The sequence below is a fragment of the Cohnella ginsengisoli genome (assembly GCF_029525555.1).
GTDB lineage: Bacteria > Bacillota > Bacilli > Paenibacillales > Paenibacillaceae > Cohnella > Cohnella ginsengisoli.
This window is the reverse complement of sequence record NZ_JAPDHZ010000006.1, coordinates 626,724-684,394: the sequence shown is the minus strand read 5'-3', so window position 1 is coordinate 684,394 and position 57,671 is coordinate 626,724. Positions and strand designations below refer to the sequence as shown.

Sequence of the window (57,671 nt, the reverse complement as noted above, 5' to 3'; positions counted from 1 at the left end):
GCACCCTTGTATTCCAGGCCTTCCGTAATGCCCGTGATTTGTCCGTCCTTCAGGTTCGGCCCGCTGGGCGCGACGCCCGCGAGACCCGCCGGCGCAGACTGCTGGCCGTACTTCGGCACGGTCACGAGCGTGTCCGGGCTGGCGTTAATGCCGTCCTTCGCTTTGTTGCGGACAAGGTAATCGCCATAGACGAGTCCAGTGATCGAAGGTGTCGTCGCAGCCAGATAAGCGTCCGCGCCGACCTTCTTATACTCCTGACCAGCTGCCGTGCCTATGATCGAACCGCCGTATACGTCGTTCGCTACCGACGTCGCGATCCCCTTCAAGCCTTGGGGAGCTTCCAGCTGCAGCGGCGTCGTGTTCTGCGGCACCGCGATGCGGACCGGTTGGCCCGGCTTGTAGGCGATCTTGTCGTAGCTCTTCGTCGTCGAGTTTTTCTTTTGCGCGCCGAAGATCGATGCATAACGAACGTCATACTCGCCGGGCGCAAGGCGCCAGATGGAAGAGCCTGTGACGGGCGTATATTCGGTGTCGGAAGCCTTCTTGTACTCCAGCGCCTTCCCGCCTACCCCGTCGATGCGTCCGTCCGTGCCGCCGAACTGGGAGGGCTCGACGCCGACGAGACCGGTCGGCAGCGACTCCGTGCGGGACAGCACGCTGTTCAGCGCTTCGATATAATTGGCATAGGACTTGGTCGCGTCCGCGTCTTTCTTGGACGTATCGCCCCAACCGTACATGAGCTCGATATGGCCCAGGATCGGCGCAGCTTTGCCGTCTGCGTCCTTGTTGTCCTTGTTGTAAGTGAAGAAGTAAGGCACTTGCAGACGAATGGCTTCTACTTTGGCGCCATTGCCGTCCGTATACGAGATGTTGGAGGCCGCTCTCGTTTCGTATTCCGCACGCAGATTGGTCAGATATTGCTTAGCCAGATCGACGTACAGATAAGCATAAGCGTTCTTGCTGTCGCGGATCATGAGCTTGTCGTTTTCGTGATAATTGGCGTCCGGCTTCGTGACGTCCAAGCCTGCGTCGATGCGCGGGTCAAAGAAATAGACTTTGTCCACGCCATACTTTTTCGCATACTCGTTCACGTATTTAACCGCCGCTTGCGTATTCGGGCACCAGGAACCGCCGAAGAGCAGTACATAGTCGCCCTCGCTCCTGAGAATGCCAAGCAGCTCGTCATACGTCACGTGTTCCAGCACGAGGTCCTTGTCGGACTCGTCGAAGATCGGGGCAGCTGTCGGTGCGTAAAATGGACCGTTATGATTAAAGCCCGGCGCGATCAAATCGTACGCGCTGATCGTGCTGTACGCGTTCGCTTTGCCGAATACGCTTCGGATCTGCGCCTTGTAGGCGTCGATCTTGGATGCATCCGCAATGCCGCCCGTTTGGAAGTCCGCTGCGACCGCGGCGCTTTTGAAGCCTGCGACGACCGATCCGCCGCCGTTGTCTTTGTTGTATACGAAGACATATGTTTGATTTTGCACGTTCGCCGCATCCGCCGCGCCCGTCAGATAAGTATTGATAAGATCCGTATACTTGTAGGCAAAAGCATTGGTGCTGTTCGCGATGTCCAGATCGTCCTTGCCGTCGAGGCGGGTGTCGAAGTTGTAGACCTTCGCGATCCCCTTTTCCTTGGCGACTTGGTTGATATATGCGATCTGAGCCTGCGTGGACGGATTGGCCGCGCCGCCGAAGACGACGGCATACGTGCCGGGCGTTTTGAAGATTTGCGCGATATCCTCGTAGGTCGTCGTTTGGAACACATGCGATTCATTTTTCAAGGACGGGTAAACGTCGCTAAAATAATCGTAATGGCCGGCGTTGCTGCCGCTTGACGCGACGACGCCTTCCGGCGCTTGTTCGGCGGCGTGAGCCGCCAGTGCCGGGATCGCCACGAAGACAGCTAGCAGCAGCGCCATTATCCGTTGAGCTCTTAATTTCAATTTCAATCCGAACGCCTCGTTTCTGTATCTTCTGAAGTGAAGTAGTAGGGTCGATGCGGCTTACGGGCAAATCTCTTCTTCCGGCGGGCAAATCTCGTCGGAAGAGGAAGACGAGCCGGACGAGGAGCTCGAGGAAGAGGCGGCAGTCGTCGCGGACGCTTTAGGCGCTTCTACCTTTTTCACGAACGTCGTCGCCTTCGCAGGCGCGGCATCCGCAGGCTTTTCCACCGCGGCGGACGCTTGCGGAGCTGCCGTCGGCTCGGGCGCCTTGGTCGCTTGCGCATTCGATGCCACGGAAGGCTTCGCGGTAGGCGCCGGCGTCGCTTTAGGCGCTGCCGTCGGCTGCGCGGATTTCTCGACTTGCGTTTGCACGGACGCCGTCTTCACGACGGCTGCGGCCGTCTTATCGTTCGACACGGCCGGCGTCGCTTGCTCTGCTTTGGACTCGCCAGACGCCTTCGTCGGCTCAGATTCGTTCTTCGACTTCAAGTCCGCCGCTTGGACGTTCGCGCCTTCATTGGATACGGTCGCTGCTGGTGCGGCTTGGCTGGCGGCTTCCGCTGGCGCGGCAGCGTCGTTTGCGGGCGCTGCCTCGCTCGCGGGCGTTGCCGAAGCTTCAGGCGCAGCCGCTTGCTGTTCGGCAGCCGGCGCAGCGGCTTCCGCTGCCGGCGCTGCAGCCTGTTGCTCTGGCGACGCCGTCGCTTGCGTTGCAGCCGTCTGCTGTTCCGGCGCGGCTGCGGCGGCCTCCGTCTTTTGATTGGCCGATATGGCCGCGTAGGTCAGTCCGCCGAATACGACGGTAGCGGCGACCACGGAGATCGCCAGTTTGGAAAGCGCGAGTTTCTTCATTTCTAAATCATCCTCCCCAAGATGTTTGCGCTTAACGGATACAAAAAAAGATCCAACCGAAGCGCTTACAAGCGCTCCAGTTGAATCTCCGGCTGTCCAGTCGATTCAGTCTCTTTTCCTATTCCGCATCGCCTTTGTTTACATTGCATTCATATTATATCCATAATCCCGACCTGTCAACTAGTAATTATAAGAGATTCATCGTTCATGCACGATATTTGTCGCATATCCCCAACTACAATTCGTAGTGAAAGCATGTCGCTTCGTCGCTATATCGCATCTACGCAACAAAGACGCCACCCGCATGATCTCCCGATCATCGGATGGCGCCAGTCCCATGCATATGTATGATTCCTGCTGTTGCGATCGTGCGATACGGCTTTACAGCGTCACCCAGCCGAACTTGATCGAGTTGATGACGGCTTGCGTGCGGTCGTCGACTTCCATCTTCTGCAGGATGCTGCTGACGTGGTTCTTGACCGTCTTCTCGCTGATGAACAGGCTCTCGCCAATGTTCTTGTTGCTCTTGCCTTCCGCCATGAGGCGAAGCACTTCGGCTTCGCGGCGCGTGAGCGGATTGTTGCCCTTCGGCACGAACTTCGTGATCGTCTCGCGGCTCGCGGCCGCGCCGGACGCAGCGCCGATCTCGTCCAGATACGTCATGCGGCGCAGCTGGTTGATGAGCTTGCCGGTGACCTTCGGGTGAATGTAAGCATGGCCGTTCGCGACCGTGCGGATCGCTTCGACGAGCGATTCGGCTTCCATGTCCTTTAGCAGGTAGCCGGTAGCTCCCTTGCGCAGCGTCTCGAACACGTAGCTCTCGTCGTCGTGGATGGACAGGATGATGACCTTGATCTCGGGGAAAATGTCGCGCAGCTTCTCCGTCGCAATGACGCCGTTCTCCGTTGGCATGTTAATGTCCAGCAGGACGACGTCCGGCTTTTGCCGATTGCAGAACTCCAGCACCTGGATGCCGTCCCCGCATTCGCCGATGACCTCCAGGTCGGGCTCCATGTTCAAGATGCGCTTGAGTCCCTCGCGGAACAGTTGGTGGTCGTCGGCAAGGAGGACTTGAATCTTGCGGCCCGAGGCGATGTTCGAATTCTTACTCTCCATTAATGTCCAACTCCTTCCGCATATCGGCTTTAATCGGTACTTGTATGGTAATCGTGGTGCCCTGTCCGATGGCTGAATCGAAGACGATATCCCCCCATCAGCAGATCCACGCGCTCCTTCATGCCCATGAGTCCGAACTTGGCATTCTTCTTCGCCTGCGCTTCCGCCAGATCGGTGTGAAAACCTTTGCCGTTATCCTTGATGACCATCCGGATCGTATCTTCCAGATAGACGATGTCAAGCGACATGTACGACGCCTCGGCATGCTTGAAGGCATTGTTGAACGCCTCTTGCACGAGCCTGAACATCGCGGCTTCCAGCGCGGTCGAGATTCGCTTTTCCCGCCCGCTCGTCTCGAAGACAGAACGGATGGAAGTGCGCTCCTCGAAATCCTGCACGAATTTGCGAAGCGTAGGGACAAGACCCAGATCGTCGAGCGCCATCGGCCGAAGGTTGAATATGATTTTGCGAATCTCCCCCCAATCCCGAGCGTATTTGCGATTTTAAATCGACCAATTCGCTGCGCACAAGCTCCAAATCCTTCGTATCCAGCATCCTCTCTGCAATTTCGGTCCGCAGCACCAGATTCGCGAGCGACTGGGCCGGACCGTCGTGAATCTCCCGGGCCATGCGCCTGCGCTCTTCTTCCTGGGCGAGGATAATCTTCAGACCGATAAGCTGGCGATTCTTCGCGGACTCGAGGATACGGGTGACCTGGTTCAGATCGCCCGAGAAATAATCCAGCACGACGTTCATCTGCGAGCCGATCATCTCCGCGCGCTCGATGGAGAGCTCCACGTTGCGGACACGGCTCTGCAAATCGTCCCGGCGCGCCTTCAAATAATTCTCTTTTTCCCGATACACGGTCAGATCCAGTTGTAGCTGAGTGGCCTTCTCGTAGGCGGATTTGATGTCTTTCTCCGAGAATCGTACGAAATCCCTGCTCACCTCGGTGAGCCGGATGCGCGATAGCTTATAATCTCGTTCGAGGGCGTCGACCTTGTCGATCGTATCGGAGGTCTCCCTGAGGACGTTCTCCAATTCCTTGCCGAGCGATACAAGCTCGCGTCTCGCCGCTTCACAGATCTCGAATACTTGCATCTTGCTGTCTTCCATGACGCGCATCGCGTTCTGTATAACCCGGTCAATCTGTTCCACCCGATAGTCCAATCGAGCAACTCCCCTCCGCGCCCTACTCCGGACCGTCCCGCGTCGCACGCTTTCAGCCCCGGCGGGCTTGAATGGAGACAAGGTATGCCTCCATCATATCATATTTGCGCGCGACGTGGACGGGCCTACTAGGTCTAGCAGCGCAAGATTAGCGAATTGTAATCGTCTTGGTCTTCTGGTCCCACCCGACCTTCCGTCCGAGCTCCGTGGAAACGACGCGCACGGGCACGAGCACTCTCCCGCTGCGCAGGATCGGCGTCGCCGCGGCCGTCGCGCGGATGCCGGTATTGAGCAAGTCCGGCTTGCCGACCCATAGCTCGACAAGCTTGCCGCCGCCGGTAACGGTCGCCTTCTGCGCCGCTTGGTCCCAGCCGATATCCGCGCCGAGCGCGTCCGATACGAAGCGGAGCGGCAGGTAGGTCGTGCCGTTCAGCAGCAGCGGCGCGATGTCGAGCGCCACGCTCTTGCCGTCTACCGCAGCGGACTTTTGACCCAGCTTGAGCACGATATCCGACTGGGCGTCATCGTCGACGGCCGCCGGGTATTGAAGCGACAGATTGTCAAAAGCGACCGAGCCCGTCAGCGCTCGTTCGTCCTGACCTTCTGCCAGATTGACGACGTAGAGCTTGGTCAGCGTCGCGGGATAAGTCAGGCCGCTGCCCGCCAGATCGACGCGAACCTGCTTCCAGCCGCTCCAGTTGACCATCTTGGCGATGTCCACGCGCGCCAGCTTGCCGTCCGCGCCCTTGAACTCGGCGCGCAGCCAGTTGTTGGAGCCGTCGCCATAGACGTCCAGCGTCAACGCGCTCGGACTGCCCGTGATCGCCAGGCCCGCGCTGCCGTTCGGCAAGGCGTAGGCGAAGCGGTCGCCGGTGCCGGCCGTGAAATCGTAGGTCAGCTGCAGCGCCTTCGACGTCTCGCGGCCCGGCAGTCCCGTCACGATCGCAGCCGTGCCGGCCGTCTCGGCCGGGAGCTTGTCGAACGTCACCGGATAGGTCGCGGTCTCAAACGTCTCGAAGCTCTTCTCCGCTCCCGCGCTCAGCGCGAACGCCGTCGAGAAGCCGTCGTACCTGGCGATCGCGTAGCCGGTCTTCGTCCCGTCGCCGACCGCGCCGATCGTGATGACGCCGCCGCTCGCGGCCGCCGTGAAGCCCTTGAACTCCCACTTCGCCGAATCCGCCGGCACCTCGAGCGTGCGTCCGTCCGCGAGGGTCGCCGACAGCTTGACCGCAATCTTCGCGCCCGGCTCGAGCACGGTCGTGTTCGGCGTCGCCTTCAGCTGATTGATCTGCGAGCCGCCGATTACCTCGATGCCGACCTTGTCAGTCGCCGCGCCCGCCTTCACCGTCAGTTCCCCCGGTGCCCGCCTTCGACGCGGTCAGCACGCCGTTACCGAAGGCGCCAAGCCCGCCGCTCACGCTCCAGCTTGGGGTCAAACCGGCGGCATCGATCGGGTTGTAGTACGTGTCGTAGGCCTTGAGCGAATATGTCGCCTGCTGGCCGATGAACAGCGTCTTCGGCCCGCTCGCCGCGATCCCCTTCGTCTCGCCTGCCGGCGCGGTCGTGAACACGCCGATGCCGTTGGCCACCGCCCGCTGCGTCGTGCCGAAGTAGGTCGGATGCGCCAGCGTCGTGGCCGTCTCGCCGAGCGGACGCGTAATCATCGTCGTCGAACCGCCGCCGTCGAGATTAACCGCCTTCCACACGCCGAGCGCCGTCAGAATCTTCTGGAATTCCGTCAGCGTCACGCCGTCATGCGAGCCGTACTCCTCGACGGTCACGAGGTACGCCGTCTTGCCGTCCTGCGAATACGCGACCGCCGTGCGCGCCCGGTCCGCGGAGCCGCTGACGCCGCTGACGTCCCGGCTGAACGCCGACGCCTTGCCGCCGTCCATGAGCAGCGTGTGCCCGCTCACGATCATCTGAAAGTCGCTCTCGCCGTACGTCTTGCCGCTCGTCTGCGACACGAGATTGTACGCGCTCGTCACCTGCGTGCCGACCGGCAGGCTGTTCAGGATGAAGTTCCCCGAATCCTTGCCCTTGTGCCCGCGGAGGATGTAGCCGTTCGCCGGGATCGGCGTCTGGATCTGCACCCCGTCGCCGATCTCCGTCACGACGCCGTCCACGACCAGCGCTTCCATCGGCGTCGTGCCGCTGTTGGCCGGCCGACTGCCCGCCGTCCAGGCGTTCGTGTACATGTACAGCGCGTTGACATGGCTCGCCGTCTTATCCGGATATGTCGTGTACGAAGAGTTGTTCAGCCCAGATAGCGCGAACTTCGTCCCGTCCGCCGCCTGCACGCTGCCCGAGAACGCGAATCGATCGATGATCGGCGTCTTGTCCTTCGTCAGCGCAAAAGCGTACATCCCCTGCAGCTTCGTCGGCGCGACCAGCAGCTGTCCCGAGCGCAGCTCCGCCCCGAGCGGCGCGCCCTCGCTCGATGAGCCCGTGTTGAAAACGTCCCCGTTCACCCCGGCTACCGCGCCGGTCGCCTTAGTCATCGCCCCGACCGACTGGCCGGTCGTGACGCTGCCGTTTTTCCCGCTGAGCGCGTTCATCTGCACGTACGGATTCGACAAGTCGATCTGCAGCACATGAACGAGCTCCGTTCCCTTCTTCGTATCCGACGGCACCCAGCTATAGTTGATCTGCTTCACGCCGGACGTCACGATTGCCTCGTCGGACTTCACCAGCTTGTACGTGACCGCAGCCGTCGCCGCCGAAGCGACGCCCGGTTGCCACTGCGCGAGCGGCGCCCAGCCGGTGCCCGCGAACGAAGCGACGACGAGCGTTCCCGCCAACATTGGTATACTTACGACTCTAGCAGCTCTCAGAATGTTAAACTTCGATTCAGGCATTAGTTGCAATACGCTCCCATGTTGTCATAAATTTGCGCGGGGCGGCACGGCAGCCGATTCCTACCAAACTCCCAATACTTCCCCTCTATTAGTAGACTCCGTAAACTACAAAAAGTTACATATGATAAGAGAATTATATAAATTTCGCGCGCACGGAAAATAAAAATGATCCCTGCCGGCAGAGGCCGGAGGGATCGCGATTTGCGATTTTCAGATGAGCTGCATCTTCTCTTGCTCCGATTTTTCATAGCCGTTCGGATTTTGGCTTTGCCAACGCCAAGCGTCCGCGCACATTTCCGCAAGGCCTCTGGTCGCTAGCCATCCCAGTTTATCTCGCGCCTTGGACGGATCCGCATAGCAAACGGCGATATCGCCCGGCCTTCGATCGACCACCGTATAGGGAATGTCCCGTTCGGATTCGATTCGGAACGCATGAATCATTTCCAGCACGCTATAGCCTCTGCCCGTTCCGAGATTATAGGCTTCCGCGCCGGTCGTCGACTTCACGCGCTCGATCGCCTTCAGGTGGCCGTTGGCCAGGTCCATGACATGAATGTAATCGCGCACGCCGGTACCGTCATGCGTCGGATAGTCACCGCCGAAGACATAAAGCTTGTCCAGTTTACCGACCGCTACCTGTGTAATATAAGGAGTAAGATTGTTCGGTTTGCCGTTCGGGTGTTCGCCGATCAGGCCGCTAGGATGCGCGCCTACCGGGTTGAAGTACCGCAGCAGCGCGATGCTCCATGCCGGATCGGAGATAAAGAGATCCCTGAGCATTTCCTCGATCATCCATTTCGAACGCCCATAGGGATTCGACGCCGCCAACGGGAAGTCTTCCGATATCGCTCCGGCATCCGTCGGCGCGTACACCGTAGCGGAGGAACTGAACACCAGACGCTTGACGTCGTGCTTCTGCATGACTTGGCAAAGATTGATCGTGCTAATCAAGTTATTCTCATAATATTTCAGAGGAATCGCTACCGATTCGCCCACGGCTTTGGAGCCGGCGAAGTGGACGACAGCCTCGATCTCGTGTGCCTCGAAGACCTGCTCCAGCTTCGACAGTTCGAGCAGATCGATAGGGTAGAAAGGAAACTCGCGCTTCGTAATCTGCCGGACTCTTGCTAGGGATTCCTCGCTACTGTTGGACAGATTATCTACGACGACGACATCGTACCCAGCGTTTAAAAGCTCGACGCAGGTGTGACTGCCGATATACCCTGCTCCGCCTGTAACTAAGATTGCCATTATATGCCCCCCCCGCCTTTTCCAATCGTCTCCTACTAGTATACGACGGCGCTTCATTTGACGATAGACCTCGTTTGAGCCAGGCACTGCTTTAGCTCGAAAAAACAACATCCCCCCTCTCATAAGAGAGAAGGATGTTGTTTTAAAGTTGGATGGATAAGGGCAGCGCCATTTAAGCTTGCGGCTTAAAGTTGAGCGCGCGGTAGATAATGACGGCAGCTTCGGCGCGCGTCGCATTGTTGTTCGGCAGGAACTTGCCGTTAGCGCCAATGATGATGTCGCTAGCTGCAGCCCATGCTACGCTCGAACGGAACGCGGAGCCGATCTTGTTGGCATCCTTGAATACGGACAGCGCCGCTTCGGCATTGTCGATATCCTTCAGGCCTTGCGTCGCCTTCAGCGCACGAGCGATCATCGTAGCCATCTCGGCGCGCGTGATCGTCGCGTTCGGCGCGAACGTCGAAGCCGTCTTGCCGTTGATGATGCCTTGCTCGGCGGCTACCGCGATGTACGGAGCAGCCCAGTGCGATGCCGGTACGTCGGAGAACTTGGACGACGTCGCCAGCGTATTGTCAAGGTTGAGCGCCGTGATCAGGATCTTGGCGAATTCAGCGCGCGTGATCTTGTCCTGCGGAGCGAAGATCCCGGCGGACTTGCCTTCGATCGCGCCCTTAGCCGCTACGACTTGGATCTGACGACCAGCCCAGCTTTGGACTTTGGCGATATCGTTGAACGATACTTTGTTCTCGAATACGAAGTACTTCGAGAAGCTGTAGCGCGGCTCTACGATGAAGTCTCCGTCGAGCGTACCGCCTTGGGTCGACACCTTGCCGTCAGCTTCGACGCGGCCCGTGGTGAGCAGCTCCTTGTCTACGCCCGTCAGGTTCTTCAGCGGCAGACGCAGCTTGATCGGCTTGTTGAACTGCTCGACAGCCTTGCCGCCGACTTGAAGATCGAAGCCGTAAACGTCGGAGGCTACGGATTTGCCGTATACGCCCGAAGTGACGGAGGATGCAGCGTCGCCGGATTCGATCGTGACGCCGAGGGTAACGGCTTCAGTGAAGGTGCCTACAGGCAGCGTAGCGCTCAGCGCGCCGATCTTGATGGCAACGCCGTCAGCCTTGACGTCGTTTGCCAGCGTCCACAGTTCTTGCGGAAGCGACACGGACGCGCCCGATTGGGTGATCGCGCCAAGGTTGATCGTGATGTCGCCGATGTTGAGGCCGTCAGCGGTACCTACTGCGTCAGCAAGGGCTTTCTTCGCGTCAGCGACAGCCGAGATCAGCTTCGTGATGTCTGCTGCGGACAGCGTCAGCGTGGCTTTTCCGTTGACGTTTTGAACCTTGGAAGAGAGGTCAAGCGTCAGAATCTTCGCTACGACTTCGTTCGCCTTAGCGACGGCTTGAGCGATCAGCTTGTCCTTTTCTTCGCCGGTAGCTGCCGCGATCTTGGACTTGAGGGCTGCCAGATCTTGAACCAGCTGGGCAACGGATGGATCCGTGACGACTGCGGAGCCGCCGCCACCGCCACCAACATAATCCGGAATGCCGGTGATGTGGTTGGCTTGAATATAAGCTTTAAATAGCTCGCTGATCGCTTTGTCGAATACATCAGTACCGACTGCATTGCGGAAATTCTCAATGAGCGACTCGAAATCGGCCTTGTTTACTTCATTCCTCACCAAATATTTACTGACATCGGAACCATTCGCCAGCGCCTGCTCAAATGCCTTGCCCAGCAAAGCTTTAACAATAGCGTAATCAGACGTATAGTCTTGATCGGTCAGACCGTTCAGTTGGGTAACCGTCATGCCGCTCAGCTGACCATATACGGAGTCCTGCACGCTGTATACGGTGCCTTGAACACTTTCGTATACGGATCCATGAACGCTAGGCGTACCGAAAAGGAAGTCGTTAAAGTCGGCAATCTCCAGAGTAGTCGCTGCTTTAATTTTACCTTCGACGCTCGAGCTGGTGATGCTAAACGCATCAGCATCTTGTCCGAAGATGAACTTAAGATAAGCGGCGATAAGCGTGTCGAATGCATTACGATCGGGGGGAAGATTTATCACCCAGGTTCAGCTTGCCGACCAACTGGCCGCCAATATCATACACGCTCTTCTCAACGGATTGTTCAGCAGGAGTGCCTGTATAAACCGTGTATGTAACACTAGCGACACTATTATTGTTCTTGCCCTTCGGATAAACAACGCCCGCCACACTTGGCGCATATACAGCCTTGTTAACCGTCAGCTGGTCGTGGATCTCTTTCGCCATCGCCTCATATGCATCAAAATTGTTACCGGCCGCATATGCGACGCTAATACCCAATTTCTCTGCCAGACCCTTGTTGCTCAGCGGCAACCCTGCTAGCGCAGTGAAGGCCAAGCTAGCGGCGATCGTGCCCGCTACGACTTTTTTCTTCAGTACCAAACGTCTCACCTCTACTTGTTTTGTTAAATACATTAAATTTTGATACTCTCTAGTATTTTATCGAATACTTGGGAACCAGGTCAACTTTGTATACGGTTAATTTTCCCTAAAGATATAAACGTTGGTATTTTAGGCCGTCTAGTAGGAGCCGATTGACCCTAGCATACTTCATATTTTCCGCTTAATGGGTGCGTTTAAGAAAAATTAATATCAATAATTACCCATCTATCACATTTTCGACACATTAAATAAGCGTTATCTCTATGTAAAGATAGAATTGGAAGTTTAACCTCACTTAACATCGCATAAACATACCGGCCAAATAGAAAAGGGATAAAGCGAAAGTCGCTTCATCCCTTTTCAACTACTTTGCTATTCTCTTGCGCTACAACAACTCCACGTACTCCAGGAACCGCTTCACGATAATCGCCGCTTGCGCGCGGGTGGCGTTGTCCTTCGGCTTCAGCTGGGTCGCCGTTACGCCCTTGATCAGCCCTGTCTTGACTGCTGCTACGACGGCGTCCTTCGCCCAGCTGCTAACGCTCGTACGGTCTTTATAAGCGTTAATCTCCGAGCCCGTCACGGTTGGCATGACTCCGACGTATGACATCGCGCGCAGCATCATCGTCGCCATCTCCTCGCGTGTGATCGTCGCGTTCGGCCGGAAGCGGCCATCGGCCCCACCCTGCACGATGCTCGCTTTGGCCGCCGCGCCAATGTATGCAGCGGATGTGCCGCCGCTCCCCACATCGGAGAATTTGGCCGCCGAAGCCGAGCTCCCATTCAATCCCAGGCCGCGCACGATAAATTCTGCAAACTCGGCGCGCGTAATTTTGCGTTCGGGCGCGAAGGCCGAATTTGTGCTCCCTTTTACAATGAACTTCGATGCCAGCGCCCCGACGTCAGGTCCCGCCCAATGCTTCGTCATATCGCTGAATAGCGTGACAGGCTTCGCGACGACGGCATAGACGCTATTGCTTTTGCGCATGAAGTCCACGCGCAGTGTCGATCCGCTAACTGTAGCCTTAGTCGGCACATAGACAATCTCGCCGGAGTCGCCGTCCAGTCGGACGACCGCCGCATCGGATGCGCTCGCGCTAGTAGTCGGCAGCAAAAACGACCGGGTCACGTACGTGCTATATTCGTCGATCGCTCGCGCGGATCCGCCGACTTCGATCGAAGCCGAGAAGTCCGCTGCGGGAGACTGCATTTGGACGCCCTTGGCGTTCAGCGCCGATGCCAACGATGTATTCGATAGTTTTTCAATTTTGAGCAACAGATAGGCACTTGTCATGTCGCCGCCGCTCGCCTGAACTTCCTTGCTGAAGTTCACGGCTTTAAGCGGCAAGCTGAACAAGAGGTCTCCATAATCCAGCCTGAACACGGCGGCAGAATTTTGCGAGACTGCGCCAGCGAGCGCCATGACCGGGATGGCGACGATCGCGCCGGCCTCGCTCTGCGGTACGCTGAACGTAAGTTGGGGCACGCTGACGGTGCCGGCATTAAGCGCCGTGCCAAGTGCCGTATAGGCCAACGTTACTTTATCTCTATCCAGGTTGTACCGCCCTGCGGTCTTGCCGGAAGGCGTGGTGCCCGAAGTTTTCGATGCCACGGTCTGACTAAGCAGCAGACCGCCCGCACCATCCAGCGACAGGTAATCTGGAAGTCCGGCTGCCGCGGACGTCTGATTGGTCGCCGCCCTGTCGGCAAATGCGGCTACCGCTTGACCCGAGGCATCCTTCAGCGCGTTGCCGGCTGGCGAATAGCTCACGCTAACCGCCTTGCCCGCGATTGCCGGCGCCGTGAGCGTCAATATAACCTGCGCACCGCTGACGGTAATATTGCTGATGCCGAACAGCCCCCCCGTCCGCGTTTTTCACCGTATATTGAGCCACGTAAGGAATAATCGAGGCGTTAAGCGCGCCCGAATATTGAAGCGTCAGCTTCGTCCCGTCAATGGAGATGCTTGATAATGTAGCTGCCGCCGTCGAGCCCGCAGTCACCGAGTACCCGGTGAACAATGCAGCCTGATTGCCCGCCAGATCCTTGATCGGCGTAGCTCCCGGGATGTAGGTAACTGTAACGGTCTGATTCGGAATCACCGTGGACGACAAGGTCAGCGTGACCGTATTGTTAGCGACCGCTACGCCGGTGATTTCCGCGGCCGATCCGCCGACCAGCACGGAGAAGCTCGACTTCTGCGGAACGGAGGACGATAGGAGCCCCTCGTTGTACGACAGGACGACCGATGTACCTAGCACCGTCACGCCGGAAAGCGCCGGCGGCGTCGTATCGTTCGCATTTTGCACATAAAAGTCCGTGAATCCCGCCGCATCGTTCCCGGATAAATCCGTAAGCTTGTAGCTGCCCGGCGAATAGCTCACCGACACGGAATGGCTGCTCGCGATCGTACTGTACAGAATGATCGTCACGTTCGCGCCGTTCGAGGAGATCGACGATATGCTCTGCGCAGTTCCGTTCACCTTCACGGTGAATTGACTAGCAGCGGACGCAGACACTGGAGCAAGCGACTTGTTAAACGTTAAGGTCACTACGCTGCCGGACACCACGCCGCTCGACGGACGCGGCAGCGTCGTATCGGCCGTATTCGCAACATTCGTGGCATTAAAGGCAGCTGCGGCATTGCCCGACAGGTCCTTAAGCGTGATAGCGCCGAGCGTGTAAGAGACCTTCACCTTCTGTCCGACGGCCACGCCTGACTGCAGCGTCAAGCGCACTTGCGTTCCTTTGACCGTGATTGAATTGACCTGACGGGGGACATCGTTCACGGTCACATAATAATTGGACGCAAACGGAATCGAGGACTCGTCCAACGCTTCTCCGTAGGTTAGCAGCACGACAGCCGCCCCATCCATTGTCGCGCTTGCGAGCCCAGGAGCCGTAGTATCCGTCCCGATCGTCTGGAATGTCCAACGGTAGTCGTTCAGAATGCCGGGATACGCATTGCCCGCCAGATCGGCGATCGCATTCGCAGGCACGTTGACGACATAGCGGGAAGCTACGGCGAAAGGTGTGTCCGGCGTCAGCGTGACGATCCGGGGATCCGCACCGTCAACCGCGATGGCGAGCGGAATTTTGACGGACGTGCCGCCGTTAGCGAGGTTCGCACTGGCCGTGACCGTTGAGGAAGCCAGTCTTACCGGCTCGCTGAAGGTCATCCGCAGGACCGCATTCGTACGCACGCTATTGAGCAGCGGAGCCGGATCCGTGGCAATCAACTCGGGCGGCGTCGTATCCGAAGCTACGCGGAACCGCCAAGTGGTGAGATCCGAAGTGCCGATGCCCGCGAAATAGTTGCCCGAAAGGTCCGCGAATGCCATGGTGCCGATCTGCACGGCATAGCTGACGTTCGGCGAGAAGGACGCGCATGGCTTGATCGCGATTACGGAAGTGCCGCCTCCCGTGATCGAGGGCGCCGTCACCGGTATCGAACAAAATACCGCGTTCGTGTCGGCATTGCGAATGACGACATTGCCGGAGCCGGGGACGACAGGCTCGCTGAACTGAATACTCAGGCTGCCCGCAATATCGGTCGTCGACCCGCCGGAAGCGGGAGCAAATGAGGATACCGTCGGTCGCGTCGAATCTACGGAGGCCAACGTGGAGAAATTCCAACCTGTCGGATCTACGATTCCTTCATACGCTTCTCCGCTCGATGTCAACAGCACGCCTGGGTCGATTAATACATAATAAGAGGTATTGCGCACGAGCGCTGCGTTCATTGCAATGTTAACGTTAGCGCCGCTAAAGGTAATGCGCGAAGAGTTGGCGGGAATCGTTTCCACCGTCTCGTTGTTCGATACCTTTTTTGACCGTAATATTCCCTGTCGCTCCCGCCTTCATCCCCGTCTGGAATTGAAGCTGAAGCGTAATCGGAGCGTCGCCGTTCACGGCGGCGGCGCCGCGTGCAGGATAGATGAACTGCGGCGCCGCTACAGCGGAAGCCGTAGTCGAAAACGACCATATGTATGGACCGGAGATGCCGGCGAATTTGTTGCCGACGGCATCGACGAATGCGCCATTGTCGATGAGCACGTCGTATTGCGTACTGGCGGCAAGCCGCGTCGGGGGCTGGACGCGAATAACGTTCGTCCCCGATCCCGTGACGGCGGAGGACAGCACGGAAATAACCTGCGCGTCCTGCGTATCCCGTCGCACGATCTGGATACTGCCGGATGCGGCTTGAACGGGCTCGTTAAAAGTAATCGACAGCGCACCGGTCGCTGACATCGCATCGCCCGACGAAGGGGCGAAGGCGCTGACCGCGGGCGGTGTCGTATCGGCGGCTATGACATGGAAGTTCCAGGCCGTCGCATCCGTAATGCCGCCGAAATAGCCGCTGCTCCCGACGAGCGAGCCAGGCGTGATTTGAACGTAATAGTCCAAGCCGGCCTGAAGAGCTCCGGGTGCGGGCAAAATATTGAGCTGATTGTTGGGGCTGATCGAAAGACGTGTCATGTCCGTCGCTATGTCATAGCTGCCCACAGTGTTGTTCGACGCAACCTCTTTGATCAATACGGTACCAGCCGTACCACGGGAGATGGCTTCGTCGAAAGTGACGGAGAGCTGCGCGTTGGCCGGAACGACCGGATTGTTGTCCGCGGGCTGAAGCGTTACCGCTGCGGGGCCGCCGTTCGCAGCCGATGCGCCTAGCGCGCCAAGCGATTGTGACAGGATCGTCATCAGCAAAAGAAAGGGGACGAGACGAAAACGAAGTTGAAGACGCTGCAATTGCGATTCCTCCAGATCCTAAGGACATACTGTACTCTTTATGTCGGCTCCGGGGACAGGGAAATTTAGGGGATAAGCAAAAACCGCCTCTGCCGGATCAAATCCGTAGAGGCGGTCGACGATGATGGAGAAGATGAAATTAAGCCCAAGCGCCGGCCTTCAGCAGCTCCACCTTGTCGGTGCGCTCCCAAGGAACGTCGATGTCCGTGCGGCCAAAGTGGCCGTAGGCTGCCGTCTGCTTGTAGATCGGGCGGCGCAGGTCGAGCATCTTGATGATGCCGGCCGGACGCAGGTCGAAGTTTTCGCGGATCAGCTCGACGAGCTTTTCTTCGGCGATCTTGCCCGTGCCGTAGGTATCGACGTTGATGGAGACCGGATTCGCTACGCCGATCGCGTAAGCGAGCTGGATCTCGCACTTGTCGGCAAGGCCTGCCGCGACGATATTCTTCGCCACATAGCGAGCTGCGTAAGCAGCCGAGCGGTCGACCTTCGTCGGATCCTTGCCGGAGAATGCGCCGCCGCCGTGGCGAGCGTAGCCGCCGTACGTGTCGACGATGATCTTGCGGCCGGTGAGGCCGGCATCGCCTTGCGGTCCGCCGATGACGAAGCGGCCGGTCGGGTTGATGTAGAACTTGGTCTCGCCGTCGAGCCATTCTTCAGGCACGACAGGCAGGATGACATGCTTCTTGATATCCGCTTGGATCTGATCCAGCGTGATCTCTTCGGCATGCTGCGTAGAGATGACGATCGTATCTACGCGGACAGGCTTGCCGTCGATGTACTCGATCGTGACTTGCGTTTTGCCGTCCGGACGAAGATAACCGAGCGTCTCGTTCTTGCGCACTTCGGACAGGCGGCGCGACAGGCGGTGCGCGAGCGCGATCGGCAGCGGCATGAGCTCAGGCGTCTCGTTGGTCGCGAAGCCGAACATCAAGCCTTGGTCGCCGGCGCCGATGTCGGCGTTCTCGACGAGCACGTCCTTGCCGTCGCGGCTCTCGATCGCTGCGTTAACACCTTGCGCGATGTCGGCCGACTGCTCGTTGAGCGACGTCAGAACAGCGCAGGTGGTGGAGTCAAAACCGTATTTAGCGCGGGTATAGCCGATCTCGCGGATCGTCTTGCGGGCGATCGACGAGATGTCGATGAAGTCCGCGGAGCTGGAGATCTCGCCGATAACAAGTACAAGTCCTGTAGCGACGGATACTTCGCAAGCGACACGCGCATTCGGATCAGCTGCCAGAAATGCATCAAGCACCGCGTCAGAAATTTGATCGCAAATTTTGTCCGGATGGCCTTCCGTGACCGATTCGGACGTGAAGAGATGCCGGCCCTTAATCGTCGACAATATCTTCAACCTCCCCCTACACAAAAAATGAACCTTTTCCGGTAGGAAAAGGTTGTTAGACAGACCTTCTGATTAATGATACCGGAATTGTCGAGGGGTGTCAATGAGCGGAAAATACGGTCGAGCCCTTTGTCAACCGTTTATTATCCAGGCGTTAAATCAACGATTGCTGCGCCTGTTGAATCAGCCTTTTGGTGACGCCGCCGCCGACCGCTCCCGCTTCACGCGAAGTCAGGTTGCCCAAGTATTGCGAGCCGCCACCGCCTGCAGAGAATGCGCCTAGCTCGCCGGCAAATTCCGTATCGCCTGCCCCTGCTGCTCCGCTGTATTGACCGAAGTCCACGCCAAGTTCCGATGCGATCTCGTACTTCATTGCATCCAGCGCCTTCGCGCTCTCCGGCACCAGCTTGCGATTGCGTCTGTTAGCCATTTCGTCATGCACCTCCATTGAATTTGACAGTCCTAGTATGACCAGGTCTGCTTCGCCGGAGGCGTATGAGTTAATGGGTGAGGGGGAAAATAAAGGCGACTTAAAAAAGGAAACTACGTTCAGTTGTCCAATTCAGACAGGAATTCTCGGAGCGCTTCTCTCCAAGGCCTCAAATCCGAAAAACCATTTTGGCGAATAGCCGAATGGTCCAAAACTGAATAAGCAGGACGCGGAGCGGGACGCGGAAATTCGGATGTCGTGCAAGGCGTGAGCGTCGATTGAATGCCGCGCTCCTCAAAAATGGCTTGAGCAAACTCAAACCAACTACAAGCTCCTGCATTGGTCGTATGATATATTCCGTACGCCTCTGTCTCAACTAAGTTCAGCAAAAACAAAGTGAGGTCCCTCGTATACGTAGGCGAACCTATCTGATCGCTGACCACCTTGAGCGAATCACGATCCTGCGCGAGCTTCAACATGGTTTTCACGAAATTATTGCCGTGCTTGCCGTATACCCACGAAGTACGAACAATAAAAAAAGGTTGGGCAAATTGATTGAAGCAAAAGCTCCCCCGCCCGCTTCGACTTCCCATAAACAGATTGTGGATTTGTATTGTCGTATTCGTTGTATGGATGGCTGCCTTGCCCGTCAAAAACATAATCCGTGCTAACGTAACAAAGCTTCACGTTCGCCTCACGGGCGGCGATCGCGAGATTCCGCGTACCTAGCGCGTTAACTCGATAAGCTTCATCCACTTCAGTTTCAGCTTGATCAACCGCTGTGTATGCCCCCGCATGGATAACCGCCGAAGGCGCATATTGGGCAATGGTTTGCTTGCATTGAGCAAGATCCGTTACATCAAGGGCTACACGATCCAGGCCCACGATTTCATATCGCTCATCTTCAGTACGCATAAGCTCCTGGCCCAATTGCCCTTTCGCTCCGGTGACCAACAATTTCTTTCGATTCACCTGCACATTCTACTCCCCCCAGCCGCGAGCGGTACTGGGTATCGTAGTACTGTTGATAAGCTCCTGTACGCACTTGATTCATCCAATCCTGATTGTCCAGGTACCATCGTATCGTCTTGCGAATGCCTGATTCATAATCGTATTTCGGACTCCAACCGAGTTCCGTCCGAATCTTACTTGCATCAATGGCATATCGGCGATCATGTCCCAAACGGTCTTGGACATACTGAACCAACGAATCCGGCTTGCCGAGTTCCTCTAGAATCGTTTTTACGACATGGATATTCGTGCGCTCATTGTTGCCGCCGATGTTATAAACCTCACCGCTGATACCTTTTCGGATAACCAAGTCAATGGCGCTGCAGTGGTCCTCGACATACAGCCAATCTCGTACGTTTAATCCATCTCCGTATACCGGCAACGCCTTGTCATCCAAAGCATTCTGAATCATCAACGGAATTAGCTTCTCTGGGAATTGATAAGGACCATAATTATTTGAACATCTTGTGATATTAACGTTCAAACCGAAGGTTTCATGGTAAGCCCGAACCATCAGGTCAGATCCGGCTTTGCTTGCCGAATAGGGGCTATTCGGAGCCAAAGGCGTCTGTTCCGTGAAAAGCCCTGTGTCGCCAAGCGTACCATATACTTCATCGGTCGATACGTGAACAAATTTACCCACATTGTAGTGCTTGGCTAAATCGAGAAGCGTTTGAGTACCGAGCACATTTGTATGCACGAATGCCCCGGGATCAAGTATACTTCGATCCACGTGGGATTCGGCTGCAAAATGAACGACGACATCGACGCCTCGTTCGAACAATGGCTCCAAGATTTCGCGATTCGTAATATCCGACCTATGGAATTCATAATTAGGGTTGTTTTCAATCTCGGTGAGGCTCTCAAGATTCCCAGCATAGGTCAATGCATCTACGTTTATAACATAATCCTCAAGATGTTTATTTAAGTAGTAGTGAATAAAGTTGCTTCCAATGAACCCAGCGCCACCAGTGACCAACAATCTCACGTGAAATCACCCTTCAAAAGTAAAATTTATTTCTGCTTCAGCAAAAGTAGGATTCTTAGTATCCTTTTCCGATAATATGGGCGACTGTGTTGGCCAATCAATATTAAGAATGGGGTCATTCCATGCAATTCCTCGATCATCACTTGGCGAATATTCTTCGTCAACTTTGTATATCACTTCTGTATTCGGGACCAATGTACAAAAGCCATGAGCAAATCCCTTTGGAACCAGAAGTTGGCGTTTATTTGCAGCCGAAAGGATAAACCCTTTCCACAGACCAAATGTAGGCGAGCCGCTGCGAATATCAATCACTACATCAAATATTGCCCCCGATACTACGCGCACCAGTTTGGTTTGCGCTTTCGGACTCAATTGGTAGTGCAACCCCCTCAGAACGCCCGCATCCGCAGATAGGGAGTGGTTATCTTGAACAAACTCAACATTGATTGCTTGCTCGGCAAATTTTTGTTTATTGTATGATTCCATAAAAAAATCCCCGATTATCGCCAAATACAATAGGTTCTATAAGTTTAACTCCTGTTAGAGCAGTCTCCTTTACCCTCATGTTTTGATCTACTCCAATCGTCAATTACTTTTTTGGGCGTTCCGAACCCCTCACCGAATTCAATATTCTTCGCTAGTTCATTCGCATGCGTTAAGGATGCATGCGTACCTGCGTCTGTCCACCAACCATTTAGGATGTCAAAGCTAAGCTCTCCAGTTGCAATATAAGCGTTGTTAACATCCGTGATCTCTAACTCTCCGCGTAAGGACGGCTTAAGCGACTTTATGATCTCGAACACTCTGGCATCAAACATATATATTCCCGTGACTGCAAAGTTGCTCTTAGGGTTTTGCGGTTTTTCTTCAATTGCAACAATACGGTTCCCTTCCAACTGTGGAACACCATAACGCTTGGCATCCGGAACCTGCTTGATAAGAATCTTCGCACCTATTCCACGCTCACTGAATGTTGCCACATATGGCGCTATACTGTCAGAGAACACATTATCCCCTAGTATAACGATCATCGGTTCATGGTTCACGAAGCTCTCTGCAAGCCCAAGCGCTTGAGCAATCCCGCCTGCTTCGTCTTGAACTTTGTATGTAAACGTAACGCCCATTTCCCGTCCGCTTCCAAGGAGGTTTACGACGTCTCCCATGTGTTCTTTGCCTGTAACGATAAGTATATCCTCTATTTCAGATTCCTTTAGTTTCGCTACTGCATGAAAAATCATAGGATATTTGCCGACTGGAAGCAAATGTTTATTTGTCACTTTGGTGAGGGGGGAACAAACGAGACCCAGTACCTCCAGCAAGAATGATGCCTTTCATAATTTTCACTCCATTCATTAACAGTAAGCCCTATTACTATAATATCGACATTTTGCTACAATGTAAGTGAGAATCGGCTATAATCAATATCGATGGTTTGCTATGAAATTACATGAAGTTAGGATGACTTGCAATGTTTTCCACGTTTCTCCGAAATCGTTTCTTCCTATTATTATTAGCGCTCAAGATTATATTTCTTGCCTTGTTTTCTTCCGATTATAAAGATCGGCTTTTTTGTTCCCTTCGTCCAACTTTTTTTTAAAGTCTACCTGGAATCCATGGGAATATTATTACGTTCATAGCTTACCCAATCCATTTCCATACCCTTCGTTAATGCTCTTTATTTTAACTCCGTTTCAGTTCATAGCCAACTTGCTGCCTGAAAACTATTATCTGGACAATTTAATCTTTAAGCTGCCTTTATTAGCCGCAGATTTAGTCGTTTTTTTCATTCTAACTAAACTGTTCCCCGCAAGATCGAAAGAAGTACTAGCTCTATATTTCGCTTCTCCTATTATTTTCTATGCAAGCTATGTGCATTCACAACTTGATATGATTCCGACCGCACTTATACTTCTTGCTTTATATTTTGTTATTAAAGAGAAGCCTTTCGTTTCTTCTATTATATTCGGTTTGGCGCTCTCCACGAAATTTCATGTTGCTGCCGCTCTGCCTCTGATTTTGATTTATCTTTGGAAGAAGAAGGTCAACCCTCTTACTTATTTATTAGTTTCTATTTTTACATTCGGAATATTACTTTTGCCTTATATCAATTCAATTGAATTTTTCAACTTTGTTTTTAAAAACAAAGAACAACAACAAGTGCTATCTGTTAATTTCCCTATCGAAAACCTTCATATCTATTTAGCGGTTCTGGTCGTTGTACTCATCTATATTCGATTTTTAATGTATAGCAAAGTAAATAAAGATCTGTTGTTTAGCTATATTGGTCTCCTGTTTGCGTGTTTTTTAGTCTTTGTCCCTCCAATGCCTGGTTGGTATATGTGGATCATACCTTTTCTTTTCACTTACTTTATTAATGCTTTCCAGTTTAACAATGAGCGTATTTTTATTCTTGATGCTGTTTTTTCTCTTTCTTACTTACTATACTTCATCTTTTTCCACCGGACCGATTTAAATGACATCCTTATTGGCGGGACTCCGCTTCATCTGAAAATAAATTCGACTGATCTTAAAAATGTGTCATATACAATCTTAGCTGGCTGCCTAATTACGGTTGTCTACTACTTGTATAATCATGGCGTACGAAGCAATTCCATTTACAAAAATTCACAGCAAGCGTTCACGATCGGTATAGGCGGAGACAGCGGCGTCGGAAAGAGTACGCTTTTAGAGGATATTAAATTACTGTTGAATGACAAGAAGATGCTAGAAATCGAAGGAGACGGCGATCATAAATGGGAACGCGGTGATTCCAACTGGGAAGAGTACACACACTTGAATCCTAAAGCCAATCATCTGCACCGTCAGTCGGAACATCTGTCCTCGTTAAAGAGGGGAGGAACGATTGAGCGGATAGTTTATGATCATGTGACTGGCAAGTTCACCTCCCCCTATCCTTACGAAGTCTAATGATTTCATAGTGTTATCCGGCCTACACCCCTTTTATCTGCCGAAGATGCGCAAAAATATTGATCTTAAAATATATTTAGAGACGGACGAAAACCTTCGCCGGCATTGGAAAATCATCCGAGATTTTAAAAAAGAGAGGCTACACGAAAGAACAGGTTATCAGGCAGATTAACAGTCGAATGCCGGATGCCCAGAAGTATATCTATCCGCAAAAAAACATATGCCGATTTGGTTATCACCTATTTCACAGACGAAACCTATGAAATGGGCAATGATCAATTCGATCCACGGCTACTGGTGAAGTTTACTCTGGATTCAAATATCGACTTGGATCCCTTGATTAATATTTTATTGTCACGCGGAATATCCGGCGTAGTTCATGATTACTCCGAGGATCTTCAATCTCAGTATTTAATATTGAAAGAACCTTTCAACATGCTGGATTTTATGGCCATAACGAATACTTTGGTTCAAAACAGAGAGGAGCTCATCTCCGAACATGCAGCATTCCGCGATGGAATACGGGGTATGGTTCAAATGATGATTCTTATTATGATTGCTGACAAGATGAAGGAGGAGCCTCTTGAAAGTTGAAGGCATTTTAATTGACTTTGACAACACACTCTATGACTATGAGCGTTGTCACCAGTACGCGTTGACTGCCGTCTATCATAATCATTTTTCTAAATTGGATTGGGACTTCGAGTCCTTTGTGTTGCAGTACAACCAGGCGAAGCGTCCCCTTCATGCGACGCTGCATGGCCAAGCAGCCTCTCATAACCGGCTATTATATTTCCAACGTCTTATTGAAGGCTTTTCCAAACCTCAAGAACATTCCTATTCATTGGCTTTGGAATGCTACCACGACTATTGGTCGGACTTCGTTCAACGCATTGAACTGTTCGAGGATGTCATCCCATGGCTTAAGGCTATGAGAAAACGTGGCTTAAAGATCGTAATGGTAACCGATCTAACCGCGGATGTTCAATTTCTCAAGCTCAAGCAATTAAATCTTGAACTTCTACTGGATTTCGTGGTTACAAGTGAAGAGGCCGGCTGCGAGAAACCTCATCCATTCATTTTCGAGCTTGCGCTAAGAAAAAGCGGGCTACAGCCCGACCAAGTGTGCATGATCGGAGACTCCTTCGATAAGGACGTTATGGGAGCAGTCAATCTAGGCATTCCTGCCTTTTGGCTCAACCAAACTCACAAGACGAAATCCTTGCCGCCTCAAGTCATCGAAATTCAAAACTTCAAAGAAATGTGGGATTACCTTCATGAATGAGCTAAAGCAATTAATTCAAATGTCTAAATATGCGGGAGAGCGACTAGATCTTATTCAGGCCGGCGGAGGAAATTCATCCGTTAAATTTGAAGATGGTACTATGGCGATTAAAGCATCGGGTTTCTTATTGTCGGACTTAAGCGAGAATCGCGGATATTCGATCGTCAATAATCAGTTGGTAACTTCCATCATGGAAAGCCCTCAGATCGTTGCCTCAGAAGATAAGAAATCAAAAGAGAGTATATCCAATACCCTACTTAAAGATACGATTCTCACCCCTGATTTTAGGCCTTCCATCGAGACTTATCTTCATGCGCTGCTTGCTAAGTATACTTTGCACACACACCCGATAGCGGTTAATGCTCTTACAGCCTTGCCTGATTGGGAAGAGAGACTGCTTAATATTTTTGGCCCGGACATCCTGTTGGTCGAATATGATACTCCTGGCATTGAGCTAGCGCTTAGACTGAAGAAACGCTACGAAGTTTATATGCAAACGCACAGTATTAAACCATCCATCGTCTTTCTACAAAATCACGGTTTAATCGCAAGTTCGGATTCATTTGAGGATATCCAAAAAATCACAGAGGAAGTCACGGAACGCTTGGAGCACTATCTTGGAACATCCTTTGCACGATATCGTAACGTGAACAAAGTATCTAAAGCAGTCAATCGTATTCATGGCAGTGATCGCATCGCTTACTTATCAGAGGATCGGATCATCCAAGAAATGCTTGCCTCCCCATCCCCTTTGTTGAGTCATACGCCCTATTTTCCGGACGGCCTTGTTTTCTTAGGGTATAAGGTCGTTCAGACCGATTGGGATGAGCTTGATCATAAAATAGAGTTATATATTCAGAAGTACATGGAAGAGCCAAAAGCAATTGTGATCGAAGGCTCTATGTATCTGATTGCCGCTAATGTCCGAAAAGCAAAAGAAATGGAGGATGTTCTTAAATTGCATTTACTCGCTATTCAGTTGTCACCAGGCATTGTCCATACATTACCGCTTGATGAGCTTAAATACTTGGGAAATTGGGAAGCAGAAAAGTTCAGACAAAAACAGTAGTCATTTAGGAGGAACTAACGCATGCATATCGTTATACCTATGTCCGGATTTGGCAATCGATTTTTAAAAGCTGGTTATACGATACCAAAGTCCTTAATTGAAATTGACGGAATACCTATGATTGAGCACGTTGTCCGTATGTTTCCAGGGGAGTCCAAGTTTACTTTTATCTGCAATGAAGATCATTTAAAATCGACATCGATGAGGGACATCCTGGAACGCATTGCACCCAAAGGGAATATCATCACAATCCCCCCCCATAAAAAAGGGCCCTGTATTTGCCGTCTCCTATGCTTATAATTTTATTGATGATGAAGAAGAAATTATCGTTAACTACTGCGATTTTTCCTGTTACTGGGACTATCCGGGTTTTCTCGAGCATACGCGAGGACGTCAAGCAGATGGGGCAGTTCCTGCCTATAAGGGTTTTCATCCACATATGCTTGGAACTACGAATTATGCCTTTATGCGCGATGACAACCAGTGGATGTTAGAGATCAAAGAAAAAGAACCCTTCACGGATAATCGTATGAATGAATATGCCTCGATGGGCACTTATTACTTCAAAAAGGGATCATATGTTAAAAAGTATTTCCCTAAGCTCGTGGATCTCGATATTAACCTTGGCGGCGAGTATTATGTTAGTCTGATTTACAATCTGCTTGTTCAGGACGGCCTGCGAGTATCCATTTTTGAAATTCAACACATGCTCCAATGGGGTACTCCTGCAGACGTAGCGGAGTACAATGAGTGGTCTCATTACTTTTCAAATATAATCAAGCAAAATGAAAACTATGTATCGAGCCATAAAGGTTACAATTTGATTCCGCTCGCTGGAGCGGGCAGCCGGTTCGTCAAAGAAGGTTATACGGATCCTAAGCCGCTGATTGAAGTATCTGGCAAGCCGATGGTTGTACAAGCTGCCAGCAGTTTACCTTCAGGAGCAAAGAATATTTTTGTCTGTCTGGAAGATCACTTGGAACGGTATCCGTTGGAACAGCATATTAGAGAATCCTATCCCGATGCACGCATTCTGTCACTAAGCCATATTACCGAGGGACAAGCATCTACATGTGTCGCAGGTTTGGAAGGCGAGGATCTTGGACTGCCTGTTGTAATCGGCGCCTGCGACAACGGCATGATTTACAATCATCAGTTATTTGTGCAGTATATGTCCGATGACACTATCGATGCAATGGCTTGGACGTTCCGTGATCATGTCTCCAGCATTAATAATCCTCAGATGTATGGCTGGATCGATGTTGACGCAGCTGGAAGCGTGAAGCGCGTCAGCGTAAAAGTTCCGATTAGCGACAATCCCGGCCGGGATCACGCAGTTGTAGGTGCATTCTGCTTTAAAAAAGGCACAATACCTGGTTGACGCATTAGAACGAATGAAGGAGAAAAACATTCGCGTAAATGGCGAATTCTATGTCGACTCCACTCTGAATGAATTGGTAGAGATGGGCCTGAACGTAAAGGTTATTGAGACCGACGATTATATTTGCTGGGGAACGCCGAACGACTATCGAACGTTCGTTTATTGGCAGAGCTTTTTCCATAAGTGCGATTGGCATCCATACAATTTGTTTGCCGATCCGACAGTCGCTAAAGATAAGGCTGAGGCGCTTAATGATCAGTATTTCCGATTCTCTCAAGAAAACCCTGTCTGATGCTAAAAAAAACAGGCGCTTCGATTTATAATAGTCGGTTGTTTATCCGTGCTTGTGGATACCATTGTCTATTTTCTACTTAAAGAATTTATAGCTCCTAGTATTGCCAAAGCCATATCCTTTATCTGTGGGACGATCGTCGCTTATCTGCTAAACAAAAAATGGACTTTTGAAGAGACTACTCATAAATCTTCAAAGATTTTTAAGTTTATGGCCTTATATCTCTGCACGCTAGGTGCCAATATCGCCGTCAACCACTTATCTTTGCAAATAGTGAGGGAGGCTTATTTATTGGCCTTCCTGGCCGCCACAGGCACAAGCACAACTCTCAATTTTATCGGACAGAAATGGTGGGTGTTTAAGAAGTCATGAAGCTCTCGATCGTTGTCCCTTGTTATAATGAAGAGAAAAACATCCCTTTGATACTTGAACGATTTGCAAACTTTATAAATCGGGATGATATCGAGGTAATTCTCGTCAATAATGGCTCGGTTGATAACAGCCAACAGGTTCTTGAAACGCTGATTCCTCACTATTCATTTGCTCACACTGTACGGGTTGAGAAGAATCAAGGATATGGATTTGGAATCTTATCTGGACTAGCCGCAACACGTGGCGAATTTATTGGATGGACGCATGCGGATATGCAGACTGATCCGGCAGATTTACTTAAAGCCCTCCACATTATAGAGGCATCCGTCAACCCTGAACGGGTATATGTAAAGGGAAACCGGAAGAACCGGCCTTTATTTGATCAGATATTCACATCTGGCATGAGCCTTTTTGAAACCATTTATATGGGCAAATCGCTTCATGATATTAATGCGCAGCCAAATGTCTTTCATCGCACATTCTTTGAGTCTTGGGAAAATCCCCCCCCACGATTTCTCCTTAGATCTTTATGCACTCTATATGGCTCGCAAAAATGGGATTCACGTGTCACGCTTCGATGTGATATTTCCAGAGCGCATACATGGACAATCCAGTTGGAATACCGGATTAGCGAGTAAATGGAAGTTTGTAAAAAAGAACCTTGCAATACAGCTTTAAATTGAAGGGAGAGCTGAAACGTGGAGTATATCGCGCATCGAATTAATACCGTAGCAGAGCTAAAGATGGTACCTCATGAATACGGAGTCGAGCTTGATCTGAGGGATTATGGTGACCGGCTGATTCTTCAACACGATCCTTTTACTGACGGAGAGGATTTTGAAGAATATCTGAAGCACTATCAGCATGGAACGATGATCTTGAATATAAAAAAGTGAACGAATTGAGTGGAAGGTACTAGAACTGATCAAAAAGTATAATATTAAGAAATACTTCTTTCTGGACTGCTCATTCCCCATGATCGTCCAATTAACTAACCATGGAGAGTCCAATATTGCACTTCGATTTTCTGAATATGAAGCGGCAGATACGATCATGAATATGCAAGGTAAAGTAAAATGGATTTGGGTGGATTGCTTTACGCGGCCTCCAATGGACCAAGAAACTTATTTAGTACTTAAAAATAGAGGCTTTAACTTCTGCTTGGTATCTCCAGAGCTTCAAGGTAGAGTCGAGGATATTCAAGCTTACAAACAACACTATAAAGAGAATAAGATTAGTTTTGACTCAATATGTACGAAGAGTATAAACGTAAGGACGTGGGAGCAATCTATCGAATAAAATAATATAACCCGTAAAAAAGAGCGCCACACACTCCTTTTACGGGTTTTAGTTTATTTTATTTCAATACTTTAACGGGAATATCGAGATACCCCCCACCAGCGAGATAAAACCAAGATACTCCTTCTTGAACTAAAGAAAGTCTGAGTAAATAATGGCCAGATTTCTGGGGAAGCTTAATAATCATATTGCTCTCAGTCGATTGATTTGGATAAACATTTTCACTAAGAGCTGTTCGAATCCCATCTTCAAGCAACTTATCTCCAGTTTGGTTCATCCAATGATATGAAAGATTTACTTGTCCTTTACCAACTGGCTCCCCCCCCTCCAAACCTCATTTCCTGTATTTTTAACCTGTACTTTTAGTTCCACATCATTTTTACCCGCGTACCAAGTAGGAATAACAAAGGACGGTATTTGTCCTAACACCTTTATCTCACTATTAAAATTTGTTAGATTCTCAACTGGCTTATCCTGAATTTTCGGATCTGCCTTGAAACCGACATATTGCCATGTAGTTGCTTCCACAACATTGTTTTTTAGCATAAAAATTGAACTAGGAACCACTATCAAGCTCATCAACGCTATCAATACAATTTTATACCATCTATTAAAATCATTAAATAACGTCACAAACAAAACGCCCAAAACAACCAACACCTTTAAATAGTTTCCGAATATATCTGTAGCACCCATTCCTAAATGCCAGAGTAATACTATATAAGCTAATACAGAGTACCAAATAACATTTTTTCTAGCAGCCATGTAGGAAAGAAACGTAGCAAAAACTAGGAAGCAGATGGCAACCAAATGAATAAATACTTCCTTATTATTGCCCGCACTATAACTTTTAGCGGTATTAACCAACCACCCTTTCCCAAACCAACTTGTCATACCATGGGCTTGAGAGGAAGGGGTTTGCCCGAAGTGAATGGTCACATAAGCGTACCAAACAATTAACAGAATTCCTGGAATTGCAAACTTAATAGAAGACAGTTTAAATTTTTGAAGCACTTCGAGTTTTCCGAAGAAAGCAAGAATAAATACTACAGCCGCAAATACTGCATATCCTTCACGATTTAACAAGAGCAAACTTGCTGCGAGAACGTATAAGTTATACCTTTTTTCAAGTATAAGTATCAAACTAATTATAAATAGCGAATCTGCAGAAGCATCTGTGAGACCATGAAGTAGGGTATTTATTGAGTTTATAGAGAGCCCCCAAAACAGACTATAATACGGACTAATTCCTTTCTTAATAAGAAAACTTGATAAAATGTAAATTGCTAAACCCATAAGTAAGATTTGGACGAGATGAAACACCAATGGAGGTGTATAACTATAGTATCCTAGCAATTTAGATAATAAATTGGCCAACAATGGTACAGTAATTCGTTGATAGCGATATGATGGACTATCAATATGAGCAGGTACATCAGTATTTCCGAGCAGGTCATTAGAGATATTATAATAAAATTGTCCATCCCAACCTACTTGAGTTACTGGATACATCCCAATTGCTTTAGAGACTTCAGGAACACCAAAGGTCGCACCCGGCAAAAGCGAACCCCACATATGACCATTAAAGCTACGTTGATTATTTACAATAAGAACCCACAAGGTAAAAACCATAACGAAAAGCGAGAGAATCCAAGGAACACTTTTTGAAGTTAATAGCTTAGACTTCACTGCTATCAGCTCCTCCTTTTTTCTCAATAAACTCGGAGAAGTTTTTTGCTACATTCTCTCTGAACTCCATAGAATAATCCATTATATCTTTTGAGCTTAGTACAAAATTATCAATATAATCAAAATAAAATCTTGGTTCACCTGTAAATGCGCGGTTTTCCCTTATTGCTAAAACAGCTTGTAAGTAGGCATCTGAAGTGTTCTTAACCGAATGATGATTTACTATAGTGTTAATTGCGTTTTTACCCATCTCAGTCACCATGTTTTTGTCCGTCAAAAATAATACCATTGCATTAAATAAATCTTCACCTTCATCTTTTTCCGACTCACATCTAATCTTAATCGTGCAATCGTCCGGAAATTCAGAGAAAGAACCTATATTACTTACTATTGCAGGTTTCCCATAGCCCAATATTCTCAGAAGACTTGCAGAGGTTTCTCCTTGTGTTGGATAACGAAGATTTATGCATACATCGGATAATTTAATATAGTCTTTAAAGACCTCCAAATCGACGAAGCCGACTAACTTACATTCATCTTGCAACTTATATTTTTTTACCAACTGCTCTATTTCATCGTAGCCCTGCTCTTTCTCACCAACAATTAAATATGCAAAATTTTTATATCCATTATTTTTTAGCTTATTCAATACATGAAGTACAGCAGATATTCTCTTAACCTTTGTCACATAACCAAATGAAGCAAATATAAAAATATCTGGCTTAACGTTATATTTATTGCGTAGATCTAACTTATCCGTCTCGCTGATCACCTTTATATCATTTGTAAACAATGGAGCATACTGAACAAATGCACTTTCTTTCGTTTGAATAATTCCATCATAAGCGACTTTTGAATGGACTATCATACCTTTTGAAGAATCAATTAGTCTCTTGTTTAAAGGATATTGCAGGGTTTTATCAGTACCCCACATCAAACCGCTTTTACCTTGAGAAGCATTTCTCGCTAGGTAGACCCCTTCGTCTCCATAATTATAGTACATCTCATGAAGATAGCTCTCCCAATCGCCTTTTCCTACAGTAAGATTGATTATAAAATCGTGGATTGAATAATCATGTAACACTACAATGCCTGGATACTTTAATGCACATGCATATATATGTTCATGAAAATTTACATTGTTGCCAATATGATAAATCACTTCATCATATGTAGAGTATTCGCTTTTCGTAAAACTTGAAATTGAATTCACTCTAAAGTTTTGTTTTATGAACGATGAATCAGGCCAAAACCCTTCCACGAACAAGTCTATATCTGCAAACTCAAGCAGTTCTTTAAGCAACTCCTCGCTATAATCGGAGATTCCAGAACGTTGAGGATTCAGTGGCGATAAATAAGCAATCTTCATGAAAAATCCCTCACTTTAAACTCTTGGTGAGCTCTTCAATTACAAAATCCCAATTTATATCAGATACGATTTCATGACCATTTTGCCCGTATTGCTTTAATAGGGATTGATTATTTAACAACTTATTCATCTCAGTGCCTATTTCTTTAGGATCTGGGTTTAAAACCAACCCACTTTTATTATGTTTAACGAACTCTAAGACACCACCGGAATCGTTTGTTGTTACAACGGGTTTAGAACTTTTGAACGCCTCAATTGTAATATATCCATAGTCCTCATCTTTTGGGGCAAAATAAATCAGACTTGAATGGGCATAGTAATCGATTAACTCTTCATCGCTGATATAACCAAGGAATTGTACTCGTTGACTTTGCCCCTCTTTTTCAACAAGCTTTCGTAGATTCTCTTCATCTTTACCCTTGCCGGCAATCAGAAGCTTATATTTCTTATCTACATATTTTAACGATTTAATAAGTAGCTCATTCCGTTTCATCGGATCAAGTCTACCCGCCGAAAAATGTAATCCTGGCTTTCAGCAGATTTATATTTTCCTTCGTGTTTTGTAGGAGGATATAAGACTTCACTTTCAATTTGATTATACTTTAGAAGTCGGTCTTTAACGTTTTGAGAAATTGCAAACAACTGATTGGCCTGAGAGAGAAACTTATTATCAATGTCTCTAACATGATTAATAATTTTCAAGTCGTCACTTGTTTGACTAAACTCAGAATAAGAAGTCCCCAACAACTCATAAATACTTCTATGCTGATGAAACAACCAAACTACTTTATTCGGATGCTTGACGATATATGAGGGGTACTTTGTACAAATTACCATGTCTATTTTTTCGCCATTACTTTCTGTCAAATCCATCATACTCCAGATAAACGCTTCATTGATCAACCGTTCTTTTGGGTACCATTTAAAGGGAATATTTATGATTTCGCTATCAAAATTTCTTAATCTTAATTGCTTATTTAACTCTTCGACTAATACTTCGGCTCCTCCATAATTAAAAGGAACTTGAACAGCACAAATGGCAATTTTCTTTTTTCTCATTTATTATATGGCCTCCTGCCAACAGACTTTATTCCTTTGGCAATTCTTCTCGATTTAACAATACGAGAGTGATTTATCTTTAATAAACTAGCCATTTCTTTTTGCAGCCGTTCGTTTTCTTTAGTCAGCCGTTCCACTTGGTATATTAAATGTTTGTTTTCACTATCGCTAGCCATCAACCGCGAAATCATTTCATTTTGTACATTTACCATTTCATTAATTGAACGGGTGACTGAGCCATTAAATTCTCGTTGTTGTATTAATGGAATGTATATAATACCATACAAAATTTTTCGTATCGTTTTCTTAGCAATCACAATATATTTACCTAAATATCTTCTATGAGAAGTAAATATTTCAACCGTAGGTATATTCCACAATAGGTTGTTCTGTTTAAGTAGAGCATCAAATCGACCTGAGATTGAATATCGGTCAGAATAGGTTTCTTCTTGACCCGGCAAAGCAAGCTCTCTCATTTTTTTATTTATACGATTTAAAAAGTCCTTTTCCACCGGATCATCCTCTTTCCAATTTCCAAGCATGTTTAAGTTTTACAATCCCAACATCTTCCGATAAACTCGATACTTTAAGGGCTGTCCCCTCTTCGAAAACGTCATAAACATAACCGCTTTCATTTAATATTGACGCTGAAATTAAATAGGTGTTTGCTACCAAGTCTAGTGATGGAATATAAAACTGAATTGAGCCTATTTCATCACTAACAATCTCAGCTATATTTAAATGATCTATTAGAGTGCTCGTGCTATAGCAAGTAATTCCCTCCAAGTTAGATATTGTCAAACTAAATATGGGATTATTTACTTTTGTTATTGCTCGGTAATTAATTTTAATACAAGCTGTATCTCCTGACATAAAGGAAATTTTTTCCTCTCCGATCTCATTTGTTAACCTGACGTTCATAATCTTTATTTTATTATCAGTAATTAAGGGTGAGTCTAAGCCAATCTTAGACGATTCTTCTTCTTGACTAGAGTGTTTTTCTCCAAGGAGCCGCTTATTCTCCTCTTCACCTAGAAACTCTAAATATTTATCAATTGTATCTTTAGGTTTTCCATCGCTTACGATCTTACTATCGTGAATCCAGATAACTCTATCGCATAAACGTTTCATAGCACCTAAGTCATGAGAAACAAATACTATTGTAGTACCCTTGGTTTTAAGCTTGATCAATTGCTCCATACATTTTTGCTGAAAGGCAGAATCACCAACCGCAAGAACTTCATCAATTAATAATACGTCTGGTTCAACCATAATAGCTACAGAGAAAGCTAACCGCATGTACATACCAGATGAATAGGTTCGCACAGGATTATCAATAAAATCGTCTAACTCTGAAAAGCTTAAAATATCATTAAACTTTTCCTTTATTTCCTTTTTTAGTCAGTCCTAGTATTGCAGCATTCATAAAAACATTTTCTCTACCCGTGAATTCCGGTTGGAATCCCGCTCCTAGTTCAAGAAGACTTGAAATTTTTCCCTTCACTTGAATTTCACCTTGGTCCGGGTAAAGAATACCGGTTAAAAGTTTTAACAATGTGCTTTTTCCCGATCCATTTCTTCCTAGCAAACCAACTGTTTGTCCTTTGATAATATTTAACGAAACATTATGGAGTGCTGTAAATGTTTCTACTTTATTTTTGCGTCCTAGGATTCTCTCTTTGAGCGTAAATGCTCTATCCTTATATAATTTAAATGTCTTTGTTACAGTTCTAACTTCTATTGCATCCATAACTTCGACCCCTTAGATAACTTCTGCAAATTTTCGGCTTAAACGTTGAAACAGCATTAGTGAAATGAAAAACATTATGAATGAGACCAATAGTCCTATTCCCAGTTCAAAAATGGGAGGAGTTTGGTTATAATACAAAAGGTCTTGAAAACTCGTAATGATAATTGTCATCGGATTTGCATTAAAAATATACTCTAGTTCTTTAGGGATCATACTCTCTGGAAAAACAATTGGAGTTAAATAAAACCAGACCATTACAAGAATCCCTACAATATGCTCTAGATCGCGAAAATATACGTGCAAGGCAGAAATCACAAATGTTAAGGATGTAGTAAATAAAAACATAATAAGAAGAATGATAGGGAATAAAAACAAAGGCCATCCCATGCTAATTTTGCTAAACAATAAAATGACAACTAATACAATGAGGCTAAAAAAGTAATTAAGAACCCCCCCAATCACTACAGATAATGGGAGAAGTTCCTTAGGGAAATAAATTTTTTTTGATTAAACCGGCATTTCTAACAATAACTCCAGCTCCGGCTACTATTGACTGGCTTAAGATATTCCATGTAATTAATCCGATGAATAAAAATGCGGTGTAGTTTTCCATTTCAATTCGTACGACATATTTAAAAACTATGGAATACACAATAAGCATTAATACCGGGTTCAGTAGAGTCCACAAGAAACCTAAAAAAAGAACCCTTATATCTTGTACGTAAGTCTGTAAGGACCAGACTTTCAAGCATCTGTCGATAGGCATAAATCTCTTGGATCTTTTTAACCATTTCTAATAAACTCCTTTGAAGACCGTACTACATCTCTCCAATAATTCAGTACATCTAACAATGACTGTTTTAAAGTATATTTATTGGTCCATCCAATCGCTTCTCTAATTTTAGTAGAATCACCGACGTATCTTGGAATATCAATAGGTCTAAGCAACGCTTGATCAGAAACAATTCGAATTTCTTTATTTGCGCTCATAGATACATAAGATTCCAATATGGTTTTAATTGAGGTTGGAGTTCCAGAGCAAACGTTGTATGTTTGCCCCGCTTCTCCCTCTTTAGCTAATGCTTCATACGCTGCAACAATATCGCGAACATCGGAAAAGTCCCGTTCGGATTCAAGGTTACCAACTTTAATAATTGGATCGCTAGTCGCCAACTCAATATTAGCAACTTGCTTGGCTAAATCCGATGCAACAAAGCCTAGTCGCTGACCGGGACCAATATGGTTAAACGGACGTGTATGAATAATCTGTAAGTCATATACTTCAAAATAATGCCTTGCAAGCATACCTAGCGATACTTTAGAAAGCCCATAAGGGTTCTTTGGATTTAATACTGAAGTTTCTTTTATAGGAATACTAGCATCGATTTTTCCGTACTCTTCAGAAGAACCTATTGTAACAACTCTAACGCGCCCTCCTACACTGCTCTTCCTAATAGCTTCAAACAGATGGATGGAATTAACAGCATTGGCCTGAAAGACCTCGGCTGGCGAGTTCCAAGACTCACGCACGGAACTGAACCCTGCGAGATGATAGACTTGATCAGGGCTTATCAAATCAATATACCTTAAAAGGGTATCTTCATCTTCAGGATTCACTGAGAGTTGTTGATCGATAGGTAGCATAGTTAAGGTAGATGATGATCCCGGTCGTCCAATCCTATATACTTCATAACCAAGTCGGGTTAGATGTTCAACTAAATATGTTCCAACAAACCCGCTTGCCCCAGTCACCAATGCTTTCAATTTACTCACCGCTTTTTCTACTTAAATTAAGACTTTGCTGAATCTACTATTGCGCTGCAGATCACTTTCGACCATCATCTCTACTAACTCCGAAAACCCTACTTCGAGTTGCCATCCAAGTCTCATTTTTGCTTTAGAGCAGTTCCCAAGCAAAAGATCCACTTCGGCAGGACGTACGAACTTCGGATCCACGACGACATAATCACGCCAGTTCAATCCAACATGGCCAAATGCAATCTCAACAAGCTCCTGTACACTGTGCAGTTCGCCAGTCGAGATGACATAGTCATCGGCCTTGTCCTGTTGAAGCATCAGCCACATCGCTTTAACATAATCTCCGGCGAAGCCCCAATCGCGTTGCGCGTCCAAATTGCCCATACGAAGCTCTTTTTGGAGTCCAAGTTTAATGCGAGCAGCTGCATTTGTTACCTTACGGGTAACAAACTCAACGCCGCGGCGAGGAGATTCATGATTAAAGAGAATGCCCGAGCATGCATACATATTATAGCTTTCGCGGTAGTTGACGGTTATCCAATGACCATATACCTTAGCTACGCCATAAGGGCTACGTGGATAGAAAGGCGTCGTCTCGCGCTGCGGAGTCTCTACAACCTTACCGAACATCTCGCTGCTCGATGCTTGATAGAAACGAGCATCAGGCTTAACCATCCGTACGGCCTCGAGGATATTGGTAACGCCAATCCCGGTTTGCAGGCCCGTCAGAACTGGCTGATCCCACGAAGTACCCACGAATGATTGAGCAGCAAGATTATAAACCTCATCCGGTTGAGAGATGTTGACCGCATTAATTAAAGATCCTAGATCAAGCAGATCTCCTTCTACAAATTCAATTTCATCCTGAATATGCTCGATATTTTCGAGTATGGGAATACTCGTCCTGCGGCGCAGTCCGTATACTTTATATCCTTTTTCAAGTAATAACTCCGCCAGATAAGAACCGTCTTGTCCTGTAATCCCTGTGATTAATGCCTTTTTGTTCATCTTGTATTCTCCTCTGTTTTAGTAATCTGCGATTTCTTTCTTACAAATACTGTTCTCGTTTTTGCGTACGGAGCTCTTTAAGCAGCTTTTTCACTTCTTGTGCCTTATCTTTCGTACATATAAGCGTAACATCTTCTGTATCCACAACAATTAGATCTTCGATTCCCAATGTAGCGATCAACTTACCATCATTACTTTCAATAATACAATTTTTCGTGTCGATATTCAGTATATTTCCGCGAATTACATTACCATTATCGTCACGATCATCGATCCGGTCTAACGCCGTCCAACTGCCCACATCATCCCAACCTAGTTGGCAAGGGACAACATAAATGTGATCAGCTTTTTCCATAATTCCATAATCAATAGATTGATCCGGCATCTCCAAAAACTTTTGCTTAATCGTGTCACTTTCCCATGGCGTTCCTAGAGCAGGCTGAATGTCCTTTAAAAGGACGTCCATATCTGGCATGAATTGTTGAATCCTCTTACGTATGGTTTTGGACTTCCATATAAAGATTCCGCTATTCCAATAAAAGTTACCCTCTTCGATATACTTCTGAGCTATCTCCAGGTTCGGCTTCTCCACAAACTGATTTACCTTGTACACCGGTGTATTGAAGCTGTCCCACATTTCATCTGTACGCTCAATATAACCGTAACCGGTTTCCGGCCCCGTTGGTGAAACGCCAAGTGTTACGATATTCTCCTGCTGTTGCGCAACATGAACTGCTGTTTCAAGGATATTAATAAACTCACTTTCGTCCTTGATAATATGGTCAGATGGCAGAACAATCATCGTACTATCAGGATAACGCTCTTCAACGATTAAAGAGGCCAATCCAACACAAGGAGCGGTGTTACGCCCAATTGGCTCAATAATAATATTGTTAGTGGGCAATTTGGGAATCTGCGCTCCAATTAGTTCAGCATACGATTCGTTCGTAACGATGAAGATTTGTTTGATATCCATCAGTTTTTCCAGCCGAGCTACAGTCTGCTGGATCATGGACTTATTGCCTGCTATGTTGAGAAATTGCTTAGGCAGGTTTGTTCGACTTTTCGGCCAAAAACGTTCCCCTTTGCCGCCTGCCATTATTACGCTGGTGACCGTCATCGCGGACCTCCGACAATATTGTTAATTTCTTGAAGCCTCGCTACAATCAGTCTACCGACTGCGCTTGGTGAAAACTCCGACCGAATATGCTCTTGGCCTTTTAATGCGATTTGTGCGCGATATGCTTGATCTTCATAAAGCTTTCTCATATAGCGGGCCGCATGATCAATACTGGGGTCTGCCCAAACTTGCCCTCGTTGATAGGGGCCATAGTCGCGTTCTAGCTCTATTAGCTTATAATCCACTAGGCATGAATTGTCTTCAGTCATAAAGTCAATGTTTGCCGACCAGTTCGTCCCAATTGCCGGTTTACCCAAATACATAGCTTCTGCAAGTCCCAGTCCGAATCCTTCACTCCTGTGCAAGGATACAAAGGAGTCTGCAGCGTTAATCAGTGCATTTGTATCGTTTCTGCTAAGTATTTCTGTTATAAAGTAAATGTTCTTGTAATCGCTAAGTTCGCTCTTCAGACTTTGTAGGTCCTCTTTATTTGAACTTGCATTGTTAACTTTAATGATTAATCCAATATTCATGTCATCTGGCGCAAAAGCGTGTTGAAACGCCTTTATAGCGGCCATTGGATTCTTTCTTTCCTGAAAGCTGTTCATATCGTACATGGTAAGAAACAGAAAAGGATCGACAGGAAGCTTAAAGTAAGAACGCTGGCGGGGTTCAACGATTTTCACTTCAATGCCATGAGGAATAATTTTAACAGGTATCGGGCTTTTGACTGATATTGAGTCTGCAACAAATTTTGTCGGCGCCCAAATCTCGTGAGCAAACTTGAAACCGTCAAGCCATTCATCAGGAAATATAGGTAGCTCCCAATGCCAATAGCCGATATTGTAGCGACCATTAAATAGAGAAGGACCGTATTTTGTATAAACCTCGACCATTTGTTCCGCATTGACATGAAGAATGTTGAGGTTAAATCGAGGTAGTTCGGATTCCTTGTGCGCCCAACTGTTATCCGCTACTCTAGCTGTACTTGCGCCGCCGAAGTTTATAATGTCAAATGGTACATCGGTAGTCGATATCGCCCGTGCTGCTAAACGACATGACTCTCCGATTCCCATCTCGGCCCGAGCGTAACCTATAAGATTAATCCCATCGACGACGAATGGATCATTAAACTTTGCGGCATTAACATTCACGTTTTCCAGGGAGAAGGCCTTGTCTAAGACCCTCTTTTTTAACTTTTTCCTGGCCCCCTGTGGAATGAGCGGAAATATAACCTTCTTGCAAGCTATTGCAGTTCTATACACCCATGTATAAAACAACTGCTTCAATGACTACACCACCATAATTGCAATTCGTTTTCCTTCAATGTTTAAATTAAAATATTATATCACAATAGCAAGCTCATTTTACGAGAATCAACTAATCTTGAATTAAATCCCTACTTAAGCAGATAAGAGCCCCTCACCAACACCGTCAATCCATTTTTCTGCTTCGGATCCGGTTCAATACCCCTTCCATCCCGCGGAAACAGAATCAAATGGTTGGTAGCGACACTCATATCCGAGGCAATATCGGAACCTGCTGTAAGGTCCGATAAACCGTTTGTATCCGAACTATAAGCGACAGCTTTTCCAGTTCGTACGACCACTTCCCCGCCCGCGCCCACCATAAGCTTAGCGCCGAATGGCACAGTCACGACCTCGAGCTTTGGAGCTGCAGCTGGGTCAGCGCCGGCATCCCCGCCCGAAGCGCCTCCATTCTTTAGCTCCGTGATCTTCTGATCCACATAACTCTTCGTCACGATCGGATCGTCTGCGAGACCAGGCGTCGTCTGCTGAACGTCAGCATAGGCAGATTGGTACCAATTCACGCCGCCGGCAACGACGGCTGCAGCGACCAGTATGCCGAAGATCTTCGTATATCGATTCATGATGACCATCCCTTCACGCTCAATGATTGCTGACCGATTGCGCTTCAGCCTTGAAGATGACGGCTTCGCGAACGATCTGCGACTTGTCGTAATTCAGCCAGAAGTCAGGGTGCATGCTGAACTTGCGCCTAATTCTGACGGGGAGTTTCTTATAAGAAACGCCAAATCGGTAGCCCACGTATTTGGCACCTGCTTCTGCGATCCATCGCGGGATCCAAGTCCAATTTCCCTGTTTCCATAGTCGCCCCAGCTGCTCTGATACTAGCCGGCCGCCTTCTTTTTCTGCACGAGCATATTGGAAGATCCATTCGTTCATCCGCATGGATACGCCGATATCGAAGTTGCGCTTGAACTGCTTCTTCAAACTATAATCGTGAGAATGAATGACGCTGGCACGCGGGTTGTAGACGACAGCATAGCCATTGGTTATGCATTTCGCTGCAATCATCATGTCCTCGTTCAAGATGATCGGAGCCGGGAACCCTCCGAGCTGCAGAAAAACATCTCTTCGAATAGCCGAACAAACATTGGTGAAAAAGAACAGCTTAATGCCGAAGCGATCGAGATCCGCAAGCGTCTTATGGATATATAGCTCGGGATAGTTAATATCGCGCGTCATCCGTTCAAGTACATTGGATTCCGCCCTAGCGATCTGTCTACCGCAAACGGCCGCTACCTTCGTATCGGCAAAGGGCGCTACAATCTCCTCGATGAAGCGATCATGCTGCGGCACTGCATCCTGGGTCATATAAACGAGCACGTCGCCAGTCGTCTTCTGAGCGGCCAGATTCCGCGTGCCTCCATGATCAAAGTCCTTACGCTCTACCGACATCACTTTAGCGCCAAGTCTCTTTGCCATCAGCAGCGTCCCATCATCCGATCTGGAATCGACGACGAGAATCTCGTGCGGTCGCAGCGTTTGCTCCTGCAGCTTGCCTATGAGGTTAACAAGATACTTTTCTGCGTTTAACGTCGGCAGGATAACCGATACCTTCAACGTTATCCCTCCTTTCTATTTGAGCTGATCTAGTTGAGTAGCTTCGTTCGCGTCGGCTGCAATAAGTTTGTCATAAAGCGCTTGGTCGTCTTGTCCTTGCTTCCGAAGTGCTGCCAGGTAGTATCGCGCGATCTTGCGATTTGCTTCTACAGTCAAGTCTTCTTGCAAGGCAGGCTTTAAAATATCCGCTGCTTGCTGATAGTCGTTTGCAACGAAGGTGACTTCGCCAGCCGCCATCCTCACCGTGCTCGAGACGACGAACGTTCTCGCTAGTTCAACCGTCGCCGGCAGTCCTTTGACAACACGTTCCTGTTCGACGGTTTTATCGTACTGAGCCAGTATTTGTTCGGCAGTCTCTTTAGCCCCTGCTTGATCACCCGCCTGACTCTGCTGCTCCCACTTTCCTAGCAAAGTCGAGACTAAGCGATCATAGAAAGATTGTTCAAATGGGTATTGCTTAACCGCCTTTTGCATAATTTGAATGGCCACATCTTGATTGCCTCTCACCATCTGAATCGTATAATCAAGATCAATACCGGGACGATAGTAGGGCTCTGTCTTCACGAGCTTTTCTAAATACTTCTCCGCTTCTTGCAGGTAACTCTCATCCTTCGATTGGTCATACGCTTGATAGTTCCAACTCGTCAACTGCTGGAGCAGTACAGGCTGCCCAGACGTTATTTTAAGCCCTTGTTTGAGCGGATTGACGATATCGGCGAATGGTTTCTGCATCGCATACGCTTCGTTGGCGTTGTCGATTTGACTGGAGCTATACAATCGAAGGCTGGCAATCAGGAGAAGCGCAATTCCCACGACGCCAAGCGCAGCTCCACTCAGTTGCTTCAACTGTTTCGCTTGCTTCTTCGCCCAGTGCTTAACCGGTGATTGCGCGCCGCTCAGGATGCCTAGGCACATAAAGACGAGAATGTCGTAGAAGAGATAACTCATTTCAAAATCGATCGAAGCATGCAATAGAATCGTAATGGGCACGACAAAATAAAACAGGTACTTATTGCGCAGCTCCTCGGACATTCGCCTGTACTTGATAATAAAGGTAATTATGGAGTATACAATGAGGCCAAGTATGACGATCGTGCCAATCAGACCGACTTCAACGAGCAATTGCGTAATAAAGCTGTGCGTCTGCGCGCTGAGGTAGGGATAGGATTGATATTTTTCATAGGAAGCTTCCCATGCACCGCTACCTCCGCCGAATAACGGATACTCCTTCCACAGTTGGATCGCGTTCTTATACATTCTTAGACGCTCGTAAACGCTATGTGTTTCAAAATTTACGCCCTCAATTCGGTTTCTTAGAACAGGAGGCAGCAATTTGACTAGCGTATCGGACAATACGGCGAGCGCGCCCAAAATAAACAGAACGATAAGTCCAAGCGGCAGCCAGATCCCGGCGCGATTCGACGTTTTCGTCTCGACTTTGGATTGAAGCTGAGGTTCTATGTATCTCTCTATCGCATAGGTTATTGCACCCATGACAAGAGAAGCAACAACTAGAATTGCCCAATATCCGATCGAGTCCCCAGAAAAGATAGAGACCGTATCATAAGGTTGCTTGGCGTTTAAAGCCGTTTGGATGCCGCTGACGACTTCGATTCCGCGATCCGCTAATTTGGAGTATATAAGGAGAGAGATCCCCATTCCGATGACAGAATAGAGAATCAGCTTAATTTGCAGCTTCAGCCGAAGCATGGCCAGCGTGACGATCGCGATGATCGGAAGCACGACCAGCGCGCCACGCGACAGCGTCAGCAAAAAGGAAACGCACACGGGGACCAGCATGGTTCCATGCAGAATCTGAAGTCCTTTACGCGGCGTACGATTAATCTCCAGCAGCATGACGATCCACATAATGAGCAGCAGCACGGCATAAGCATTGGCGTATTGAAAGACGGACGTAATCCGAATGCCATCCTGCGGCGTCAGGGAATCCAGCATATAAGCATTGCCGAACATCGTCAGAAAGCCGTATGCAACCAGCAGATATCCAAACACTAAAAATACAAGCGGAAACCGATCCGTCAAATGATTGGACCGGGACCAAAACGTGCCTGCTACATAAAACAAGAATAATGCAAGATGAATTAAGATACCGATCTTCGCCATATACGGAGAGAAGGCATCAAATGAACTGATCAGATAGACGATCGGTATCAGAAGCGCGACCGCGCCGATGATCAAATTGCTGCGCGTCCATTCAAACGAATCTGCGCTAATTTGCACAATGAGCCACAACGTGACGAAAGCCGATACAATTAGCGTCAAGAAAGTTGGACTCTCGAATTGATATTGATTGGGACTATGAAGGCCAAAGCCGAGGAAGATTCCGTTTTTGAACATCGCGATAAACAAAATGAACGCGATCCATCCCCAGGCAAACCATTCTCTAAATCCCGACTTCTCTTGACGCTTCAACGCTGCCACTCCTCATCAATACGCGCCTGTGCCTTTGATCACCACAGGAATCGTTTTTAGCAATATCTTCATTTCAAGCGCAAAGCTCCACCGCTCGATATACTGAATGTCCAAATCGATCCATGCTTCGAAGTCCAGATCGCTCCTGCCGCTCACTTGCCACAATCCCGTCATCCCGGGCAAAACGTCCATCCTTCGCCAATGATAGTTTGTGTATTGCGCCACTTCGTCTGGCAAGGGCGGCCTTGGCCCAATAAGACTCATATCTCCGCGTAGTACGTTCCATAGCTGAGGCAACTCATCTAGTGAGTACTTTCGAAGCCATCGGCCTGAACGCGTTACGCGAGGATCGGCTTTCAGCTTAAATGCAGGCCCCCCCGCTAACGGCATTTTCCTTGTCCAAATTTTCTCTCAAACGCTCCGCATCCACTCGCATAGAACGGAATTTGATCATCGAAAAGGGCACACCGTTCTTGCCCACCCTCACTTGTTTGAAGAAGACAGGCCCCTTTGAATCTAACTTCGTCCATAATCCTAGTCCAAAGAATAGGGGGGATAGCAGGATTAAAAGCAGCGAGCTGATAAGGATATCGAACAATCGCTTTAACAACACATTGATTCCTCTTAACGGTGTCTTCACAATCTCCATGTAGGGTTGATTGGAATCCGTATGGAAGGCAAAGACGGTAGACATGCGATCAAACATCTCCGGGATGATCCGAATATCCACATTATACTTATAGATCGTATGGAGAATGGACTCGATGACCCTTCTCTCGGAAGGGATCGTAATATACACGACGTCGACATGTTGATTCTGAAGGATCGATTCCAACTCGGTCGTTTTGCCGATGACATCGGATCCAATCTTATAATCATCCAAGTATCCGATTATTTTATATTTACTGCGCTTCTCGGCTTCCAGCGTGCTTACAAGCTCGTTACCCACTTTGCCGGCTCCGACGATAAGAACGCGATCCTGCAGGAGGCCCTTCTCGTTCAGCATGCGAATCGCGTATTTATAAGCTGCGCGTAGCATAACACCTTCGACAAGCATTAACACTGCGAACGTAACAAGCGTGACGCGTGAATAGATGAATGTCGTTTTCAATAGAAACGTGATGCCGATGGACATTAAAAAAGCATAGCTAGTTGCTTTAGCGGAAAAGAACAGGTCTTCCGTTAAGCTACGCTCGCCATTGCCTGCAAACAAAAAACCTTGGGATCGCATAAATCCATGGATAAGCAGCATCATTCCGAGAAAAAGCAAGTATTTGTCAAATACATGAACTTCCTTGGACCAAACAATTGGATTCAACGAGTCTACCAACGGATAGTCAGGTAGAACCTTCAAGTACATGAGAAAGTAAAAGGTCAAAATGTATACACTATATTCGCAAAGATAGTATAGCACGTACGTAATTCTTCTGAATTTATCGAGCCTGATCCGCTGCTTAGATGCATTGCCTACCGCCTTAAACTGCATTTGCGCTAAAGACTTTGCGTTTGCAAACCGGTTGATATCCAATATCGTTCACCAACATTCAGGTATAGATATCTCTATTTTATCACATTTTCCGACATTCAGGTGGAATTCATCTTCCAGTTTTGTGAATAAAAAAACTGCCGGTATTGTATAAATACCGACAGTTTCTCGTTTGTAGCCATTATTAGTTATTTGTATCGGCAGTCCAATCGTTTGTATAAAACCAGTACTCGATAGAACGCTCTGCAACGAGTTTTTTTGGCGCCTTGCACGACCTCGTACAACCGAAGTCTATACTTGAGCGTTCCGTCGTAACCCGTGTTTGGATTCGCCTTTTTAATAATCAGCTCTTGATTCGTACCGGCCTTGAGCGTTGGTGTCGTGCCATCTCCCTCGATCGTCAAATCTTGCGAGAGATAGTTCGTGACCTTGCCGTCGGATGGATTAATGCCGTCTACTTCGAGTACAAGCTTGCGATCGGTCGGGTACAAGTTGTAGGATGTATCCTTATCCAAGTTGTAGTCTAACGTGAGCTGGATGTCATCGCCGAGCAAGGTCGGGAAGAACTTATTGATCGTAAATTTGTATGGCAGCAGGCTAATATCCTTAAACGTGCTATATAGACGCTGTTCTTGCGGCAAGCTATAGCTGACTGCATTAATGAAACCATCGGCGGCCGTCTTCGAATCCGTATACTTCGTATCGGATACGCCTTCGCCTACGATCAACTTAAGATTGTTGGTGTCATAGTTCTGAGGCACCGAGGCCGTGAACGTAAGCAGCGCTTTGTTCGAAGCATTCACTTGACCTTCGGCCATCGTCGCGGTTGCAGGGAATAGGTCCCCGTTGTCGCTCTTAAACAATCCAACCAAGCGGACGGGGTCTATTGTACGTTTTTCCGCGCTAGTAAGCGTCATTTGAACCGAAAAAATCTTATTCGTGGTCGTATTGAAAACATTGACATTGTTCAAGGCTGCAGTCATCTTGCTGCCTTCGCGATCAATGTTCATGATCTTGTCTACAGCATAGAACGGGATCTGCGCCAAGTAGGAGGTTCCCATCAATTCGCCAAGTTTGTTTGTCGTTTTCTCATCGACTTGATTGTTTAAAATCAGTTTAGCTTTTGCGAAATTAAAATTAGACGGGAGCTTGGCGTATACATCCAGATCAACATAACTGCCTGCATTCAAACCGAATTGATTGTTTACTGCGATAGTTTTAAAGTCCAGCTTGGTCTTATCATCCAGATAGAAATAGCCAGTCAACGCCGGAATCGAGACGGCTGTCGCTGATTTATTCGTTAACCGAATCCTTGCAGACAACACATCCTGGCTGTTCCATGGTTCTCTAAGCAGCGAGGTCAGCTTATATTGATAGGTACCTTCCGTATTCGTATACGTGAAGTTATCGGTAGTGGTAGATGTCGTCGGCGTGCCGTTGCTAAAGTAAAGATTGTAGGTTCCGACGGGCAGATTAACTGCGGTTTCTCCGCCATTATCTCGAAGGATCATTAACTTCCAGCCGGTTTTCGCGAGCGTGGCAGGCACGGTTGCCGTTATTTTAAATTCTTTGCGCGTCAGAGGCTGAATATTCAGATCCTCTGTAATCGAAGGTGTCGCTTCATACATAATGCCACTGGCTGTTACTAGATAATATTTATATTTACTAAGCGTTACGGCTTTTTTCCCGATATTGTTATAAACATAATTGACGGTAATGAGTTGGTCTTCGTCCCCTGAAGCTGCTATCGTAGATGAAGTTACTTTTGAGTTCAATGTCGTCGTAGCAAAATATAGCGATTTGTATGAGCCTGCAGCTACGACATTATTAAAGTTTTTAGGAAAAGTAAACTTACCGACACCTTGCTCATAACCCGCAACGCTGAAGTTAAACTTTACCACCTTGAAGATGAGATCGGATAATTTCGTTGATTCTCCGACTGTCGCATATAAAGTAACCATGATTTTAGAGTTTGGAGCGACTCTATTGAGTTTCGCATCAGCAGCCGACGTCTTGATCGAATAGGTGCTGCCTGATGAATTAGCTAATCTAAACCAATAATTCGAGAGATCTAAGGATGCTGAGCTGCCGTTGTAGATACTTAGCGTAAATGCAGCAATCTGCCCCCCCATCGACCGGGGATAACCCTACATCCACCAAATTGATATAGCTCTTGCTATTCAAAAATATAGGCTTCACGACTTGCGAAACAGCCGTTATTTTTGAAGCTGTCGTGCTTGTACTGGACGCTGCATAAGCCGACATAGGTGCTGCAGCCAACATCATTGCGGTTAAACCAACGAGAACTTTAAACTTTTTGCTAGATCCGTTCATCCGGCGATCCTCCCTAAACTCAGTTGCATTTATTATAGCGCTCGTACATGAATATTACGTGAACCCGGCTTAACCTACTACTATAGACGACGGATCTAGTCAAAAAGTTGTGAGGACAGAAAAAAAGAGCAAGCCCGAAGGCTTGCTCTTTTCTCTAAAGAGATATTACTTGTTCAGCGTGATGTCAGCAATCGTATTGCCATTCAGGTCCTTAGCATCGGTGCTAGCGATCTTAACGGCAATCGTTTGAGACGCAGTGAACTTGCTGGACTTCGTCGTAATTACCACAGTGTTGTTGACAGCTTGAATGGATTCAATGTCAGCCTTCGAAACATCAACACCATTGATGGATACAGTAACACCAGTAGTTACTGCGCCTGGGTCCAGAACTTCGCTCGTGGCAACAGTCAGAACCTTGTCGGAAGTAAGCGTAACGGATTGAGCGACAGGCTTAACATTTTCCTTCAGCGGGATCGAGGTAGAAATACCCGTGTCGGACAGTGTATTGCCGCTCTTGTCGACGATGTTTACAACCTTCAGCGTACGATAGCCATTTACCGGAATCGTTCCAGCAGGCAGCGTAATGATAACCGTCTTAGCATCGTTCAGGAACTTCAGCGTGGAGCCAGTCGGAAGAGCAACGTCGTTGATCAGGAACTTGGAAACGTCCAGAGCAGCGGTCGTCAATTCAGCGTTGAACACGATTTTCAGCGTACCAGGAGCCGTTTCCGTCCAGGAATCAACCTTCACGCTGCCACTAGTGCCGGTAGAAGCAGTAACTTCTACGCTAACATTCGTATTAGCGATCTTGTTGGAGGAATCATCATAAACCTTAGTCTCAGGAAGAGTGATGTTGTACTTGCCAGCCACCAGCTTACCTGCAGAATTAAGAACAGCATACGATGTTCCGGTGTTTCCAGTCACTTCAAGTTTCAAGTAAGACTTTTCCGTGTCGTTCGTCTGAGGGTTAGTATCTCTATCGAGATCATAACCAACCGAAGCATTAACAGTCAGACTACCAGTAGAGTAAATGCTGTTCGCATCAGTGAGGTTATAAGCGATAGCAGCTGCATTTCCAATAACTTGAGTAATCGGCTCATCGAACTTGACATAGATGCTGTTGCCTTCGTAGAACACCGATTGAACTACAGGAGCAGTCGTGTCCTTGGAAATCGTTACCGCTTGCGTGTAATCAGCGCCATTCAGACCAGCAAGATCCTTGTAGCCGGAGACACGTACGGAAAGATTCAAGAAGTTAGCGCTCTTCGCCGTCAGCCAGGAAGAAGCATTATACGTTACCGTATAAGTAGCTGAATCATAGCTAGTAGCAGCGATAGGCGACAGACCAGTCACGCCTTCAGCATAGATCGAGCTAACAACAGAAGTGTCGATAGCTTCGCTGAACTTAACCTTTACATTGGCGCCGCTAACCGTAACAGCCGTTACAGTCGGCGAAGTCGTATCAGTAGGAGGCGTCAGCGTCGTGTTGTAGTCGAACACCTTGCCAGCAACGTCCTTACCGCTGATCAGGTAGAAGGCATAAGAAGTGCCAAGGTTCAGCGGGGAAATCGTCACAGCAGTAACGTCTTGTTGCGTATCCTTAGTCAGCGTGTAAACAATGTTCGTAGCGGAAGTCGGAGCATCACCGATTTGAATGCCATTGATCGACAGCGTGCCCAGATTGCGGAGCGGTTCGCTGAATTCGATCTTAGCGGACTTACCGATGTAGGAAACATTCTTAACCGTAGGAGCAACCGTATCTGCAAGCAGAACAGCTTGCTTGTAAGCCTTCAAAGATTGACCGGAAGCGGACTTCAGATCGGAGCTAACAGCGAATTGAGCATAACGGTCCAGCGTAAATGCCGGGTCAAACGTCAACGTGACAGTTTGCTTGTCGCTGCTCAGTGCAATGTCAGCTTGAACCGGGTGTGTAGCAGTGTCCAGCGTATAGTACGCGCTGTTCTTGAAGCCGCCCGTGAGGGAACCTTCAGCTACTGCCTTGTTGAACTTAACAGCAATTTGCTTGCCATTCAGAACGGTTACGGATTCTACCGTAAAGCCATCGATGACAACTTCCTTCGTTACTGCAACAGATCCCTTAGTGCCGTCGTATGCAACGACAGTCAGCTTGTAAGTGCCCGGTACTTGCTTAGCAGTCGTAAACGTGAAGGTCTTGTCGTCCTTCAGCGTAGCAGCAACTTCAGCGGCAGTGCCCAGAGCAACCTTAACACTGTCAGCCTTACCAACAACCTTGCCCGTTACCGTGATCGTGTCGTCGGAGTTAACCGTCGTTACCACGTCGCTCAGAACCGGAAGGGCCTTGAGTTGGTATACAGCATAAGCCAGGTCGATGGTTTGAGCGCGAGTAGCGTTAGCCTTGTAGTTCGTAGGAACAGTCAGGCCGGCGTTGATCGCAGCTTGGATGTACGGGCCAGCCCAAGCGGACGAACCAGCAACAACAGCGCCGTCAACCGGCTTGATGCCAGCGAGGATAACGGCAACCTTAGCCACTTGCTCAACAGTAACGTTCAGCTTAGGGCCAAACTTGCCAGCGCCGATACCGTTAACCAGACCAGCGTCGGAAGCGGATTGGATAGCCGTGAAGTACCAGTCTTTAACCTTAACGTCAGCGAAAGAAGACGCGGAGTTGACCAGCTTCAGACCGCCAACGCTTGCCACGATCGTAGCGAACTCAGCGCGAGTCAGCGTGGAATCCAGACGCGGATTGCCGCTTGGATCACCCTTCAGAACGCCTTGATCAACGAACCATTGATACTTTTGAGCTGTAGTCAGCTCAGTTGTAGCGGCAGATGCCATAGAGGCAAACATGCCGAATACCATAGCCAGAGCTATGAGAAGAGACAAACTTTTCTTCATAACCTTTTTTTCTCCTCCTCGGAAAGGACTCTGTAATGTTTGTGTAGAAGATTTGTAGCTCGATTCTCTCATCGGTGTGTCACCCCCTCTCCGGAGTTGAGCGTTGTCTATAATTGATGTCTGCACCATGTCTATGGAAGTAGAAGCATGTCGCAGAAACTCGTAAACAAGCAGAAAATGGCCAGGGTAATAATGCCACTTTGATCATTATACATGCGAGCAAACCTAGCGTAAAGAGAATTCTTGGAAATGCTAGCATGCCATATGACTTAAGTCCCTCTTGAATGTCACATGATGTTAGACGCGGTTCGTTATGAAAAGTTGCGTTTGAATCCAATTTTTTTTGATCTAATTTTTTCCGGAATTGTCCTGACTACTTTTACACGGAATCAGGGGCTTCCAATCATGCTCGTCTTGCACGCTCAACCTTCTATGTATGACTTAATACTTCCATAGTATAGCCTACCGTTGCCGACGTCGTCATTGCCAAAAGTTTTCCTCTTGCGCACAATTCTATGAAAAATGAGAACGGGAGCCCCCGCCACAGCGGTGACTCCCGACCTGAACATTAAAGCTTCTTAAGCTTCTTCATGACGCGCTGCGCGATGACCGCCGCGTCCGCGCGGGAGAGATTGGAATCAGGTTCGTAGCGGAACGTCGGTTTGCCGCCGGAGACCGTGTTGGCGATGCCCGATATGAATCCGGCCTTGTTTACAGCCAGGATCGAGCTGACCGCATAGGTGTCTGTAGTCGAGGCGTCAGTGAAGATCTTCTGGAGCGAAACCAGATCTTTTTCCGGATCGGCGTTGCTCTTGACCAGGTTAAGCGCGCGCGCGATCATGACGGCCGCTTCGCCACGGGTCAGATTGTCGTTCGGCATAAACAGTCGTGGAGACTTGCCTCTAATATAACCCTTCTTGACCGCCGTCTCGACAAATCGATAGTTCCAATACGGCTGATCCGGATAATCGAAAGGCTGCACATCGTCAAACGTCATATTGTTCGGATCGTACTGAAGCGGAATCCCCATCATCTTAACGAGCATTTGCGCGAATTCGCCGCGCGTGATGTTTTCGTAGACGCCGAAGGAATTTCCATCCTTATTGTTCATGACGCCGTGAGAGAATATCGACTCTAACGCAAGCCTTGCGTACTTGTGACCGATAATATCACTAAAGCTGTACCGCAATCCCATGACCGTGTAATAGCCAAAGCCATCAAATGGCGCCGTAACGGTTTTGTTAGACGTATTGACAACGCCGCCGATATTTTCCCACCCATTGTTCGTGTAGCGCCAAACACTCAGGTTCTGACCATACACGTTGGCGATGTTGGCGTCATACTTCAATGTAATGGTACCGCGTTGCGAAGGCTCCAGCCACTTGGACGTGTCGTAAACGCGGCCGTAGAACATATTCGCCGGCTGGTAAGGCTGCATTGCCTTTACCATGGTATATTCGCCGCTGGTTGTCGACGCCGTGGCATCAAAGTAGCCCGCGTCGATCCAGAACAGCTTGGAAGCATAAGCAAAATTCGTTTTTGGCGTCAAACGGTCGACTGCATACGAGTCCACCGGCACATCCTTGATCGTACCGTCGAGCGCATTGCCGGCCAGATCCGTCTCGCCAACTGCATTGTACTTCTTCACCGTCCGTCCATCTGTCCGGTCAGCGATGCCAAAATAAATCTGTTGAGAGTTGAACAGATCAACCGTTTTGACATCCTGCCCGGGGCTTGTATTCGCTTGGCGCAGGAAAGTATTCTTCGGGAACGACATTTGGAGCTCGCCGCTGAAAATATTGACCTTGCCGGAAGCAGATACGTTCGCTTTGTATTGTGCAGCTACCGAATTGTCCGCTGCGTAGGTTACATCAAAAGATCCGTTTACCTTTTGCGTACCTGTGACGACCGTAAATTTAATCGTGTTCTTGCCTGCCTTCAGGTTAGGCATCTCGTAACGGAAAATATCGCCTTCGCCTTTAGTCATCTCGACCTTGCCGATAAGCACCTGATTCGCACCTTCCGCCTTAATGCTAATTGGCAAGAAGTTGGCGTTAATGACCGCCTCGTTCGGCAGCTTCGGAGAGAGGACAAGATACGGTGAGTAATCCCGTATGATCGTGATCGTCTGCGATACGGTAACAGTGCCTTTTCGCAGGATGACCGTGAAGGTGATCTTGCCGGAAGTCGGCAGTTTGATCTCCGACAGACGGATCTGGTATTCGGTTTCTCCCGACTGCAAGGTATATTGCGTGCTCGGCAAAACATTAGGTTTCATATCGACAAATGGTTTGATGCTATCTACTGGCGTCGCAGGATCGATCAGATCAAGCCTCGAAGGCGTAGCTGTGTCGAATCCACCAGTTGCCACTGACTTCCCATCAATCAGCATATCAATACCGTCGAAGTCCTTGACTTTGAAGAGCAGATCTAGCGACTTTTCCGTCGTCGTGTATTCGTTGTCGTCCGTGATCGCAAACTTCACGTCCGGATCGGAGAATTTACGCTTAGGCAGTGCCGGATCGTCATTGTTCGGCGGCAGGACGTAAGGTATCGGACGAATGCTTGTGATTGCAGGCTCATCATTGGAAAATAAATAAATCGTATAAGAAGTAGAAACAGGGACACCGCTTGCCGTACCCGAGAACGTGATTGTATTCGCACCTGCTACAAGCGAGATCGGCGTTGGCGTCGAATTTCCGGGAACAAATGTGAACTTGCCGGAACTTACAACGATGTTGCTGGCGCTCTGTTTTAACGGTACGGTTCTACCGTTAAGCGTGACTTGAAGCGAGTCAAGCTCGGCAGCAGAGTTCAAATTGAAGTTAGGAAGACTGCCTACAATACTATAGTTCTGAAAGTCCGTTGGATTCGTGAACGTCATGCCGGTGTACAGGTTGGCGATTTGAATCGCCGGCGCCGGATTGTAAGTAATGGTGCGCGTAAGCGAGTATATCGTCGCCAAAGAACTGTCCTTGATCATGAAGGTCAACTTTAATTGACCAGCCGGCAAGCTGCGAATGATTACGACAGGTTTGCCTGCAGCGTCATAATAGCTGTTTTTGACGATATCAGATTGAGCCGTAACATTGTCGGTACCGCGTTCGACTTTGACATCGACGGTATTTGCGCCGAGATTTTGTGTATCCAGCAGCAGATAAAGCGGAAGCTGCGATACGATTGCATTGTTAGAAAAGTTGGCGGTTGAAGCGGCCGTAACTGTAGTCCCCGAAGTAGGCAACACTGCATTGTACATCTGTTTGACACCGGCGATACTTGGCGAATTGGACAGCAGCATTTTGAAAGGAAGCGTATCTGTCAGCGTGGGACTGGGACCGATAATACGCAAATAATAATCGCCATTCGTAGGCACGGTAAAAGTACCAGTTGTCGTGAAGTTATAAATGACATATCCGGTGGTCGTATTGACAAGCGAGTACGTACTGCCGGATACGGAAGTGGCAGCGGCATCTCCAGTTCTCCACAACTCCACAGTAACATTGCCCGCCGGCACAGTCGTACCGGTATAAGGAATGACAACTGTCCCGGATACATTAGCGCCAGTAGTGATCGCGGTGGTGAGAGTAGGCTCGCCGCCGATGTCCTGCGAACCGATCTTGACGCCATAAGCCGTTAATGAGCCATTATAGTAAACCAAGTTCCTTTTTAACTCGTACGTTTTAGTTGCGTTTTTAGCAACGATCGTCAAGGTATTCAAGCCGTGGCTCAGTGCGATGCCAGACAGCACGTAACTCGAACCAGCTCCGCCGAACATCTGCGTGCCGTTGATTGTCACTTCTGTAGCATTAGGGGCCTTCAAGGAAATGGTGGCAGTCGGGCTGGTCACGAGAAGCGAGTTGCCCTCTGGTAGTACGGTGCCGTCGATCAGCTTGATGTCCGAGATGACCGGCACGTTCGTAAAGTTCACGTAAGCAGTGCCGTCTACAATATTCCCGGCCGTGTTCGTCCCGGTAACCGTAATGCGATTCAGACCGTCGTAGATCGTGATACCGGTAAAACGGAAGGAATTCGATCCGGTAATGATCGGCTTTGTCGACCCAACCGAAGATTCGGCGACCTTCGTCGTCGAACCGTTTATGATCAGCTTTTCGATCTTATAGTTAATGGTCGTAGAGGAAACGCCGCTGAACGTGCCCGCAATGTCGATGACATTGCTGTTCACCTCTGAAGGCGCCTGATCGGAAGTGCTGTAATCGTCGAATTGGAAATAAGCCGAGGCCGCGTTAGCAGGTGCCGCGGGCGTCAATGGCAGGAGCGTCGCGACGAGCGCCAGCGTCAGCATCCATGCGATAAACCGTGTGTTCAGAAGTTTCAAAGGAAAAATCCTCCTTGTGCGGGTCGTTAGTTATAGGGACGTCGGAAAACGGGATAAAGGAACGAACACCACCCAACTTGCCTCGGAAGACAGTTATCGTACTGTTGTTATCGGAAGCTCGAGGTCAATTGTTTAGGCATTTCCTCCATAATAAGACTCCGTACCCAGTTCCGCCGCAAGGGAATGTTTGGAATCTACTGTTGAAGGTACATTTAAGGATCGTGAAAAACTAAAATAGCTCTGCTCCGCGAGTGCGGAACAGAGCCGTGAATTCTAAGGTTACTTGGAGCGTGTACCCGCAGTCTCCTTCACACGCATGCGCGCGAGGAAGTTCAGGATCGGGCGCTTCGACTTGTCCACGATGCCGATGAGCTCGGCGCCGATCTGCAGCAGGACGAGCAGCACGCAGATGACGACGAAGGTCAGCCAGTTGCCGACGCCCGAGTTCGAGAAGACCGACTGGAGCACGGCGCATGCGCCGAAGAACGCAGCCACGCCATAGATGATGAGTACCGTCTTCCGGTGGCTGAAACCCAGTTGCTGCAGACAGTGATGGAGATGTCCTTTGTCCGGTTCGAAGATCGGCTTCTTCTGCACGCGGCGGCGGATGATCGCGAAGAACGTATCCGACAGCGGCACGCCGATCAGCAGCAGCGGCGTCACGAACGAGACGACGGTGATCTGCTTGAACCCGAGCATCGACAGCATCGCGAGCGCAAAGCCGAGGAACAAAGCGCCCGAATCTCCCATGAAGATCTTGGCGGGGTGGAAGTTGAAGAACAGGAATCCGATAATGCCGCCCAGCAGCACCGCGCACAGAATGACGACGGTACCTTGGCCCATCAGGGCGGACATGACGAGGATGGAGCTGATCGCGATGCCGGACACGCCGGCCGCGAGGCCGTCGAGCCCGTCGATCAGATTGATCGCGTTGGTGACGCCGACGATCCAGAAGATCGTGAGCGGGATGCTGATCCATTCGGTCAGCGACTGGCTATCCGCGCCGAAAGGTATATTAACGAAGTCCATTCGAATATCGAAGCCGAAAACGACGACGCATGCCGCAGCGATCTGCACGAGCAGCTTGAGCTTGGCGGACAGCTGAAACCTGTCGTCCAGCGCGCCCAGCAGCACGATGAGCGAACCGCCCGTTAGTAGCGCGCCGATGAGACGCTTGTCGTGAGCGCTGAACCAGTGCTCGGGAATGAGCGGCAGCAAGAGAAGAATAATGACCGTAAACGAAGCGTAGAAGGACAGACCTCCGAGCCGTGGCATGATCCGCGTGTGCACTTTGCGATGATTCGGTTTGTCGATCGCGCCGACGAGAAACGCGAACTTCTTAACAAGCGGCGTCAACACCAGCGCAAGCGCGAGCGATAGCACAAATCCGGTGATCCCGATTCCAACCATCCAGCCTGTCGGCATTTTTACATCTCCTTTAGCTTATGTACCGGAATGAATTATACGCTCCGGCACGGGAATGAACAAGCCAATAATTTCGCCGAATTCCGGCAAAAAAGGCCGTTTTCCTTCACTCAAGCTCGTTTTCATGCATTTTCATTTCGTTTGCAAAAGGTTATCGCCGTCTCGGGCCACTTTGATCGCGAATTGGGGAAGTACCATCATTCGCCTGATCCGCGTCGGCTCCCGAAGCAGCCGGTAGAACCACTCAAGCCTCAGCTTGATAAACAGCGCAGGCGCGCGCTTCGTCTTGCCGGCGAGTACGTCGAAGCTGCCGCCGACGCCCATCATGACGGGCACGCCGAGCGCGGCCTGATGCTTCGCGAGCCATGGCTCTTGGTTATCCATCGAGCGGGCGACGAACAGCAGGTCGGGCTTCGAATCGCGAATGGCGGCTACGACCGCTTCATCGTCTCTGTCGGTAAAATACCCGTTGCGAACGCCTGCGAATCGAACGCCGGGATAGAGCGAAGCCAGCTTGGCATGGGCCGCATCCACGACTTCCTGCGAGGCGCCGAGCAAATAGACGCTCCAATGGCGGCGATCTCCCTCGCGCATCAGCTCGTGCAGCAGATCGTATCCGGCCACGCGTTCGGCTACGGGCTGGCGGACGCGCCGCGCCGCCCACACGACGCCCGTACCGTCGGGGACGACGAGCTCGGCGGTCGCCAGCGCCCGGCGGAATACCGGATTTTGCAGCGACTTCATGACCATCTCCGGATTGCCGGTGACGATGCGATGGCTCTTGCCGGACACGACCGCCCCGATGAGATAATCGACCGTTTGGGACATATTCATTTTAGAAAAAGGGATGCCGTAAATCGATACGGTCGGAAAGCTGCGTGCATCCGCGGTCTGAGACATGGTTATCTCCCTCTAAGTTCCAGGCAGGCTTCGACGATTCGCTGCGCCGGTAAGGCCGCTTCTTCCTTCAGTCGCCGGATGGCGCTGTAATGGTCGATGCGCCACTGTGCCGGATCTTCTATGAATTGGACGGCCTTGGCCGCAAAATGTTGTACATCGATCGCGTCGACGGTGCCGATGGGCCGGTCGCCGAGGCGATGCAGAAACTGGTCGATCTTCGGATCGTAGGAAAGGCCGAGCAGCGGCACTTCGCGGTTCGCGGCATAGATGAGCGAGTGGAGCCGCATGCCGACCAGCAGGTCGCAGCGGTCGATCTCGCGAAGCATCTCCTGCGGCGCATCGTGCGCGGGCGCGATCTCCGCCATGACGGTGGCATCGCCCAGCCGCTCGATCACGTAGCGCGACGCATCCTCGTCCGCGCCCTCGTGAAAGGGCAAAAACCGCAGCCGCACCGGACGCTGC

47 protein-coding genes and 5 pseudogenes (2 of these 52 cut by a window edge) are annotated in these 57,671 nt (G+C 48.8%); 10 read left to right on the top strand and 42 right to left on the bottom strand.

Annotated elements, in window-relative coordinates; all coding sequences use genetic code 11:
- The 18 genes and pseudogenes from OMP38_RS29725 to OMP38_RS29640 form a co-directional block, all read right to left on the bottom strand.
- Positions 1–1,925: the 5' portion of a hypothetical protein gene (locus OMP38_RS29725; RefSeq protein WP_277568288.1), read on the bottom strand. It extends 757 nt beyond the left edge of the window; the window shows 1,925 of its 2,682 coding nt (coding positions 1–1,925); it begins with the start codon at positions 1,923–1,925; the stop codon falls past the left edge of the window.
- An 84-nt stretch (positions 1,926–2,009) separates the two neighbouring features.
- Positions 2,010–2,798, bottom strand: coding sequence for a hypothetical protein (locus OMP38_RS29720; protein WP_277568287.1), 789 nt, complete (start codon positions 2,796–2,798; stop codon positions 2,010–2,012).
- A gap of 381 nt (positions 2,799–3,179) precedes the next feature.
- On the bottom strand, positions 3,180–3,914 hold the full coding sequence (locus OMP38_RS29715; protein WP_277568286.1) for a response regulator: 735 nt from the start codon (positions 3,912–3,914) through the stop codon (positions 3,180–3,182).
- Positions 3,904–5,084, bottom strand: a pseudogene (locus tag OMP38_RS29710) (sensor histidine kinase). The gene OMP38_RS29715 and the pseudogene OMP38_RS29710 overlap by 11 nt, the downstream one beginning before the upstream one ends.
- A 148-nt stretch (positions 5,085–5,232) precedes the next feature.
- Complete coding sequence (locus OMP38_RS29705) at positions 5,233–6,429, bottom strand: copper amine oxidase N-terminal domain-containing protein (protein ID WP_277568285.1); 1,197 nt, start codon at positions 6,427–6,429, stop codon at positions 5,233–5,235.
- Positions 6,407–7,888, bottom strand: a complete 1,482-nt coding sequence (locus OMP38_RS29700; protein ID WP_277568284.1) for a phosphodiester glycosidase family protein — start codon at positions 7,886–7,888, stop codon at positions 6,407–6,409. Before OMP38_RS29700 ends, OMP38_RS29705 begins: the two co-directional genes overlap by 23 nt.
- A gap of 264 nt (positions 7,889–8,152) precedes the next feature.
- The gene (gene galE, locus OMP38_RS29695; protein ID WP_277568283.1) at positions 8,153–9,193 is read right to left on the bottom strand and encodes a UDP-glucose 4-epimerase GalE; all 1,041 of its coding nucleotides are present in this window, start codon (positions 9,191–9,193) and stop codon (positions 8,153–8,155) included.
- A gap of 172 nt (positions 9,194–9,365) precedes the next feature.
- Complete coding sequence (locus OMP38_RS29690) at positions 9,366–11,036, bottom strand: S-layer homology domain-containing protein (protein ID WP_277568282.1); 1,671 nt, start codon at positions 11,034–11,036, stop codon at positions 9,366–9,368.
- Positions 11,037–11,238: 202 nt separating this feature from the next.
- Positions 11,239–11,625, bottom strand: coding sequence for a hypothetical protein (locus tag OMP38_RS29685; RefSeq protein WP_277568281.1), 387 nt, complete (start codon positions 11,623–11,625; stop codon positions 11,239–11,241).
- 385 nt (positions 11,626–12,010) lie between these two features.
- Complete coding sequence (locus tag OMP38_RS29680; protein WP_277568280.1) at positions 12,011–13,438, bottom strand: S-layer homology domain-containing protein; 1,428 nt, start codon at positions 13,436–13,438, stop codon at positions 12,011–12,013.
- Positions 13,398–15,431, bottom strand: a complete 2,034-nt coding sequence (locus tag OMP38_RS29675) for an Ig-like domain-containing protein (RefSeq protein WP_277568279.1) — start codon at positions 15,429–15,431, stop codon at positions 13,398–13,400. The genes OMP38_RS29680 and OMP38_RS29675 overlap by 41 nt, the downstream gene beginning before the upstream one ends.
- Positions 15,391–16,377 carry an Ig-like domain-containing domain gene (locus tag OMP38_RS29670; protein ID WP_277568278.1) on the bottom strand — a complete coding sequence of 329 codons (987 nt, stop codon included), beginning with the start codon at positions 16,375–16,377 and terminating at the stop codon, positions 15,391–15,393. Before OMP38_RS29670 ends, OMP38_RS29675 begins: the two co-directional genes overlap by 41 nt.
- A gap of 139 nt (positions 16,378–16,516) precedes the next feature.
- Positions 16,517–17,722, bottom strand: a complete 1,206-nt coding sequence (gene metK / locus OMP38_RS29665; protein ID WP_277568277.1) for a methionine adenosyltransferase — start codon at positions 17,720–17,722, stop codon at positions 16,517–16,519.
- A 154-nt stretch (positions 17,723–17,876) separates the two neighbouring features.
- The gene (locus tag OMP38_RS29660) at positions 17,877–18,152 is read right to left on the bottom strand and encodes an alpha/beta-type small acid-soluble spore protein (protein ID WP_090116219.1); all 276 of its coding nucleotides are present in this window, start codon (positions 18,150–18,152) and stop codon (positions 17,877–17,879) included.
- Positions 18,153–18,271: 119 nt separating this feature from the next.
- A pseudogene (gene rfbD, locus OMP38_RS29655) lies at positions 18,272–19,067 on the bottom strand (dTDP-4-dehydrorhamnose reductase).
- Positions 19,057–20,151 carry a dTDP-glucose 4,6-dehydratase gene (gene rfbB / locus OMP38_RS29650; protein WP_277568276.1) on the bottom strand — a complete coding sequence of 365 codons (1,095 nt, stop codon included), beginning with the start codon at positions 20,149–20,151 and terminating at the stop codon, positions 19,057–19,059. The pseudogene rfbD and the gene rfbB overlap by 11 nt, the downstream one beginning before the upstream one ends.
- A 6-nt stretch (positions 20,152–20,157) precedes the next feature.
- A pseudogene (rfbC, locus tag OMP38_RS29645) lies at positions 20,158–20,716 on the bottom strand (dTDP-4-dehydrorhamnose 3,5-epimerase).
- Positions 20,682–21,486: pseudogene (locus OMP38_RS29640) on the bottom strand (sugar phosphate nucleotidyltransferase). The pseudogenes rfbC and OMP38_RS29640 overlap by 35 nt, the downstream one beginning before the upstream one ends.
- A gap of 234 nt (positions 21,487–21,720) precedes the next feature.
- Here OMP38_RS29640 and OMP38_RS29635 point away from each other — a divergent pair.
- The 10 genes and pseudogenes from OMP38_RS29635 (at position 21,721) to OMP38_RS29600 (ending at position 28,374) form a co-directional block, all read left to right on the top strand.
- A complete protein-coding gene (locus OMP38_RS29635; RefSeq protein WP_277568275.1) occupies positions 21,721–23,079 on the top strand; it encodes a glycosyltransferase 87 family protein in 1,359 nt (452 codons plus the stop codon).
- A gap of 10 nt (positions 23,080–23,089) precedes the next feature.
- Positions 23,090–23,342: pseudogene (locus OMP38_RS36395) on the top strand (hypothetical protein).
- Complete coding sequence (locus OMP38_RS29630; RefSeq protein ID WP_277568274.1) at positions 23,266–23,673, top strand: hypothetical protein; 408 nt, start codon at positions 23,266–23,268, stop codon at positions 23,671–23,673. The pseudogene OMP38_RS36395 and the gene OMP38_RS29630 overlap by 77 nt, the downstream one beginning before the upstream one ends.
- Positions 23,663–24,364 carry an HAD family hydrolase gene (locus OMP38_RS29625; RefSeq protein ID WP_277568273.1) on the top strand — a complete coding sequence of 234 codons (702 nt, stop codon included), beginning with the start codon at positions 23,663–23,665 and terminating at the stop codon, positions 24,362–24,364. The genes OMP38_RS29630 and OMP38_RS29625 overlap by 11 nt, the downstream gene beginning before the upstream one ends.
- A complete protein-coding gene (locus OMP38_RS29620) occupies positions 24,357–25,433 on the top strand; it encodes a class II aldolase/adducin family protein (RefSeq protein WP_277568272.1) in 1,077 nt (358 codons plus the stop codon). The genes OMP38_RS29625 and OMP38_RS29620 overlap by 8 nt, the downstream gene beginning before the upstream one ends.
- 223 nt (positions 25,434–25,656) lie before the next feature.
- Entirely contained in the window at positions 25,657–26,814 is a 1,158-nt protein-coding gene (locus OMP38_RS29615) for a glycosyltransferase family protein (RefSeq protein WP_277568271.1), read from the top strand.
- A gap of 13 nt (positions 26,815–26,827) precedes the next feature.
- Positions 26,828–27,106: a hypothetical protein gene (locus OMP38_RS29610; protein WP_277568270.1), complete on the top strand. Its 279-nt coding sequence runs from the start codon at positions 26,828–26,830 to the stop codon at positions 27,104–27,106.
- 27 nt (positions 27,107–27,133) lie between these two features.
- The gene (locus tag OMP38_RS36390) at positions 27,134–27,478 is read left to right on the top strand and encodes a GtrA family protein (protein WP_420869779.1); all 345 of its coding nucleotides are present in this window, start codon (positions 27,134–27,136) and stop codon (positions 27,476–27,478) included.
- The gene (locus OMP38_RS29605; protein ID WP_277568269.1) at positions 27,475–28,116 is read left to right on the top strand and encodes a glycosyltransferase family 2 protein; all 642 of its coding nucleotides are present in this window, start codon (positions 27,475–27,477) and stop codon (positions 28,114–28,116) included. The genes OMP38_RS36390 and OMP38_RS29605 overlap by 4 nt, the downstream gene beginning before the upstream one ends.
- A gap of 60 nt (positions 28,117–28,176) precedes the next feature.
- Entirely contained in the window at positions 28,177–28,374 is a 198-nt protein-coding gene (locus OMP38_RS29600; RefSeq protein WP_277568268.1) for a PI-PLC domain-containing protein, read from the top strand.
- 461 nt (positions 28,375–28,835) lie between these two features.
- Here OMP38_RS29600 and OMP38_RS29595 read toward each other — a convergent pair whose 3' ends face one another.
- The 24 genes from OMP38_RS29595 to OMP38_RS29485 all read right to left on the bottom strand — a co-directional run.
- A complete protein-coding gene (locus OMP38_RS29595) occupies positions 28,836–29,108 on the bottom strand; it encodes a hypothetical protein (protein ID WP_277568267.1) in 273 nt (90 codons plus the stop codon).
- The gene (locus tag OMP38_RS29590; RefSeq protein ID WP_277568266.1) at positions 29,072–30,466 is read right to left on the bottom strand and encodes a hypothetical protein; all 1,395 of its coding nucleotides are present in this window, start codon (positions 30,464–30,466) and stop codon (positions 29,072–29,074) included. Before OMP38_RS29590 ends, OMP38_RS29595 begins: the two co-directional genes overlap by 37 nt.
- Complete coding sequence (locus OMP38_RS29585; protein WP_277568265.1) at positions 30,456–31,835, bottom strand: glycosyltransferase; 1,380 nt, start codon at positions 31,833–31,835, stop codon at positions 30,456–30,458. The genes OMP38_RS29590 and OMP38_RS29585 overlap by 11 nt, the downstream gene beginning before the upstream one ends.
- Before the next feature lie 10 nt (positions 31,836–31,845).
- Entirely contained in the window at positions 31,846–32,328 is a 483-nt protein-coding gene (locus OMP38_RS29580) for a glycosyltransferase (RefSeq protein ID WP_277568264.1), read from the bottom strand.
- A complete protein-coding gene (locus OMP38_RS29575) occupies positions 32,325–32,894 on the bottom strand; it encodes a glycosyltransferase family protein (RefSeq protein ID WP_277568263.1) in 570 nt (189 codons plus the stop codon). Before OMP38_RS29575 ends, OMP38_RS29580 begins: the two co-directional genes overlap by 4 nt.
- Positions 32,891–33,406: a hypothetical protein gene (locus tag OMP38_RS29570; RefSeq protein ID WP_277568262.1), complete on the bottom strand. Its 516-nt coding sequence runs from the start codon at positions 33,404–33,406 to the stop codon at positions 32,891–32,893. Before OMP38_RS29570 ends, OMP38_RS29575 begins: the two co-directional genes overlap by 4 nt.
- Before the next feature lie 4 nt (positions 33,407–33,410).
- Entirely contained in the window at positions 33,411–34,193 is a 783-nt protein-coding gene (locus tag OMP38_RS29565; RefSeq protein WP_277568261.1) for a Wzt carbohydrate-binding domain-containing protein, read from the bottom strand.
- Between the two features lie 73 nt (positions 34,194–34,266).
- Entirely contained in the window at positions 34,267–34,644 is a 378-nt protein-coding gene (locus OMP38_RS29560) for an ABC transporter ATP-binding protein (protein ID WP_277568260.1), read from the bottom strand.
- A gap of 12 nt (positions 34,645–34,656) precedes the next feature.
- Complete coding sequence (locus OMP38_RS36385; protein WP_420869767.1) at positions 34,657–35,106, bottom strand: ABC transporter permease; 450 nt, start codon at positions 35,104–35,106, stop codon at positions 34,657–34,659.
- Between the two features lie 321 nt (positions 35,107–35,427).
- The gene (locus OMP38_RS29555; protein WP_277568259.1) at positions 35,428–36,408 is read right to left on the bottom strand and encodes a GDP-mannose 4,6-dehydratase; all 981 of its coding nucleotides are present in this window, start codon (positions 36,406–36,408) and stop codon (positions 35,428–35,430) included.
- A 21-nt stretch (positions 36,409–36,429) separates the two neighbouring features.
- Positions 36,430–37,410: a GDP-mannose 4,6-dehydratase gene (gene gmd / locus OMP38_RS29550; RefSeq protein ID WP_277568258.1), complete on the bottom strand. Its 981-nt coding sequence runs from the start codon at positions 37,408–37,410 to the stop codon at positions 36,430–36,432.
- Positions 37,411–37,450: 40 nt separating this feature from the next.
- Positions 37,451–38,530, bottom strand: a complete 1,080-nt coding sequence (locus tag OMP38_RS29545; RefSeq protein ID WP_277568257.1) for a mannose-1-phosphate guanylyltransferase — start codon at positions 38,528–38,530, stop codon at positions 37,451–37,453.
- The gene (locus OMP38_RS29540; protein WP_277568256.1) at positions 38,527–39,819 is read right to left on the bottom strand and encodes a glycosyltransferase family 4 protein; all 1,293 of its coding nucleotides are present in this window, start codon (positions 39,817–39,819) and stop codon (positions 38,527–38,529) included. Before OMP38_RS29540 ends, OMP38_RS29545 begins: the two co-directional genes overlap by 4 nt.
- Before the next feature lie 110 nt (positions 39,820–39,929).
- The gene (locus OMP38_RS29535; RefSeq protein WP_277568255.1) at positions 39,930–40,421 is read right to left on the bottom strand and encodes a hypothetical protein; all 492 of its coding nucleotides are present in this window, start codon (positions 40,419–40,421) and stop codon (positions 39,930–39,932) included.
- A 19-nt stretch (positions 40,422–40,440) separates the two neighbouring features.
- Positions 40,441–41,418 carry a glycosyltransferase family 2 protein gene (locus tag OMP38_RS29530; RefSeq protein ID WP_277568254.1) on the bottom strand — a complete coding sequence of 326 codons (978 nt, stop codon included), beginning with the start codon at positions 41,416–41,418 and terminating at the stop codon, positions 40,441–40,443.
- A 15-nt stretch (positions 41,419–41,433) separates the two neighbouring features.
- Complete coding sequence (locus OMP38_RS29525; protein ID WP_277568253.1) at positions 41,434–43,851, bottom strand: O-antigen ligase family protein; 2,418 nt, start codon at positions 43,849–43,851, stop codon at positions 41,434–41,436.
- A 15-nt stretch (positions 43,852–43,866) separates the two neighbouring features.
- On the bottom strand, positions 43,867–44,241 hold the full coding sequence (locus OMP38_RS29520) for a sugar transferase (protein WP_277568252.1): 375 nt from the start codon (positions 44,239–44,241) through the stop codon (positions 43,867–43,869).
- On the bottom strand, positions 44,213–45,379 hold the full coding sequence (locus tag OMP38_RS29515; protein ID WP_277568251.1) for a sugar transferase: 1,167 nt from the start codon (positions 45,377–45,379) through the stop codon (positions 44,213–44,215). The genes OMP38_RS29520 and OMP38_RS29515 overlap by 29 nt, the downstream gene beginning before the upstream one ends.
- Positions 45,380–45,525: 146 nt before the next feature.
- Positions 45,526–47,469 carry a hypothetical protein gene (locus OMP38_RS29510; protein ID WP_277568250.1) on the bottom strand — a complete coding sequence of 648 codons (1,944 nt, stop codon included), beginning with the start codon at positions 47,467–47,469 and terminating at the stop codon, positions 45,526–45,528.
- Between the two features lie 367 nt (positions 47,470–47,836).
- Entirely contained in the window at positions 47,837–50,548 is a 2,712-nt protein-coding gene (locus OMP38_RS29505; protein WP_277568249.1) for an S-layer homology domain-containing protein, read from the bottom strand.
- Between the two features lie 568 nt (positions 50,549–51,116).
- Positions 51,117–54,884, bottom strand: coding sequence for an S-layer homology domain-containing protein (locus tag OMP38_RS29500; protein ID WP_277568248.1), 3,768 nt, complete (start codon positions 54,882–54,884; stop codon positions 51,117–51,119).
- A 279-nt stretch (positions 54,885–55,163) separates the two neighbouring features.
- A complete protein-coding gene (locus tag OMP38_RS29495) occupies positions 55,164–56,294 on the bottom strand; it encodes an MraY family glycosyltransferase (RefSeq protein ID WP_277568414.1) in 1,131 nt (376 codons plus the stop codon).
- A gap of 147 nt (positions 56,295–56,441) precedes the next feature.
- Entirely contained in the window at positions 56,442–57,209 is a 768-nt protein-coding gene (locus tag OMP38_RS29490; RefSeq protein WP_277568247.1) for a WecB/TagA/CpsF family glycosyltransferase, read from the bottom strand.
- Positions 57,210–57,211: 2 nt separating this feature from the next.
- Positions 57,212–57,671, bottom strand: the end of a protein-coding gene (locus OMP38_RS29485) for a polysaccharide pyruvyl transferase family protein (protein WP_420869766.1). 932 nt of this gene lie beyond the right edge of the window; the window shows 460 of its 1,392 coding nt (coding positions 933–1,392); the start codon falls outside the window, past its right edge — the gene reads right to left on this strand; it ends in the stop codon at positions 57,212–57,214.

Bases quoted from the DNA above. Each gene is read 5' to 3' on its own strand.
- OMP38_RS29720 (WP_277568287.1), bottom strand. From the start codon at position 2,798: ATGAAGAAACTCGCGCTTTCCAAACTGGCGATCTCCGTGGTCGCCGCT.
- OMP38_RS29715 (WP_277568286.1), bottom strand. From the start codon at position 3,914: ATGGAGAGTAAGAATTCGAACATCGCCTCGGGCCGCAAGATTCAAGTC.
- OMP38_RS29700 (WP_277568284.1), bottom strand. From the start codon at position 7,888: ATGTTGGCGGGAACGCTCGTCGTCGCTTCGTTCGCGGGCACCGGCTGG.
- galE (WP_277568283.1), bottom strand. From the start codon at position 9,193: ATGGCAATCTTAGTTACAGGCGGAGCAGGGTATATCGGCAGTCACACC.
- OMP38_RS29660 (WP_090116219.1), bottom strand. From the start codon at position 18,152: ATGGCTAACAGACGCAATCGCAAGCTGGTGCCGGAGAGCGCGAAGGCG.
- OMP38_RS29630 (WP_277568274.1), top strand. From the start codon at position 23,266: ATGCCCAGAAGTATATCTATCCGCAAAAAAACATATGCCGATTTGGTT.
- OMP38_RS29620 (WP_277568272.1), top strand. From the start codon at position 24,357: ATGAATGAGCTAAAGCAATTAATTCAAATGTCTAAATATGCGGGAGAG.
- OMP38_RS29610 (WP_277568270.1), top strand. From the start codon at position 26,828: ATGAAGGAGAAAAACATTCGCGTAAATGGCGAATTCTATGTCGACTCC.
- OMP38_RS29605 (WP_277568269.1), top strand. From the start codon at position 27,475: ATGAAGCTCTCGATCGTTGTCCCTTGTTATAATGAAGAGAAAAACATC.
- OMP38_RS29585 (WP_277568265.1), bottom strand. From the start codon at position 31,835: ATGAAGATTGCTTATTTATCGCCACTGAATCCTCAACGTTCTGGAATC.
- OMP38_RS29580 (WP_277568264.1), bottom strand. From the start codon at position 32,328: ATGAAACGGAATGAGCTACTTATTAAATCGTTAAAATATGTAGATAAG.
- OMP38_RS29575 (WP_277568263.1), bottom strand. From the start codon at position 32,894: ATGAGAAAAAAGAAAATTGCCATTTGTGCTGTTCAAGTTCCTTTTAAT.
- OMP38_RS29565 (WP_277568261.1), bottom strand. From the start codon at position 34,193: ATGCGGTTAGCTTTCTCTGTAGCTATTATGGTTGAACCAGACGTATTA.
- OMP38_RS29560 (WP_277568260.1), bottom strand. From the start codon at position 34,644: ATGGATGCAATAGAAGTTAGAACTGTAACAAAGACATTTAAATTATAT.
- gmd (WP_277568258.1), bottom strand. From the start codon at position 37,410: ATGAACAAAAAGGCATTAATCACAGGGATTACAGGACAAGACGGTTCT.
- OMP38_RS29545 (WP_277568257.1), bottom strand. From the start codon at position 38,530: ATGACGGTCACCAGCGTAATAATGGCAGGCGGCAAAGGGGAACGTTTT.
- OMP38_RS29535 (WP_277568255.1), bottom strand. From the start codon at position 40,421: ATGAATCGATATACGAAGATCTTCGGCATACTGGTCGCTGCAGCCGTC.
- OMP38_RS29520 (WP_277568252.1), bottom strand. From the start codon at position 44,241: ATGCCGTTAGCGGGGGGGCCTGCATTTAAGCTGAAAGCCGATCCTCGC.
- OMP38_RS29510 (WP_277568250.1), bottom strand. From the start codon at position 47,469: ATGGGGGGGCAGATTGCTGCATTTACGCTAAGTATCTACAACGGCAGC.
- OMP38_RS29505 (WP_277568249.1), bottom strand. From the start codon at position 50,548: ATGAAGAAAAGTTTGTCTCTTCTCATAGCTCTGGCTATGGTATTCGGC.
- OMP38_RS29495 (WP_277568414.1), bottom strand. From the start codon at position 56,294: ATGGTTGGAATCGGGATCACCGGATTTGTGCTATCGCTCGCGCTTGCG.
- OMP38_RS29490 (WP_277568247.1), bottom strand. From the start codon at position 57,209: ATGTCTCAGACCGCGGATGCACGCAGCTTTCCGACCGTATCGATTTAC.